This window comes from Mesorhizobium sp. M0060, from assembly GCF_040323155.1.
Lineage (GTDB): Bacteria > Pseudomonadota > Alphaproteobacteria > Rhizobiales > Rhizobiaceae > Mesorhizobium.
In genome coordinates this window covers 55,426-109,900 of record NZ_JAMYUP010000013.1, presented here as the reverse complement: position 1 = coordinate 109,900, position 54,475 = coordinate 55,426, and the positions used below count along the sequence as shown (strand labels likewise).

At 61.2% G+C, this 54,475-nt stretch carries 63 protein-coding genes and 2 tRNA genes (2 of these 65 running past the window's edge); 38 read left to right on the top strand and 27 right to left on the bottom strand.

Annotation, left to right across the window (positions count from 1 at the left end):
• From NKJ94_RS15425 to NKJ94_RS15410, 4 genes are all read left to right on the top strand, one after another.
• Positions 1-115, top strand: the 3' end of a protein-coding gene (locus NKJ94_RS15425) for a PfkB family carbohydrate kinase (protein ID WP_352526133.1). Its footprint begins 752 nt before the window's first position; 115 of the gene's 867 nt are visible here — the last part of the coding sequence; its start codon lies off the left edge, out of view; it ends in the stop codon at positions 113-115.
• 157 nt (positions 116-272) lie between these two features.
• Positions 273-1,109 (top strand): ABC transporter substrate-binding protein, encoded by an 837-nt coding sequence (locus NKJ94_RS15420; RefSeq protein WP_352526131.1) that lies wholly within the window; start codon positions 273-275, stop codon positions 1,107-1,109.
• A gap of 79 nt (positions 1,110-1,188) precedes the next feature.
• Positions 1,189-2,718 (top strand): amino acid ABC transporter permease/ATP-binding protein, encoded by a 1,530-nt coding sequence (locus NKJ94_RS15415; protein ID WP_352526130.1) that lies wholly within the window; start codon positions 1,189-1,191, stop codon positions 2,716-2,718.
• 110 nt (positions 2,719-2,828) lie between these two features.
• Complete coding sequence (locus tag NKJ94_RS15410; protein ID WP_352526129.1) at positions 2,829-3,938, top strand: LacI family DNA-binding transcriptional regulator; 1,110 nt, start codon at positions 2,829-2,831, stop codon at positions 3,936-3,938.
• Here NKJ94_RS15410 and NKJ94_RS15405 read toward each other — a convergent pair.
• From NKJ94_RS15405 to NKJ94_RS15380, 6 genes are all read right to left on the bottom strand, one after another.
• A complete protein-coding gene (locus NKJ94_RS15405; protein ID WP_352526128.1) occupies positions 3,919-4,209 on the bottom strand; it encodes a hypothetical protein in 291 nt (96 codons plus the stop codon). The two genes, NKJ94_RS15410 and NKJ94_RS15405, sit on opposite strands and share 20 nt — an antisense overlap.
• Before the next feature lie 211 nt (positions 4,210-4,420).
• Positions 4,421-4,666: a MoaD/ThiS family protein gene (locus NKJ94_RS15400; RefSeq protein WP_352526126.1), complete on the bottom strand. Its 246-nt coding sequence runs from the start codon at positions 4,664-4,666 to the stop codon at positions 4,421-4,423.
• Complete coding sequence (locus tag NKJ94_RS15395; RefSeq protein ID WP_352526124.1) at positions 4,666-6,930, bottom strand: xanthine dehydrogenase family protein molybdopterin-binding subunit; 2,265 nt, start codon at positions 6,928-6,930, stop codon at positions 4,666-4,668. Before NKJ94_RS15395 ends, NKJ94_RS15400 begins: the two co-directional genes overlap by 1 nt.
• Positions 6,927-7,409, bottom strand: a complete 483-nt coding sequence (locus NKJ94_RS15390) for a (2Fe-2S)-binding protein (protein ID WP_352526123.1) — start codon at positions 7,407-7,409, stop codon at positions 6,927-6,929. The genes NKJ94_RS15395 and NKJ94_RS15390 overlap by 4 nt, the downstream gene beginning before the upstream one ends.
• On the bottom strand, positions 7,409-8,269 hold the full coding sequence (locus NKJ94_RS15385) for an FAD binding domain-containing protein (protein ID WP_352526220.1): 861 nt from the start codon (positions 8,267-8,269) through the stop codon (positions 7,409-7,411). The genes NKJ94_RS15390 and NKJ94_RS15385 overlap by 1 nt, the downstream gene beginning before the upstream one ends.
• 420 nt (positions 8,270-8,689) lie before the next feature.
• Positions 8,690-9,748 carry a LacI family DNA-binding transcriptional regulator gene (locus tag NKJ94_RS15380; protein WP_352526121.1) on the bottom strand — a complete coding sequence of 353 codons (1,059 nt, stop codon included), beginning with the start codon at positions 9,746-9,748 and terminating at the stop codon, positions 8,690-8,692.
• 163 nt (positions 9,749-9,911) lie between these two features.
• Here NKJ94_RS15380 and NKJ94_RS15375 point away from each other — a divergent pair, with 163 nt between their 5' ends.
• From NKJ94_RS15375 to NKJ94_RS15340, 8 genes are all read left to right on the top strand, one after another.
• Positions 9,912-10,901 carry an autoinducer 2 ABC transporter substrate-binding protein gene (locus NKJ94_RS15375; RefSeq protein WP_352526119.1) on the top strand — a complete coding sequence of 330 codons (990 nt, stop codon included), beginning with the start codon at positions 9,912-9,914 and terminating at the stop codon, positions 10,899-10,901.
• Positions 10,902-10,989: 88 nt separating this feature from the next.
• Complete coding sequence (locus NKJ94_RS15370) at positions 10,990-12,504, top strand: sugar ABC transporter ATP-binding protein (protein ID WP_352526118.1); 1,515 nt, start codon at positions 10,990-10,992, stop codon at positions 12,502-12,504.
• The gene (locus NKJ94_RS15365) at positions 12,497-13,498 is read left to right on the top strand and encodes an ABC transporter permease (RefSeq protein ID WP_352526116.1); all 1,002 of its coding nucleotides are present in this window, start codon (positions 12,497-12,499) and stop codon (positions 13,496-13,498) included. Before NKJ94_RS15370 ends, NKJ94_RS15365 begins: the two co-directional genes overlap by 8 nt.
• On the top strand, positions 13,495-14,490 hold the full coding sequence (locus NKJ94_RS15360) for an ABC transporter permease (protein ID WP_352526115.1): 996 nt from the start codon (positions 13,495-13,497) through the stop codon (positions 14,488-14,490). Before NKJ94_RS15365 ends, NKJ94_RS15360 begins: the two co-directional genes overlap by 4 nt.
• A gap of 5 nt (positions 14,491-14,495) precedes the next feature.
• Positions 14,496-15,344 (top strand): sugar phosphate isomerase/epimerase family protein, encoded by an 849-nt coding sequence (locus NKJ94_RS15355; protein WP_352526114.1) that lies wholly within the window; start codon positions 14,496-14,498, stop codon positions 15,342-15,344.
• Positions 15,345-15,348: 4 nt separating this feature from the next.
• Complete coding sequence (locus NKJ94_RS15350) at positions 15,349-16,806, top strand: FGGY family carbohydrate kinase (RefSeq protein WP_352526113.1); 1,458 nt, start codon at positions 15,349-15,351, stop codon at positions 16,804-16,806.
• Positions 16,803-17,495, top strand: a complete 693-nt coding sequence (locus NKJ94_RS15345; protein ID WP_352526111.1) for a class II aldolase/adducin family protein — start codon at positions 16,803-16,805, stop codon at positions 17,493-17,495. Before NKJ94_RS15350 ends, NKJ94_RS15345 begins: the two co-directional genes overlap by 4 nt.
• A 412-nt stretch (positions 17,496-17,907) precedes the next feature.
• Positions 17,908-18,162 carry a hypothetical protein gene (locus NKJ94_RS15340; RefSeq protein WP_352526110.1) on the top strand — a complete coding sequence of 85 codons (255 nt, stop codon included), beginning with the start codon at positions 17,908-17,910 and terminating at the stop codon, positions 18,160-18,162.
• A gap of 882 nt (positions 18,163-19,044) precedes the next feature.
• Here NKJ94_RS15340 and NKJ94_RS15335 read toward each other — a convergent pair.
• From NKJ94_RS15335 to NKJ94_RS15300, 8 genes are all read right to left on the bottom strand, one after another.
• Positions 19,045-19,317, bottom strand: a complete 273-nt coding sequence (locus NKJ94_RS15335) for a hypothetical protein (protein WP_352526108.1) — start codon at positions 19,315-19,317, stop codon at positions 19,045-19,047.
• A 1-nt stretch (position 19,318) separates the two neighbouring features.
• Positions 19,319-20,386: an ABC transporter ATP-binding protein gene (locus NKJ94_RS15330; protein ID WP_352526107.1), complete on the bottom strand. Its 1,068-nt coding sequence runs from the start codon at positions 20,384-20,386 to the stop codon at positions 19,319-19,321.
• Entirely contained in the window at positions 20,386-21,174 is a 789-nt protein-coding gene (locus tag NKJ94_RS15325; protein WP_352526106.1) for an ABC transporter permease, read from the bottom strand. The genes NKJ94_RS15330 and NKJ94_RS15325 overlap by 1 nt, the downstream gene beginning before the upstream one ends.
• Positions 21,174-22,043 carry an ABC transporter permease gene (locus NKJ94_RS15320; protein WP_352526104.1) on the bottom strand — a complete coding sequence of 290 codons (870 nt, stop codon included), beginning with the start codon at positions 22,041-22,043 and terminating at the stop codon, positions 21,174-21,176. The genes NKJ94_RS15325 and NKJ94_RS15320 overlap by 1 nt, the downstream gene beginning before the upstream one ends.
• 68 nt (positions 22,044-22,111) lie before the next feature.
• On the bottom strand, positions 22,112-23,173 hold the full coding sequence (locus NKJ94_RS15315) for an ABC transporter substrate-binding protein (RefSeq protein ID WP_352526102.1): 1,062 nt from the start codon (positions 23,171-23,173) through the stop codon (positions 22,112-22,114).
• A gap of 39 nt (positions 23,174-23,212) precedes the next feature.
• The gene (locus tag NKJ94_RS15310) at positions 23,213-24,199 is read right to left on the bottom strand and encodes a PfkB family carbohydrate kinase (protein WP_352526100.1); all 987 of its coding nucleotides are present in this window, start codon (positions 24,197-24,199) and stop codon (positions 23,213-23,215) included.
• Positions 24,196-25,251, bottom strand: a complete 1,056-nt coding sequence (locus NKJ94_RS15305) for an ADP-ribosylglycohydrolase family protein (RefSeq protein WP_352526099.1) — start codon at positions 25,249-25,251, stop codon at positions 24,196-24,198. Before NKJ94_RS15305 ends, NKJ94_RS15310 begins: the two co-directional genes overlap by 4 nt.
• A gap of 3 nt (positions 25,252-25,254) precedes the next feature.
• Positions 25,255-25,980: a GntR family transcriptional regulator gene (locus tag NKJ94_RS15300; protein WP_352526098.1), complete on the bottom strand. Its 726-nt coding sequence runs from the start codon at positions 25,978-25,980 to the stop codon at positions 25,255-25,257.
• A gap of 130 nt (positions 25,981-26,110) precedes the next feature.
• Between NKJ94_RS15300 and NKJ94_RS15295 the strand changes: the two genes are divergently transcribed.
• A complete protein-coding gene (locus NKJ94_RS15295; protein ID WP_352526097.1) occupies positions 26,111-26,323 on the top strand; it encodes a hypothetical protein in 213 nt (70 codons plus the stop codon).
• Positions 26,324-26,458: 135 nt separating this feature from the next.
• Positions 26,459-26,713 (top strand): hypothetical protein, encoded by a 255-nt coding sequence (locus NKJ94_RS15290; RefSeq protein WP_352526096.1) that lies wholly within the window; start codon positions 26,459-26,461, stop codon positions 26,711-26,713.
• A 145-nt stretch (positions 26,714-26,858) separates the two neighbouring features.
• Here NKJ94_RS15290 and NKJ94_RS15285 read toward each other — a convergent pair whose 3' ends face one another.
• The 3 genes from NKJ94_RS15285 to NKJ94_RS15275 are packed head-to-tail and all read right to left on the bottom strand — an operon-like array spanning position 26,859 to position 27,704.
• Positions 26,859-27,197, bottom strand: coding sequence for a Rossmann-fold NAD(P)-binding domain-containing protein (locus NKJ94_RS15285; protein ID WP_352526095.1), 339 nt, complete (start codon positions 27,195-27,197; stop codon positions 26,859-26,861).
• A 24-nt stretch (positions 27,198-27,221) separates the two neighbouring features.
• Positions 27,222-27,518 (bottom strand): NmrA family NAD(P)-binding protein, encoded by a 297-nt coding sequence (locus tag NKJ94_RS15280; RefSeq protein ID WP_352526218.1) that lies wholly within the window; start codon positions 27,516-27,518, stop codon positions 27,222-27,224.
• A gap of 9 nt (positions 27,519-27,527) precedes the next feature.
• Positions 27,528-27,704 carry an NAD(P)H-binding protein gene (locus tag NKJ94_RS15275; protein WP_352526094.1) on the bottom strand — a complete coding sequence of 59 codons (177 nt, stop codon included), beginning with the start codon at positions 27,702-27,704 and terminating at the stop codon, positions 27,528-27,530.
• Positions 27,705-28,406: 702 nt separating this feature from the next.
• Here NKJ94_RS15275 and NKJ94_RS15270 point away from each other — a divergent pair.
• The 15 genes from NKJ94_RS15270 to NKJ94_RS15200 all read left to right on the top strand — a co-directional run bounded on the left by NKJ94_RS15270 (position 28,407) and on the right by NKJ94_RS15200 (position 37,569).
• Entirely contained in the window at positions 28,407-29,693 is a 1,287-nt protein-coding gene (locus tag NKJ94_RS15270) for a tyrosine-type recombinase/integrase (RefSeq protein ID WP_352526092.1), read from the top strand.
• 2 nt (positions 29,694-29,695) lie between these two features.
• Positions 29,696-30,304 carry a hypothetical protein gene (locus NKJ94_RS15265; RefSeq protein WP_352526091.1) on the top strand — a complete coding sequence of 203 codons (609 nt, stop codon included), beginning with the start codon at positions 29,696-29,698 and terminating at the stop codon, positions 30,302-30,304.
• A gap of 87 nt (positions 30,305-30,391) precedes the next feature.
• Positions 30,392-30,586 carry a helix-turn-helix transcriptional regulator gene (locus NKJ94_RS15260; RefSeq protein WP_352526090.1) on the top strand — a complete coding sequence of 65 codons (195 nt, stop codon included), beginning with the start codon at positions 30,392-30,394 and terminating at the stop codon, positions 30,584-30,586.
• Complete coding sequence (locus tag NKJ94_RS15255) at positions 30,583-30,777, top strand: hypothetical protein (protein ID WP_352526089.1); 195 nt, start codon at positions 30,583-30,585, stop codon at positions 30,775-30,777. The genes NKJ94_RS15260 and NKJ94_RS15255 overlap by 4 nt, the downstream gene beginning before the upstream one ends.
• 1 nt (position 30,778) lies before the next feature.
• Positions 30,779-30,967 carry a hypothetical protein gene (locus NKJ94_RS15250; RefSeq protein WP_352526088.1) on the top strand — a complete coding sequence of 63 codons (189 nt, stop codon included), beginning with the start codon at positions 30,779-30,781 and terminating at the stop codon, positions 30,965-30,967.
• Complete coding sequence (locus NKJ94_RS15245) at positions 30,964-31,209, top strand: hypothetical protein (RefSeq protein ID WP_352526087.1); 246 nt, start codon at positions 30,964-30,966, stop codon at positions 31,207-31,209. The genes NKJ94_RS15250 and NKJ94_RS15245 overlap by 4 nt, the downstream gene beginning before the upstream one ends.
• Positions 31,209-31,958: a helix-turn-helix domain-containing protein gene (locus tag NKJ94_RS15240; protein WP_352526085.1), complete on the top strand. Its 750-nt coding sequence runs from the start codon at positions 31,209-31,211 to the stop codon at positions 31,956-31,958. The genes NKJ94_RS15245 and NKJ94_RS15240 overlap by 1 nt, the downstream gene beginning before the upstream one ends.
• Complete coding sequence (locus tag NKJ94_RS15235) at positions 31,955-32,362, top strand: hypothetical protein (RefSeq protein WP_352526084.1); 408 nt, start codon at positions 31,955-31,957, stop codon at positions 32,360-32,362. The genes NKJ94_RS15240 and NKJ94_RS15235 overlap by 4 nt, the downstream gene beginning before the upstream one ends.
• Positions 32,363-32,423: 61 nt before the next feature.
• The gene (locus tag NKJ94_RS15230; protein WP_352526082.1) at positions 32,424-32,798 is read left to right on the top strand and encodes a hypothetical protein; all 375 of its coding nucleotides are present in this window, start codon (positions 32,424-32,426) and stop codon (positions 32,796-32,798) included.
• On the top strand, positions 32,795-34,291 hold the full coding sequence (locus NKJ94_RS15225) for a terminase large subunit domain-containing protein (RefSeq protein WP_352526080.1): 1,497 nt from the start codon (positions 32,795-32,797) through the stop codon (positions 34,289-34,291). The genes NKJ94_RS15230 and NKJ94_RS15225 overlap by 4 nt, the downstream gene beginning before the upstream one ends.
• Positions 34,284-34,856, top strand: coding sequence for a hypothetical protein (locus NKJ94_RS15220; RefSeq protein WP_352526079.1), 573 nt, complete (start codon positions 34,284-34,286; stop codon positions 34,854-34,856). The genes NKJ94_RS15225 and NKJ94_RS15220 overlap by 8 nt, the downstream gene beginning before the upstream one ends.
• Complete coding sequence (locus NKJ94_RS15215; protein ID WP_352526077.1) at positions 34,856-35,347, top strand: hypothetical protein; 492 nt, start codon at positions 34,856-34,858, stop codon at positions 35,345-35,347. Before NKJ94_RS15220 ends, NKJ94_RS15215 begins: the two co-directional genes overlap by 1 nt.
• Positions 35,348-35,484: 137 nt before the next feature.
• Complete coding sequence (locus NKJ94_RS15210) at positions 35,485-36,078, top strand: hypothetical protein (protein WP_352526075.1); 594 nt, start codon at positions 35,485-35,487, stop codon at positions 36,076-36,078.
• Between the two features lie 83 nt (positions 36,079-36,161).
• Entirely contained in the window at positions 36,162-36,695 is a 534-nt protein-coding gene (locus NKJ94_RS15205; RefSeq protein WP_352526073.1) for a hypothetical protein, read from the top strand.
• A 733-nt stretch (positions 36,696-37,428) separates the two neighbouring features.
• Positions 37,429-37,569, top strand: coding sequence for a hypothetical protein (locus NKJ94_RS15200; RefSeq protein ID WP_352526072.1), 141 nt, complete (start codon positions 37,429-37,431; stop codon positions 37,567-37,569).
• Positions 37,570-37,670: 101 nt separating this feature from the next.
• Here the strand turns inward: NKJ94_RS15200 and NKJ94_RS15195 are convergent, their stop codons facing one another.
• The 5 genes from NKJ94_RS15195 to NKJ94_RS15175 all read right to left on the bottom strand — a co-directional run bounded on the left by NKJ94_RS15195 (position 37,671) and on the right by NKJ94_RS15175 (position 40,799).
• The gene (locus NKJ94_RS15195; RefSeq protein ID WP_352526071.1) at positions 37,671-37,982 is read right to left on the bottom strand and encodes a hypothetical protein; all 312 of its coding nucleotides are present in this window, start codon (positions 37,980-37,982) and stop codon (positions 37,671-37,673) included.
• Positions 37,983-38,058: 76 nt separating this feature from the next.
• On the bottom strand, positions 38,059-38,286 hold the full coding sequence (locus NKJ94_RS15190) for a hypothetical protein (RefSeq protein ID WP_352526070.1): 228 nt from the start codon (positions 38,284-38,286) through the stop codon (positions 38,059-38,061).
• Between the two features lie 581 nt (positions 38,287-38,867).
• Positions 38,868-39,539 (bottom strand): AbiU2 domain-containing protein, encoded by a 672-nt coding sequence (locus NKJ94_RS15185; protein WP_352526068.1) that lies wholly within the window; start codon positions 39,537-39,539, stop codon positions 38,868-38,870.
• An 89-nt stretch (positions 39,540-39,628) separates the two neighbouring features.
• Positions 39,629-40,570, bottom strand: a complete 942-nt coding sequence (locus NKJ94_RS15180) for a hypothetical protein (protein ID WP_352526066.1) — start codon at positions 40,568-40,570, stop codon at positions 39,629-39,631.
• Between the two features lie 154 nt (positions 40,571-40,724).
• Positions 40,725-40,799: transfer RNA gene (locus tag NKJ94_RS15175), tRNA-Asn, on the bottom strand.
• A gap of 220 nt (positions 40,800-41,019) precedes the next feature.
• Here NKJ94_RS15175 and NKJ94_RS15170 point away from each other — a divergent pair.
• On the top strand, positions 41,020-41,280 hold the full coding sequence (locus NKJ94_RS15170) for a hypothetical protein (protein ID WP_023676401.1): 261 nt from the start codon (positions 41,020-41,022) through the stop codon (positions 41,278-41,280).
• 74 nt (positions 41,281-41,354) lie between these two features.
• Here NKJ94_RS15170 and NKJ94_RS15165 read toward each other — a convergent pair whose 3' ends face one another.
• Positions 41,355-41,561, bottom strand: coding sequence for a hypothetical protein (locus NKJ94_RS15165; RefSeq protein ID WP_352526065.1), 207 nt, complete (start codon positions 41,559-41,561; stop codon positions 41,355-41,357).
• A gap of 214 nt (positions 41,562-41,775) precedes the next feature.
• Here NKJ94_RS15165 and NKJ94_RS15160 point away from each other — a divergent pair.
• From NKJ94_RS15160 to NKJ94_RS15125, 8 genes are all read left to right on the top strand, one after another.
• Positions 41,776-41,849 (top strand) — tRNA-Cys (locus NKJ94_RS15160).
• 89 nt (positions 41,850-41,938) lie between these two features.
• Positions 41,939-42,607 carry a protein-L-isoaspartate O-methyltransferase family protein gene (locus NKJ94_RS15155; protein ID WP_352526064.1) on the top strand — a complete coding sequence of 223 codons (669 nt, stop codon included), beginning with the start codon at positions 41,939-41,941 and terminating at the stop codon, positions 42,605-42,607.
• Positions 42,608-42,793: 186 nt separating this feature from the next.
• On the top strand, positions 42,794-44,185 hold the full coding sequence (locus tag NKJ94_RS15150; protein WP_352526063.1) for a TolC family outer membrane protein: 1,392 nt from the start codon (positions 42,794-42,796) through the stop codon (positions 44,183-44,185).
• A gap of 199 nt (positions 44,186-44,384) precedes the next feature.
• On the top strand, positions 44,385-45,197 hold the full coding sequence (locus NKJ94_RS15145; RefSeq protein WP_352526061.1) for a PopZ family protein: 813 nt from the start codon (positions 44,385-44,387) through the stop codon (positions 45,195-45,197).
• Positions 45,198-45,522: 325 nt separating this feature from the next.
• Positions 45,523-48,306: a valine--tRNA ligase gene (locus NKJ94_RS15140; RefSeq protein ID WP_352526060.1), complete on the top strand. Its 2,784-nt coding sequence runs from the start codon at positions 45,523-45,525 to the stop codon at positions 48,304-48,306.
• Between the two features lie 380 nt (positions 48,307-48,686).
• A complete protein-coding gene (locus NKJ94_RS15135) occupies positions 48,687-49,907 on the top strand; it encodes an outer membrane protein transport protein (protein WP_352526059.1) in 1,221 nt (406 codons plus the stop codon).
• A gap of 280 nt (positions 49,908-50,187) precedes the next feature.
• Positions 50,188-51,912: a dihydroxy-acid dehydratase gene (ilvD, locus tag NKJ94_RS15130; RefSeq protein ID WP_352526057.1), complete on the top strand. Its 1,725-nt coding sequence runs from the start codon at positions 50,188-50,190 to the stop codon at positions 51,910-51,912.
• On the top strand, positions 51,899-52,732 hold the full coding sequence (locus NKJ94_RS15125) for a tetratricopeptide repeat protein (RefSeq protein WP_352526056.1): 834 nt from the start codon (positions 51,899-51,901) through the stop codon (positions 52,730-52,732). Before ilvD ends, NKJ94_RS15125 begins: the two co-directional genes overlap by 14 nt.
• A 26-nt stretch (positions 52,733-52,758) precedes the next feature.
• On the opposite strand, the gene NKJ94_RS15120 is transcribed toward NKJ94_RS15125, so the two are convergent.
• From NKJ94_RS15120 to NKJ94_RS15105, 4 genes are all read right to left on the bottom strand, one after another.
• Positions 52,759-53,076, bottom strand: a complete 318-nt coding sequence (locus NKJ94_RS15120) for a hypothetical protein (RefSeq protein ID WP_352526055.1) — start codon at positions 53,074-53,076, stop codon at positions 52,759-52,761.
• A gap of 63 nt (positions 53,077-53,139) precedes the next feature.
• Positions 53,140-53,934: an exodeoxyribonuclease III gene (gene xth, locus NKJ94_RS15115; RefSeq protein ID WP_352526053.1), complete on the bottom strand. Its 795-nt coding sequence runs from the start codon at positions 53,932-53,934 to the stop codon at positions 53,140-53,142.
• Positions 53,935-53,964: 30 nt separating this feature from the next.
• Positions 53,965-54,354 carry a VOC family protein gene (locus tag NKJ94_RS15110; protein WP_352526052.1) on the bottom strand — a complete coding sequence of 130 codons (390 nt, stop codon included), beginning with the start codon at positions 54,352-54,354 and terminating at the stop codon, positions 53,965-53,967.
• A protein-coding gene (locus NKJ94_RS15105) for a hypothetical protein (RefSeq protein WP_352526050.1) crosses the window boundary here: on the bottom strand, positions 54,355-54,475 show its final stretch. It continues 212 nt past the right edge of the window; the window shows 121 of its 333 coding nt (coding positions 213-333); its start codon lies off the right edge, out of view; the stop codon is at positions 54,355-54,357.

Sequence of the window (54,475 nt, the reverse complement as noted above, 5' to 3'; positions counted from 1 at the left end):
CGCTACCTGCCGGTACTACGGGGCGATTGGCCATGCGACAGCAATCGACATAGGGAAGATGACGCCGGAGATCCTCCGAGGAACTCGGCACGTGCAATACGGAAAAACCGTCTAGGCGCGAAATTCTCCGGAACAATTGACGCGAGAAATGGACAATGCTAAATGAAGTGATAACGTTCTCATTCATACTGAGCGCCGCCTAAGAGCGTTTTGATGGATGAGACGTCGAGTGGGATCGCAGGCCGGTTTGGCCAATCGTAAGAGGAGAAGACATGCAAACGAATTCGAGCAGGCGCCAACTGGTGAAATCCGGTCTGGCGCTGACTATCGCGCTGGTGACAGGACTTGGCACGTTGGCCTCGTCAACACAGGCAAAAGCGGCCGACAACCCCTACAACCTCATCGACCCGACGGTGATCAGCGTCGGAACCATGGGCGATGCGAAACCCTACGTCTTCACCGACGCCAACGGTAACTTCACGGGCTTCGACGCTGAACTCTTCCGCGACGTAGCGCGCCGGCTCGGGTTCAAGGAAGAGCAGGTCGTTTTCACCGGCCAGGAATTCTCGGCGCTGCTGCCATCCGTCGCCAACGGCCGCTTCGACGTCGCTGTCGCCGCCATTGGCACGACCGCGGAGCGCAAGAAGACCGTGGATTTTGGCGACAGCTATCTCGCCGGCTACCTGTCGATCATTTCGGCTGATCCGGCTCTGACGAGCAATGAGAGCACCGCCGGAAAGCGCATCGGCGTGATCCAGGGAACGCTGCAGGAAATCTATGCCGAGAAGAATCTGAAGGGCGACATCGTCAAATTCCCCGACAACAACACCGCGGTGGCGGCGCTGAACAACGGCACGATCGATGGCCATTTCACCGACTATGAGTCGGCCAAGCAGTATGTAGAACGCTATAAGAACCTGAAGATAACAATGAACGTGCCGTCCTTCGATGCGCCCGCCGGGTTTGTTGTCAAGAAAGGCAACGACGCCTTCCGCGAGGCGCTGAACAAGGCGCTGCGCGAGGCCATGGACGACGGCACCTGGAAGCGGCTGCACGAAAAATGGTTCCCTGGCACCCCGATGCCGAATCAATATCTGCCGAAGAAGTAAATTCGCGCGACTTCGTTATAATTTTTTCCGGCCGGGCCCGTGAGCAACGGTGCCCGGCCGAGTTATAGATGGACTTGATATGAGCTGGTTCGATACCTTCTCGCGCAGCTTCCTTGATTTCCAGGCGATGGCAGAAGTTCTGCCAAACATGGTCATGGTCGGCCTCAAGAACACCCTGATCCTGGCCCTTGCCTCGACGTTTTTCGGGACGCTGATCGGTATCGTCCTCGCCGTCATGGGGATTTCCGAAAACCGGCCGCTGAAACTCCTTGCCCGGGTCTACACCGATATCTTTCGCGGGCTTCCCGCCATTGTCACGATCCTGATTATTGGCCAAGGCTTCGCGCGGTTGGGCCGAGATCTGTTCGGTCCATCGCCTTATCCGCTGGGCATTCTGGCACTCAGCCTGATTGCCGGCGCCTACATCGGAGAGATTTTTCGCGCCGGCATTCAGAGCGTCGAGCGTGGTCAGATCGACGCCACCCGCACTCTCGGAATGACGTATGGCCAAGGCATGCGCCTGGTGGTGATCCCGCAAGGCATCCGCCGCGTCCTGCCTGCACTGGTCAACCAGTTCATCGGCAACGTCAAGGATTCCAGCCTGGTCTATTTCCTTGGCCTTCTCGCCTCCGAACGCGAACTGTTCCGCGTCGGCCAAGACCAGGCCGTGCTGACCGGCAACTTGTCACCGCTCTTGCTGGCCGGCGTGTTCTATCTCGTGATCACGGTGCCGCTGACCCACCTCGTCAATTACATCGACGCTCGCATGCGCGTCGGCAAACGTATCACCGCTGTGCAGAGCGGCCTCAAGGAAGTCGCCGAGCTTGCCGAAGCCGTCGTGCCGGGCGCAGCGAAGTTGCCCGCAGCGGCGCCCACGCGCTTCAAGGGCGGTGGCATTGAGGTCAAGAATATCGATATGGCCTACGGCGCCGTCCAAGTTCTTCATGACGTTAGTCTGAAAGTGGAGCCCGGGACCGTCACCTGCCTCATCGGGCCGTCCGGCTCGGGCAAGTCGACCTTGCTGCGTTGCCTCAACCGCCTCGTAGAGTGTCGAGCCGGTGACATTCTACTTGATGGCGAAAGCATCTACAAACAGACCCCTGACCAACTCCGGCGGCGCGTCGGCATGGTTTTCCAGCAGTTCAATCTGTTCCCCGACCGCAGCGCGCTCGCCAACATCACCCTGGCGCTGCGCAAAGTAAAACGCATGTCGCGCGAGGAGGCTGAGGGCGCGGCCTTAGCGAGGCTGCATGAAGTCGGACTGCTGGAGCGCAAAGACCATCGGCCGGCCAATCTCTCGGGTGGGCAACAGCAGCGGGTAGCCATCGCGCGCGCCCTGGCCCTCGAACCCGAGGTTATGCTGTTCGACGAAGTCACCAGTGCGCTAGACCCTGAATTGGTCAAAGGTGTCCTGAACTTGATGGCCGATCTCGGTCGGGGCGGGATGACGATGGTGGTCGTTACGCACGAGATGAACTTCGCTCGCAAAGTCGCGAACCAAGTCGTATTCATGGACGAGGGCCGAATCGTCGAGGCAGGACGACCAGAGGACCTTTTCGACAATCCGCAGAGTCCACGTCTTCGGCGCTTTCTGTCAGAGGTGCTGTGATTGCAATGGTGTGCGCAACGGCGGGTGCTGCGGTGTTCGGCCTTGCGGGGCGGGCTTAACTGCCGCTAGGTCGCCGTCACAACGCGCGCATGGGCGGCGGGGCTTGCTGAGTGACCCAAAGATCGTCGAAAAACGCAACTATCATAGAGGTCGCTCGCCGGGCCGGGGTGAGTTCCGCCACCGCGGGGCGTGTGCTTGGTGACTACGGCTATAGCAGCCCCGAGGTTCAGGAGAAGGTGCGCGCCGCAGCAGTTGCGCTGGGCTACCGCCCCAATCGCCTGGCCAAAGGTCTGATCACTGGTAAGACGCAGACTATCGGAGTTGTAGTCGGCGACATCGAAAGCCCATTCTACGCGAGCGTGCTGCGCGGAATAGGGGATGTCGCGCGCCGTGGCGGCTTCGGGGTTATCGTTACGAATAGTGACGAAAATGCCGAACTCGAGCGAGAGGCCGTGCAGCTGCTGTTGGAAAAGCAGGTCGACGGGTTGATCGTCTCATCGACCTTCGTGGACAAGCCGGATCATCTTCGTGAGGCAGTCGCGGCCCGCTGTCCCGTCGTGCAGTTCGATCGCATCGTGGCGGGCCTGGAAACCGATTCGGTCGTGGTCGACAACGTTTCTGTAACGCGTAGCAGCATCGCGGCCATGATCGCCGCCGGACACAGCCGCATCGGAATATTGGCGGAACTCGGGCCGGGCCAACGCTATGATGTTGGCTCCTTTGTGGCGAACGTTGATCTCTCCAGCTCGGATGTTCGCTACCATCATCCAAGCTGGCAACGGTTGCTGGGTTATCTCGAAGCCCATCGTGCCGCAGGCATCGAACCGGATCTGCGGTTAATCCGCCGCGTGGCGGTCTATTCTAGCGAGGCAGCGCGCAAGGAGGCGCTCGATCTGCTGACAATGCGCGATGCACCGTCCGCTCTGTTTACTGCCGATGGTGTGATGTCGACAGGCGTCCTGGAGGCGACTTCCGCACTGAAGCTTGCGATTCCAGGCGACGTTTCGCTGCTTTGCTTCGACGATCTCGACTGGATGCAGTTCGTGGCCCAAGGTATCACAGCCATCGCGCAGCCAGCGCATTTGATCGGGGCGGCGGCGGCGGAGCTTCTCTTGAAGAGGCTAGCGGAGGCCACGATACCTTTCGAGCACAGTGTCCTCGCGGCCCGCCTGGTGGAGCGTAATTCGATAGCGGCCCATCTCAACCGCGAGGCCGTCTGATCCGGCAGCGACGATGCTCCGGGCTGCGGTTGAAGCTGAAGCCGAAATTGCCTCTGAAAGCGACGTTGCCGCTTCCGCGGCCGAACACGACCCGGGCCTTTGTGGGGCGCTGATAATACAGAACCTGGCTCTGCGAGTCGCAGATCGACGCGCCGTCGCGCCACCCGATGCGGTCGAGCAGCTCCGGTATTTCAGCGGTGGCGATCACCTGGCTGGCAACGACGTCGGACGGGGCTGCCACTGTCGGCTGTCGCAAACGAAGCGTCGCCACGTTCAAGCTCCCTGGGCGTCGATAATCGAGCTGGCATGGAACGAGTTAGAGCGGACGTCAGCCGATGTCCGCTCTTCAGCAAAACAGCCATAGAAAGCTGCCTGGCTCACGACTTGAACTGGCTAGGATTTGTCGATGACGGCGGAGCCGTTTCTCGAGCCCCCGGACAGGCCAGGTCCTGGTCGTTGATGCTCGTGAAACAGTTGTCCAATTATCCCCCGGCAAGACGCGGCAGCAGGAAGATTTCAGCGCCTTTGGGCAATTCCTTCGACCAGGTGTCGCGGTAGATCGTCCCGTCGATGGCGACGGCGATGCCACGGTCAATCAAGGGCTCGAGGCCGGGATACTGCTCAGCGAGCTTCCTGAACAGCTCCCTTATGTCCTTGGCCTCTATCTCGACCTTGTTCTTGCCTCCGGCGGCCGCGCCAAGCGATCCCCAGAGCGTCACTTCGACCATCAGCCTCCCCGTTCCGCCTCGATCGCCGCCAGGATGCGCGGCGGCGACATCGGAATATGCGTCATCCGCACGCCCGCGGCGTTCGACACCGCATTGGCAATCGCCGCCAGCGGCGGCACGATCGAGGTCTCGCCGACGCCGCGCACCCCGTAAGGGTGGTTGGGGTTGGGGATCTCGAGGATCTGCGTGTCGATCATCGGCAGGTCCGAGCAGACCGGGATGCGGTAGTCGAGGAAGCCGGGGTTCTGAAGCCTCCCGTCCTTGCCGTAAATATACTCCTCGTTGAGCGCCCAGCCGATGCCTTGCGCGGCACCGCCCTGGTACTGTCCCTCCACATAGGTCGGGTGCACCGCCTTGCCGGCGTCCTGGACGACGGTGTAGCGCAGCACCCTCGTGGCGCCGGTCTCGGGATCGACCTCGATATCGCAGATATGGGTGGCGAATGAGACGCCCGCGCCGTCGGCGACGAGCTCGCTGTGGCCGGCGATCGGTCCGCCGGTCTTTCCCGACGCGCCCGCGATCTCCTTCAGCGACAGCTGCCCAAGATTGCCATGCTTCTCGCCTTTGGCAGTGGCGTGGCCCTTTTCCCAGACCACGTCGTCGACGGAAATGTCCCACATCTGCGCGGCGCGTTCCCGCAGGATCTTGATCGCGTTGCGGGCGGCCGAGATCGTCGCCATGGAGGACGAGAAGGTGCCCCGGCTTCCGTCCGTCATGTCGTTGTAACCGAGGCTGGAAGTATCGGCGACCACCGCCTTGACCTGCTCATAGGGGATGCCGAGTTCCTCCGCCGCCACCAGCGACAGCGAGGCGCGCGAGCCGCCGACGTCCACGGTTCCGACGGCAAGTGAGACCGAGCCGTCCATGCCGATGTTGAGGTCCGTGCAGGTCTGGCCGCCGAAGTTGAACCAGAAGCCGCAAGCCATGCCGCGGCCCTGGTTCTTGCCGAGTGGCGCCTTCATGTGCGGATGGCTCTTCACCGCCTCGAGCGTCGGGCCGATGCCGATCGGCCCGTACACCGGGCCGTAGGAGGATCTGGTGCCTTCCTGGGCGGCGTTCCTGATCCGGAACTCGACCGCGTCCATGCCGATCTCCTTGGCCAGCTCGTCGATCGCGCTTTCCACCGCGAAGGCCGCCATCGGCGCCGACGGCGCACGATAGGCCGCAGTCTTCGGCCGGTTGACCAGCACTTCGAAGCCGACCGTCTTGACGTTCTCGAGATTGTAGCAGGCAAACGCGGTCATGGCGCCGATCTCGGCCCACATGCCGGCATAGGGGCCGCAGGAATAGCGCAAGGTCGCCTCGGCGGCGGTGATCGTGCCGTCCTTGCGGGCGCCGATCCTGACGTCGATCGAGGTGGCACTTGTCGGCCCCGAGGCGCGGAACACCTCATCGCGCGTCATGACCAGCTTGACCGGCCGGCCGGCCTTGCGCGACAGCGCCAGCGCGACCGGCTCGGCCCAGACATGGGTCTTGCCGCCGAAGCCGCCGCCGATCTCCGACGAGGTGACGCGCAGCTTCGAGGCTTCCATGCCAAGCAGTTGCGCGCAGTGCTGGCGGTAGACGAAATGCCCCTGCGTGCAGACCCAGAGGTCGGCGGTGCCGTCGGAGCTGACATTGGCCACGCAGGCATGCGGCTCGATATAGCCCTGGTGCGTCTGCTCGGTCTTGAACGAGCGTTCGACGATGAAATCGGCATGGCCGAAGCCCTCATGGACATCGCCATGGCCGTACTGCGTGCGCTTGGTGACGTTGGACGGCTTGACGGGCTTTTCCTCTAGGCCCTCGGTGAAGATGGTGTCGTTGAGCACGGGGGCCGTGTGCTTCATCGCCTCGTCGACATCAGTCACATGCGGCAGTACCTCGTAGTCGACCTCGATCAGCTTCAGCGCCTGCCTGGCGGTGCGGGCGTCGACCGCGGCCACCGCGGCCACCGCATGGCCGTCATAGAGCGCCTTGTTGCGCGCCATGCAATTGTCGAGGATGTCGTACATGGCGGCATCGCCATCGGTGAGGTCGGGCAGGTCGGCCGCGGTGATCACCGCCTTCACGCCGGGAAGCTTCTCGGCCTTCGAGGTATCGATCTTCCTGATCGTCGCGTGCGCGTGCGGGCTTCTCAGAACACGCCCGACCAGCTGGCCGGCCATGTTGAAGTCCGCGCCGTAGCGGGCGCGGCCAGTCACCTTGTCGACGCCGTCCGGACGAATGGGTCGCGTGCCGACGGATGCGAAGTTGCGAGCCGAATAACGCGGGTCGAAATTCATCGTGATGCTCCCTTCATCACGCTGGCGGCGTCCTGAACGGCACGCACGATCTTGTCATAGCCGGTGCAGCGGCAGAGGTTTCCGGCGAGGCCGAAGCGGATTTCCTCCTCGGTCGGATCAGGGTTCTTGGCCAAAAGGTCCTTCGCCGCGATCAGGAAGCCCGGCGTGCAGATGCCGCATTGCAGCGCTGCGTGCTCGAGGAACTTCTGCTGAAGCGGATGCAGTTTGTCGCCATGCGCCATGCCCTCGATGGTCTCGACGCGCCGGCCTTCAGCCTCCGGGCCAAGCACCAGGCACGAGCACACCAGCCGGTCGTCGAGGATGATGCTGCACGCTCCGCAGTCGCCGGTGCCGCAGCCTTCCTTGGCGCCCGTCAGCCCGAGGCGGTCGCGCAGCACATCGAGCAGCGTCTCGTCCGGTTGGCAAAGGTACTCGACGTTGTCGCCGTTGATTGTCGTTGAGACTGCTACACCAGCCATCACTTGCCTCCTGCCCGTGCATAGGCGGTCGTGGCGGCCCGCTTGGCCAGCACACCCGCAACCTTCCTTCTGAATTCGACGGTCCCGCGCTTGTCGTCGATGGGACGGCAGGACCCCGAGCAGACCTTGGCGAGCCGCTCCAGGGTGGCTTGGTCCAGTTTCGTGCCGATGAGGACCTGGGCGGCCTCTTCGACCAGAAGCACCGTCGGCGCCACGGCGCCCAGCGCCACGCGGGCCGATTTGACGACACCTCTCTCATCGAGCGTCAAATTCACGCCGGCGCTGACCACCGCGATATCCATCTCCGTACGTGGAATAAAACGCAGATACGCATCGCCCGAGCCCGGTGGGCGCTTGTCGAGCAGGATCGCCTCGATGATTTCGCCTTTGGCCAAGGACGTCTTGCCTGGCCCGGTCGGCACGCTCTCCACGGGAATCGTTCGCCTACCCGCGGGCCCGACAACCGATGCCTTGGCACCGGCCGCCACCAACGCTGGCACGCTGTCGGCAGCCGGCGAGGCGTTGCAGAGATTGCCGACGATGGTGCAGCGTCCCTGCACCTGTTTCGAGCCGATCAGCTTGGCTGCTTCGACGACGCCGGGCCATGCCTTCTTCAGGGCAGCGCTCTCTCCCAAGACGGCGCAGGGGACTGCAGCACCTATGCTGAAACCCTCAGCTGTTTCCCTGATCTCGCTGAGCCCGCCGATCGCCTTGATGTCGACGATCAGGTCGGGTTCGATGAAGCCGCCCTTCATTCTCACCAGCAGGTCGCTGCCTCCGGCGAGAATCGCGGCCGTGCCGGCCGACCCGGCCAACAGGCCGACTGCATCTTCTATTGAATGCGGACGCTCGTAGCGCATCGTGTCTCCCTGGTCATCACGATTCAACGACCCGTTATAAAGCGTCCCCTCAGAATGGCCATCCGGTTCTGCATTGCGGCATCGAACCAGGCGCAGCAAAAATCCAGTACCAAATAATAGCACACCCGACGGCCTGACGGGGGCGGTTCCGGTGCTGGAGCCGACCGGTTCAGAGACACAGGTCTTTACCAGGCTCGGCGAGGACGCAATTGACGCCATATCCTAGGACCGGCTCGCAGTCCGACCGGGTCAAGAGGTGAGGTTGCGGATCGATCCGCGCCGTGGCCACATCTTTGACAGGCAAAGTGGCGCACGCATATGCGGAGTGAAACCGCGGCTGACTTCCATAATGCCGCGGCACGTGTCGCTCCCGTGACACGTGGATGAGGGGAGCAATGTAACGACCGGCTCTCAGGCGCTTCAAGCTATATCCTTCAAAGTGTCCAGCGGCCCTTTCAGGGCAGACCTGGGTTGGATCAACTCTGGCGCAATCAGAAAAGTTTGCGGCGCCGTCGGCGGTTCATCGATCAGCTGGAACGCCTTGGCAATCATCGCCTCAACATTCTGCCGCACCATGAGTACAGGGAAGGGCAGGAAGGAGCCGAATGGGTCATAGTCGTAGCAACCGACGACAAGCTCACTAAACATCTCCGCCGGCCGGCCCGCCATGAAACGCAGCAGACCTTCCATATTGATCGACGAATTGATGAACAGAGCGCGCGGCAGCTTGCCATGGCGTTGGCAAAACGCCTCGAAGGCCCGCAATGTTATGTCGGGCGAATAGCCGGAGGACTGTACACCGTCATCAGGGTCGTCGCCCAACAGGGCCTTTTTTGTCGCGTGGAAGGCGGCGATGCGTTCGCGGCTGGCGTGGTCGTTGCGGCCGCCAAAAAGAAACAGCTCGTCCGGCCGCAGAGGGTCATCATTGCCGAAGTGGCGGATGATTGCCTCCGTCAACATCCGCGCGCCCTCATAGTTGTCGCTGATCACCGAATGCGCCTTTGCTCCCGGTAGGTCGATATTGATATGCCTTAGTCCCGCCGACTCGCAGACCTCGTGCACGCCGTCCGGATCGGTGGCGCCGACTATGAAGAGCTGGTCGATTGAATAGGAGATCAGCGTCTCCGCGGTCCGCCGTTCCTCTTCCGGATCGCGGCTGGCACTGACCACGACCGGGCATTGACCGCGGCTGCGCACATGTCCCTCAAATGTCTGCGCCATGGAGGAGAAGTAGCGATTGTCGTGGACGGGCAGCATCAGGCCGACCAGGCCCGATCGTGAGCGTCGCAAACCCCGCGCCTGGAGGTTGGTGGTGTATTGATGGCGTTCGGCGAGGCCGAGAATTGCTTGCGCTGTGCTTTCCTTGATGCGGCGCTTGCGCCAAGTGCCGTTCAGCACGGCACTCACGGTCGACGGCGAACTGCCCGACAGCACCGACAGGTCATAGATCGTCGCCTTCTTCTTGACCTGCTGATCCATTTGAGCTCCTCCGGAGCGTCTCTTTAGAGCAATATCGCGTTAGAGCAATATCCCGCTTGACGAGTGCGTCTTCCTGCATAATAGTTGGTGCACCATCGATTGTGCAACCACAAATCGGCGGATCGACTGTGTTCCCGTCGGGAACGTTATGGGAGGAGTACAAATGAAAAAGCTCATGATCGCGGCACTCGCCGCGACCTTTATGCTTGGCGGCTCATTCGCTGCGATGGCACAGCAGGCCGGTAAGGTCGGCGTCGTCGTTAAGATCGGCGGCATTCCCTGGTTCAACGCAATGGAGGCGGGCATCAAGGAGCGCGGCCAAAAGCTAGGGGTCGACGCATTCATGGTTGGCCCGACCAGTGCCGATCCGGCACTGCAAGTTCGCGCCATCGAGGATCTGATCGCACAGGGCGTCAAGGTCATAGGCGTCGTGCCGAATGATGCGAAAGTGCTTGAACCTGTCCTGCAGAAGGCGAAGGACGCCGGCATCATCGTCATCACGCATGAATCGCCTGGCCAGAAGGGCGCCGACTGGGATTTCGAACTCGCGTCCGCGACCGGCTTCGGCGAGGCTCACGCCAAGCTCTTGGCGGACAAGATGGGCGGCAAGGGTGAGTATGCAGTCTTCGTCGGCTCGCTGACGGTGCCGCTGCACAATGCCTGGGCCGATGCAGCGATCGCGTATCTGAAGAAGAACCATCCGGACATGAAGCTTGTCGGCGATCGTTATGGGGTCGCCGAGGACGTGGACAAGAGCCGCAGCACTGCGCTTGACCTGATCTCCGCCAATCCCGGCTTGAAAGGCTTCCTTGCCTTCGGCAGCCAAGGCCCGATCGGCGCTGGCCGCGCAATCGAAGAGCGCCGGAAGGTGGGCGAGATATTCGTGCTCGGTCCATTCTCGCCAGGCCAGGGCCAGAAGCTCATCAAGAGCGACGCGATCTCCGGCGGCTTCATGTGGAATCCGAAGCAGGCGGGTGAGGTTTTCGTCACGTTGGCTGACCATCTCATGAAGGGCAACAAGATCAAGGATGGCGATACGATCGAAGGGCTAGGGACAGTCAAGCCGGACTTCGAAAACCATAACATCATCGTCGATCAGCTGGTCCCAATCAACAAGGATACTGTTGACGGTCTCGCGGCGATGGGCCTGTAAAGCCTGCCAAGGCTACGGCAGCCGGGCTGGCCTCGAGCCGGCCCGGCTGAAGATGTGTCAACGCGATTGGATCCAGGGTTTCAACTCGATGGCTGATCAGGCACTCGATGGCGCCGCGTCACGGCCGCTGCTGTCGCTCCGCAATGTCAACATGACGTTTGGCGGCGTGAAGGCCCTGAAGAATGTCAGCTTTGAGGTTCTGCCGGGCGAGGTGCATTGCCTCGCCGGCGAGAACGGCTCCGGCAAGAGCACGCTGATCAAGGTCGTTACAGGCGTGTACAAGCCCGAGGCTGGCGCCGAGATCGACTATAACGGCCAGAGCTACACCCATATGTCGCCGGTAACGGCGCAGGCCGGCGGAATTCAGGTCATCTGGCAGGACCTCGCCCTGTTTCCCGAGATGACCGTCGCCGAGAACATAGCCTTCCAGACTGTCATCGGCCGCTGGCCGCGGCTGGTGAACTATGCCGAAATGCGCCGTGTCGCGACCAACGCCTTGAAACGTCTTGGTGTTACCCTCGATGTCGATCTCGCGCTCCACCATTTTCCCATCGCACAGCGGCAGATCGTAGCTATCGCGCGCGCGCTCGTCGGCGAGGCGAAGCTCGTCTTCATGGACGAGCCGACGGCCTCGCTCACCCAATCTGAAACCGACTATCTGCTGGACATTGTGCGCAATCTGTCGGCGTCGGGCGTTGCCGTTGTGTTCGTCAGTCACCGCCTGGCGGAGGTTCTCGAAATCTCCAGCCGTGTGACCGTGCTGCGCGATGGCGCCCTGGTTGGCGTCTATCCGACCAAGGGTCTGACCCAATCGCGCATCACCGAGCTGATGACCGGCAAGACCTTCGACTATTCCGTCCTGCATCGCGATTTGAGCAGGAGCCCGGTTATGCTTGAGGTTAAGGGGCTGTCGCGGCCCGGCGAATTCGAGGATGTGTCATTGACGGTACGGCGCGGCGAGACGCTCGGCATCACCGGGTTGCTCGGGGCAGGGCGCACCGAGCTGGCGTTGACGTTGTTTGGCATGCGCAAGCCCAGATCGGGCTCTGTTGTCCTGGATGGCAAACCGGTTCGCTTCGGTTCCAACCGTGACGCGATCGCCGCCGGCGTCGCCTATCTTTCGGAAGACCGGCTGTCGCTCGGCCTCATTCAGCCCCAGGCAATCGCCGACAACATGGTCATCGCCTCGCTAGACAAGATCCTTTCGGCCGGTTTCATTTCGAGCGATCGCAAACGATCTCTGGTCAACGATTGGATAAGGGATCTCGGCGTCAAGATCGGAAAGCAGGAGGACGCGATCTCGACCCTGTCGGGGGGAAATCAGCAACGCATCGCCATTGCAAAATGGCTGGCGACCGATCCGAAACTGCTAATCCTCGACGGACCGACCGTCGGTGTTGATGTCGGCGCGCGCGCCGGCATTTTCGATATCGTTTCCAAGCTGGCGGACAGCGGCCTGGCCATTATCCTGATCTCGGACGAGGTGCCCGAAGTCTATTTCAACGCGGACCGTGTGCTGCACATGGCTCAGGGGCGCATTGTCGGCGAATATGTGCCGGGCGCTACGACCCTCAGGGCGATCGAAGAGGCGGTCTATGCGTAGGTTTGTCCGCTCCCACGCAACGGAACTGGCTTTGCTCGCCGTTATCGCGGTGATCTGCGTCTTCCTCTCGTTTGCGACGGACCGGTTCTTCACCCTCGGCAATGCATTTGACCTTCTGAACACCAGTTCGGTCAACATCATCTTCGCCGTCGGCCTGCTCGTCGTGCTGATTGCCGGCGGCATTGACATCTCGTTCGCGGTTGCTGCCTCCGTCGTGCAATATCTGACGGCGACCGTCCTTGGCTGGATCGGCGGCGGGAACTGGATTTTCGGCCTCATCATCGCTGGCGCATTGGGCGTCGCGTTGGGCTGCACTAACGCTTTCCTGATCCACAGGTTCAGGATCATCTCGATCGTCGCCACGATTTCGACCTTCAACATTTTCTTCGGCCTGCTGATGTTCTTCACAGGCGGCGTGTCGATCTACAATCTGCCGGACTGGCTCACCACCCGCGTGGTGCTGTTCGAGCGAGAGATGGCTGACGGCACCTGGGCGGAGATCACGCTACCTGTGCTTATTATGGCCGTATGCGTGTTCGCTACCTGGGCGTTGATCACGCGCACCACCACCGGTCGCCAACTCTACGCTTTTGGCGACAATCCGGAAGGCGCGCGCCGCTTCGGCATCAATATCGGTGCCATGCAATTTATCGCCTTCGGCTGGCTTGGCCTGATGGCGGGCATCGCCGGTCTCGTCCAAGCGCATTACGCGCAGGAAGTGGTGCCGAACGCCCTTTATGGGCGCGAACTCGACGTCCTGGCGGCCGTAGTCCTTGGCGGTGCGCGGCTTGGCGGCGGCAAAGGCAGCGTGCTCGGCTGCATCCTGGGCGTTCTGTTGGTCTCGATCACCCAGAACGGACTTAATTTGATGGGCGTGTCGCCTTTCGCATTCAAGATGATCGTCGGCATCATCATCCTTGCCGCCATCACCCTGTCGAACACCAGCATCGAACGCCTGCTGCCGCTCCTGAAAAGCCGGCGGGTGCCTTCATGACGGTTGTGATTGAACGCGCCCGCAAGTCGCTCGGCCCCGAACTGGCAGGTCCACTTGCCGCGTTCATGGTGGTCATGGTCGTGTTCGGCATCGCCGCGCCGAACTTCCTTTCCCGTGCTACCTTTGGATCCGTCGCCTTCCAGCTGCCGGAGCTCGGCCTCCTCACGCTCGCCATGCTGCTGCCGATCCTGACCGGCGGCCTGAACCTGGCCATCACCTTCACGGCCAACATGGCCGGGCTGACGTTAGCTTGGGTGCTGCAAAGCCAGGGAGGCGTCGACGCGAGCATCGGCGCTTTTGTCCTTGGCTCGGTCCTTGCCATCGCGGTCGGAGCACTAAGTGGGCTGATCATGGGGCTGGTTATCGCCTACACCAAGGCTCACCCGATCCTGGTCTCGCTGTCGATGATGATCTTCCTGCGCGGTCTCGGGGAATTCCTGACGCGCGGCGGCGACGTGTCCGGCTTTCCCGGCTTCCTGGCGCCGATCGGGTACGGTTCGATGTTTGGCATCCCGGTGCCGTTGCTCATTTTCATCGCTTGCGTGCTGATCTGGCACGTCCTGCTGACCCGCATGAAGCTGGGCTTCAACACCTACATGATCGGCTCCAACATCGAGGCCACGCGCTACTCCGGCATCAATACGCGCAGGGTGCAGGTTCTGGTCTACACATTGTCCGGCGCAATGTGCGCGGTCGCCGGCATCATCATGCTGGCGCGCTTCAATTCGGTGCGTGTCGGCCACGGCGAGTCTTACCTGCTGATCACCGTGCTGGCCTGCTTTCTTGGCGGGGTCAATCCGTTCGGCGGCTTCGGTCGGGTGATCCCTGTCTTCGTCGCGCTGGTGGTGCTCCAGCTTCTGTCCTCGGGACTCAATTTGATGGGCGCAAACCAGCACCTTGCGACGGCGGTCTGGGGCATTTTGCTGATCACGGTGATGATCCTGCGCTGGCTTGCCGGGCGCCTCAAATTCCTAAACACAAACAAAGGGTGAGTTAGATGCATGGTTTTGGGGTCCACACCTCGATGTGGACGATGAACTGGGACCGGGCCGGCGCGGAGAAGGCGATCGCGGCTTCCGTCAAATACGGCATGGATTTTGTCGAGATTGCGCTTCTGAACGCGCCGGCGGTCGATGCCGCGCATACACGCGCCTTGCTCGAACAGCACAATCTTCCTGCCGTTTGCTCCCTTGGCCTGCCGGAGCGGGCCTGGGCCTCGGTGCGGCCGGATGCCGCCATCGAACATCTCGAAGTGGCCATCGACAAGACTGCGGAGATGGGCGCGCTGGCGCTTTCCGGCGTGATTTTCGGCGGTATCGGCGAACGGACCGGCGTGCCACCCACCGAGAAGGAATACGACAACATCGCGCATGTGCTGACCGTCGCCGCCAAGCACGCCAAGAAGCGCGGCATAGAGCTCGGAATCGAGGCGGTGAACCGCTACGAGAACCATTTGATAAATACCGGCGCGCAGGCCGTCTGGATGCTCGAGAAAGTCGGCGCCGACAACATCTTTGTTCATCTCGACACCTACCACATGAACATCGAGGAGAAGGGGGCCGCCAATGGCATTCTGGCCGCCCGCGATCACCTGAAGTATATCCACTTGTCTGAGAGCGATCGCGGCACGCCAGGCACCGGCAACTGTCCCTGGGACGAGATCTACGCAACGCTCGCGGCGATAGGCTTCAAGGGCGGACTTGCCATGGAAAGCTTCATCAACATGCCGCCGGAAGTCTCCTACGGTCTCTCAGTCTGGCGGCCAGTCGCGAAGGACGAGGCCGAAGTGATGGGCAATGGCTTGCCGTTCCTGCGCAACAAGGCTCGCCAATACGGTCTGATCTGACACAATGGATGACGGGCAGAAGGCGGACGCCGCGAGGATCGCTGTCTTCGACATCGGCAAGACCAACATAAAGCTCTCCGCGATGACGTTCGACGGCATGCTCGCGGAGAGCCTCTCTGTCCGCAACGAGGTGCGGCCCGGTCCACCTTGGCGGCAGCACGATCTCAAGGGCATTAGCGACTGGCTGTTCGGCTCGCTCGCCACTTTGTGCCGACACCATCCGCTGGAAAAGGTGGTCGCCACCGGACACGGCTCCGCGGGGGTTCTGGTGAACGCAGATCCCGACGACACTTCCGCTCTGCCGATGATTGACTATGAGCAGGACCTGCCGCCTGCAATTCGCGATGGCTACGCGCCGCTTTCGGGCGATTTCTTCGATCGCGGCAGCACAATCATGCTGAAGGCGGCCCATCAGGCGCGCCAGCTGTACTGGATGCAGCAGGTTTGTCCGGAGTGTGTCGCTCAGGCTCGTTGGTATCTGGGCTTGCCCCAATATTGGGCTTGGCGGCTGTCGGGCGTCCCATCGGCCGAAACGACGATCCTCTCGGCGCAATCACATCTATGGAACAATGTGCGCAAGGAGTGGACGCCCATTGTGGCGGGGCAGGGCTGGAGGCACCTCATGCCACCATTCCATCAGGCTTGGGAGACGTTGGGGCCAATCCGGCCGGATCTAGCGCGCCGGTACGGCATACCGGAAAAGCTGTCTGTCCTGACCGGCGGCCACGACAGCAGCCTGAATCTCTACCGCTATCAGGCGGCAGGCATGCGCGATGCCTGCGTGATCTCTACCGGAACCTGGATTGTCGGAATGTGCGCGGCGACACCTCTCGACCAGCTCGATGAAAATCGTGCAATGGTGCTGAACAGCGACGTGACAGGACGCCCGGTCGGCGGCGTTTTGACCATGGGCGGACGAGAGTTCAGTCATGTGGCAGGGCAGGGACAAGAAGGAAATGCGGCCGACGCCGCGCTGGTCGGTTTGTTGATTGAGCGGGGCACCTTTGCATTGCCGTCTTTCGGCGACGATGACGGCCTCTTTCCTGGCAGCGCTGGGCGCGGCCGGTTTGAAGGGCCACCTGCAGAAACCCCTGCGGAGCGCAAGGCGCTCGCGGTGCTGTATGCCGCGCTGCTGACGGCGGAATGTATCAAAGCGCTGAACGAAAACGGGCTGGTTGCCTTGGATGGTACCTTCCTGCGGGACCCGCTCTACGCCACGCTGGTTGCCGCGCTGCGGCCAAACGCCGAAACGGTCTACAACCTCGACTCCTATGGCACGGCCTCGGGTGCGGCGTTACTTGGCGAACACGAAGCTCGTCACACGCCGGCTCCGATCGCGCTCAGCCTGCCGGCCGCCTTTGCCGGCGATCGTGAGGCGCTCGCGGTCTATGCGCAGCGGTGGCGCGAATTGGCGAAGCGAAACAACTTCTACAGGGCAACCAGCAAAAGGAACGATCTATGACTGATGACAGCGCTGTGCGCCGCGAGATGGTGGATGTTTGCCGTCGGATGAATTCCAGCGGTATCAACCAGGGCAATGCCGGCAACCTGTCGGTGCGCTCCCGCGACGGTTTCCTGATCACGCCCTCATCGCTACCCTACGAAACGATGACGCCCGAAGACATCGTCGAGATGGGCTTTGACGGCACCTATGCCGGCCGACGGCCCTCCTCGGAGTGGCGCTTCCACCGTGACATTTTGAGGGAGCGACAGGAGATCAATGTGGTGCTGCATTGTCACTCACTCTATGCCACGACGCTGGCCTGCCATCATAAGACGATCCCGAGCTTCCACTATATGACAGGAGTGGCGGGCGGTACGACCATCCGCTGCGCGGGTTACGCAACCTTCGGCACGCAGGCCTTGTCCGACAATGCCTTGGTTGCACTCAAAGATCGCCTCGCCTGCCTGCTCGGCCAGCACGGGCAGATTTCGCTCGGCAAGACACTAGAAGCGGCGTTGTGGCTGGCGAACGAGGTCGAAACCCTGTCTCGCATGTATGTCCAGGCACTTACGCTTGGCGAGCCGCCGGTCCTTTCCAACGAGGAGATGGCGCGGGTGATCGAGCAAATGCGGAAGATGAGCTATGGCCAAGCGCCGGATGCAGAGGGGACGAACGATTTGGCGAGGCCGCGCGGCGCTGCGACCTAGCACTAGTTTGGCAGGCGGCGTGGCACCAAAGGCTCCTTTTCGACGAGCCGCTGTCGTACGACATACCTTGCCTAGACACAGGTTGTGAAAACGCGTGATAAGGTCGGCCTGCGCTAGACTCAAAGATGGCCCGGGGCACCAGAAGATGGCACACCGAATGTGCAACGCAATGCTTGGCTTCGCGGCGCTTGCTTTAGCCGCGTGCCAATCGGCTCCTGAAACGCCGCAACCCGCCACTCTCGAACCTGCGTTAGAACCTGATAGAATTCCTTCACAACCTGCCTTGGATCCTGCCGCTGTTCCTTCCGGCTCAGCAATCTTGGATCAATCCGTGACAGTCACTCCCCCTGGCAAGGGCGTTCCCACAAAGTATGCTGCTTTTTCGGGTCTATGGGCCGGACGATTGGACGGGATGTATGACGCCAAACTTGCTGTTCAGACGATTTCTTCCAATGGGAAGGTGACGGTCACCTATGCGTGGGGAAATCTGGGCGACAACTATCCGGGAGAGGCCGCCGGCGCTGGAAGAATTGTAGGGAGCACGTTGATGCTCGAGCGCCTACCGAATGGCGCGGACGTCAGTTTTGTCATGCGGCCCGACGGAGCCCTGGCCGGAACCGTTACGCTTGCCGGCCAGACCTACACGGGCGCGTTCCTCAAGCAATGATCAAAGACGCATCTGAAGGGCTATGCAGAGGGCCAGGCGACCGTTCCATATTGCGGTTGCCTGTTGTTACCGGAGTGGAGGGCCGTGCAAGGCCCAAACTGGTCGTCTACGACACTGGCGGACATCTTCTGGTTGGACAGCAGCAGGATGTTCGCATCGCAGTTCGCAGGTTCCTATAGCTGGCGCCGGCCTCATCTCGTCATCCGACAGACCAAGACAGTGATACAACATCCGCTTGGGGCAGTACCGCCTCACAGATCGTTCGTTGCTGTCGCCGATCGAAGGAACAATCGCAGGGGGAGGGGCAGCGCATCACGCCGGCGCTCGCCTTCGTAGCCGCTTGTGAGCTAAAAGATTGATATGATCCCAGGACTAACCGTTTCGTAGCCTAGGCGCGGCTCCGATTTGTCTTTCGGGACTGCGCTGGAGACAGTTCCGGTTGAACGGCAATCCAACTCTGTTTCCCTCTTTTTCTTGACCGTGCCTGACAGGTCGGGGCAGGCTGACGTTACTTCTGTTCTGACCACCATCTTCTTCTCGTGCGCAACGGTGGCGGTGGATCCGGCAATCACAAGTGCCGCACAAATAATCGTCCATCTCATTGGATTTCCCCCTTAGAGCGCGCCGCAAAAAATGTGGTCGACTGTCTTCAGACAGCGGCGGAGTCAGTACTTGCGCTTGGCCGGTCGATGCGGCTTCCGGCTTGATACGATTGTAACTACATTAGCTACAGCGCAAGTAATCATTTCGGACTAAGGAACGGGCTCACGCGCCTACCACCTTGAAAGCCCTTCGATGGAAAGCGGCTGAGCTGCCGGCGAAAAGGGGGGCGTTTCAGCCTTTTGCGTCATGCTCCGCTAAGGGGGCCGACGGTGCCAAGACCTATAACGCCATAGAGGGCTCGGAAGGCCCATCGGCGCCGTCGATCTGCCGCGCTGAGGTCGAGCCGTGCATGAATGCGCCGAGGATGCTGCGCCGCATGCCGGCAATGCCGTGGCCGAGGAACCAGAGCCGGTAAAGAACGGAAGGCATGCCCATGGTCACCACGACAAGCGAGAGGAGCGGCCGCGAAGCAGCGTCTTGGTAAAATCCGCCACCCTTGTTCGGATAGGCCACCGCGGCCACGCCGACGACAAAATCGACGGTGATTGCCAATCTAACCCGCCGCGATCAGGACCGTGCTTTCTGGCGACCAGCTCAGCACGACGTCCTGACCTTCCGCCAGCCTGCCAGCGCCGGTGTTCTGCACAATCACCTTGAGCGTCTGGCCGGCACGCTCGACAAAGTAAGTGTTGCTATTTCCGGCGAAGATGCGTTTGGACACTTGCCCTCGCAGCACATTCGTATTGGCCGCATCCGGAGCCTCGGCATCAATGAAGATGCGGAGGCGTTCGGGCCGCACGGCGCAGCTTGCCTTGGCGCCAGCGGCAAGCTTGGCACCCGCGCCGGCGGCAATCGCTGTGCCGTCCGGCAGGCGGATGCCGTTGCCCGTGCTGTCGCCGCGAAGGATGTTGGCGTCGCCCAGGAAGGTGGCGGCAAACTCGCTCTTCGGCCGATCGTAGATCTCCTCGGGCGGGCCTTCCTGCACCAGCTTGCCATCGCGCAGAATGCCGATGCGGTCGCTCATCGTCAGCGCTTCTTCCTGGTCGTGGGTGACGAAGATGGTGGTGATGCCGATCTCGCGCTGGATGCGCTTGAGCTCGATCTGCATGTCGACGCGCAGCGCCTTGTCCAGCGCGCCGAGTGGCTCGTCAAGCAACAGCACGCGCGGCCGGATGACGATCGCGCGAGCGAGCGCAACCCGTTGGCGCTGGCCGCCGGACAGCTGGTGCGGCCGGCGGCCGCCGAGCCTGCCGAGTTGCACGAGGTCGAGTGCGCGCTGTACCTCGCTGGCAATCACCGCCTTGGGCTCGCCGCGCACCGCCAGGCCGAAGGCGACATTGCCGGCAACGCTCATATTGGGAAACAGCGCGTAGTTCTGGAACACCATGCCGATGCGCCGTTTTTCGACCGGCACCCGCTCGACGCTCTCACCACCTATGGTGATGCGGCCGGAATCGGGAAAGTCGAAGCCGGCGATTTGTCGCAGCAGCGTGGTCTTGCCGCTGCCTGACGGCCCGAGCAGGGCGTAGAAGCCGCCATCGGCGAAATCGATGGAGACATCGTCCAGCGCCTTATGGGCACCGAAAGCGCGCGACACGTTCGCTACTTGGACGCCGGCCATTACATCTCTCCGCCGAATTTGAAGAAGCGCGCCGTCAGCAGCATCAGTGCCATCGACACGACAATGATGATCGTCGAGACCGCATTGATCTCGGGTGTGAATCCCTTGCGGATCGCGGCGTAGATTTCGACCGGCAGCGTCGTCTGGCCGGGCGTCGACAGGAAGTAGGATACGACGAACTGGTCGAAGGACACGGCGAAGGCGAACAGCCCGCCGGCAATGACGCCCGGCATGATCCAGGGCAGCGTGACGCGGTTCGTCACCTGCCATTGATTGGCGCCGAGCGAGCGCGCCGCCTCTTCCAACTCGGGCGCGAAGGTCTGCAGTCGGGCCGACACGACGACAATGACATAGGGCAGCGCAAGCGCGACGTGGCCGAGCAGGATGGCAAACAGGCCGCGCCCAATGCCGATGCCGAAGAAGAAGATCAACATCGCCGTGCCGGTTATCAGCCACGGAATGGCGATTGGCGGAAACAGCAGCGCCTGCAGGAATTTCTTGCCGCGAAACTCATAGCGGTAGAGCGCAAGTGACGCCGCCGAGCCAAGCACGACGCAGATGACGGTAGTGATAACTGCGATTTCGACGCTATTCCAAGTGGCTGAGATAAGCTGGTCGTTCTGCCACAGCGAGGCATACCATTCCGTCGTCCATTCGAATGGCAGCTGGTAGAAGGGCGAAACGTTGAAAGACATCAGCGCCATGATGATGATGGGCACATAGAGGAAGGCGAGCAATAGCCAGATGTAGAGGCGGCCGAGCCATTCGAGAACACGTGTCGTCGCCATCAGGTAGCCCTCCGCAGCACCGGCGAGGCAACCGCCAGGATGACCAGCACGACGGCCAACAGGATAAAGGAGAGCGCAGCACCCAGCGGCCAGTTGAACACGGCGACGAACTGGTCCTCGATGACAGTGCCGTAAAAGGTGCCGGTGCGGCCGCCGAGGACGCGCGGTTCCATGAACGAACCAACGACCGGGACGAAGATGAGCGCTGCGCCCGCCACCAGCCCCGGCATCGACAGCGGAATGATGACCCGATTCAGCACCTGCAGCCGCGAGGCGCCGAGCGAGCGCCCGGCCTCTATCAGCGAGTCATCGATGGCCTGCAGGGTTAGGTAGCAGGTCAGCACCATGTAAGGCACGTAGGAGTGCACCAGCCCGATGATGACGGCCGGATAGGAATACATCAGGTCGATGTTGATCTTGAACGGCAGCACGGCGTTGAGCGCGGTGTCGAGAATGCCTCCTTCACGCAGCACCATCGCCCAGGAGAAGATGCGCACCAGCCCGTTCGACCAGAACGGCAGGATGACGAGAAGGAAAATCGCCTCTCGGCTGCGGCCTTTCAGCACCTTGGCCAGCACATAAGCGGCGGGATAACCGATGACGATGCACCACAGCGTCACCTCGAGGCCGAGGCGCAGCGAGGCCACAAGCAATGTCAGATAAAGGCTTTGTGAAAAGAAGGCGGCATAGTTTTCGAGCGTGAACGCCCACGGCTTTCCCGACAGCGGCAGGTCGGTCATGAAGGAGAAGAAGACCATGGCTGAGAGCGGCAGGAAGATCGCAACCGTCAGCCAGAGATAGGCAGGCGCCAGCAGCGGCAAGGCCGATCTCAATCCGCTGCGCGACGCGGCTGCAACCTGTGCTGCCATGACATCCTCCTCCCAGGATAGGGAAGGATCAGCCGACATGGATGGTCGGCTGATCCCGGCTTCTGCTGTTACTTCACGTCGACCTTGAGCTGCTGCCAGAGCGACAGATAGGCTTCGCGCTGGGCGTCTGTGATCGGTGCCTGGAACTGAATGCGCTTGGCGACTGCCGGGTCACCCATCACCTTGCGGTTGAACGCATCCCCGGGAAGTGCTTCTACAGCCTTGGTGTTGGCGGATACCGGGGCTCCGACCTTGGTGACCCATTCGACATAGAACTTCGGGTCGATCATGTAGTTGATGAAGGCCTCGGCGCCGGCGACATTCTTGGAACCGACCGGAATGGAGAAGGCGTCGAGCCAGGCGACAGCGCCCTCCTGCGGGATCACGAGCGAGACCGGCAGCTTGAAATGGGTCTTGGCGCGGTCGGCCGAGCCGCTCCAATAGGTGCCGATGTCGATCTGGTTAGAGGCAGCCATCTGGTTCCAGTCGTTCTCCGAGCTCCAGAACGTCTTGATCTGCGGCATCAGCGAGGTGAGCTTCGCCTTGACCGCCTCCATATCCTTGATGTCGTTGATGTTCTGGCCGGTGGCAATGGCGCCGAACTGAACCGCCTCGACGGCATCATCACGGATGGTGACGCGGCCCTTGTGCGCGGGATCCCACATTTCGGCGATGCTCGTCGGCGGCTTGTCGAAGGATTTTTCGTTGATGGCGAGCGCCGTCAGCCCCCAGACCCACGGCACGCCATAGACCTTGCCGTCATGGACGAGCATCGGCGATCCGGCCTTGTCCTTGCTGATGTCGGCAAAGTTCGGCAGCTTGGACGTGTCGATCGGCTGGATCAGCTTTTCCGCCATCGCCTGGTCGTTGAAGGCGGCGTTGATCATGACAACGTCGTAAAGGCCGGGATTGGTCCTGAGCTTGGTCAGCATCTCCTGTTCGGAATTGAAGAAGTCGTTGACGACCTTGTTGCCGGTCGCCTTCTCGAAGGCTTCGATGGCCCACGGCTCGTCGGCGCCGTAGCCCTTCCAGTTGAGTACGTGCACCTCGTCGGCCTTGGCGGCAAATGCGAGTGCGGAGGTGAAGACGGCAGTCGCCGTCAGCAGGGCAGTCAAGTCGGGCATGCGCATGTTCGTTCCTCTCTGTGTTTGCCCGCTTCCCGGGCTTTGTCAGGCTGTCGGGCGTTTGGCCTCTTGCTTCCGGCCATGGAGGCCGATCGGCGGACCGCCGGCATGGCTCAGGAATGTCTGGATCTCGTGGTCGGTCGGCGCTGATGAACCACCGTGGCGGGTGACGGAAATGGCCGCCGCCGCATTGGCGTAGTGCGCTGCCTCAAAAGGCGGCGCGCCGCGCGCCAGCGCACTGACGAAAGCGCCGATATGGGTGTCGCCGGCGCCATTGGTGTCGATGGCGTCGACCTCGAAGCCGGCAATCGTTTGCGCCGAGCCATCGGCCAGCCGCATATGGCAGCCTTTCGCTCCGGCGCGAATGACGACGCCGATGGCCTTCGGGGAGTGGTCGCTAAGAAGCCGTGACGCGAGTGTCTCGACGCCGCCCGGACCGGCAAGCGCGGCCGCTTCCGTCGTGTTGCAGCTCAACCAGGTGGTGCGGGCGAGTATCCGCGACAGGATAGGGCGGGGAATGTCGACGACGACAGGTGTCGGGTCGAGGACAAGCGGTGTGTCGGCCGGAAGTGCCTCGATCCAGTCGACAAGCGCGTCTCGGCTTCCCGGATAGCTAAGCGTATAGCCGGAGGTGAACACCCAGTCGCCCGGTGCGACCGAGACGGGCGCCATCATGTCAAGGCCGAGCAAACTCTCCGCACCAGGCCATGAGACGAAGGTGCGCTCGGCATCGCTGCTGATCATGGCGACGCAATTGCCACTGTCCATGACGGGTGATGGCGGCGTCAGCGTCTCGATCCCCTCAGTGGCTAAGGCCATGCGCAGGAAGTCGCCATTGGGTCCGCTGCCGAGCTGGCCGCCGAACACCACCTTCATGCCGGTGCGGCTGGCCGCGACCATCATGTTGAAGCCGCCGCCGGCGACTTGCGTGTAGCTCGACGCCGTCTTCTCCGTGCCCGGCGCCGGCAAGGCGTCGATGCAATAGACATAGTCGACCACCGCGCTGCCGACATGGACGAGACGCCCGCTCATGCCGCCGCATCCTTGCCTGTACCGGTCTTGTCCGCACGGCGCCTGGATATACGGGCCGAAACAAGGTCGGCGGCGAGCGCGCCAACCGCCGCTATGTCGATGCCCTTGAGGTCTGCAATGCGGTTCTGAGGCAATCGGGAAAAGCCGGTGCAGGCGCCGGCCATGCCGGCCGCGATGGCGCCGATCGTGTCGGTGTCGCCACCGAGATTGGCGCTGATGACCGCCGCTTGCCAGGGATCACCGCCGGCGACTTCCAGCACCGCGAATGCAGCCGGAACGGACTCCTGACTGGCGACGCCGGTGCCGACCAGATCGGTGATCAGCCGGATCGCGTCCTTCGTCGCCTTGCCGCGCACGAGCTCCTGCGCCCACCCAATGCGCGCGGCAATGTCACCGCCGGTCACCCAATGGCCGAGCGTTGCTCCGCTCCTCGCCGCGGCGATGGCGCTGTCGGAAGCGGCGCGCCAGTCGCCGCCGGCGACGCCGCGGCTGACGGCCGCCGCAACGGCGGCTGCGGCCGCAATGGCAATCGAGGTGTTGTGGGTCGCCCGGCAGGTCTCGGCAACTTTGGCGACCAGCGCGTCCAGCGGCTCCGGTGACATCATGATGCCGACCGGCGCAATGCGCATGGCCGCACCATTTGTGTCGCCGCCGCGCCCCGCTTCCTCGGCCGGTACGCCATTGTTGATGGCGTCGATGGCGCGTTTGGTCGATGGTCCCAGCAGATCGTAGCTGCCGCGCGCCTTGACGTCGCGCTCCCAGTCGAGCAGCGCGTTGACCCACCGCGCATGATCGAAGCGGTTGCCGGATTCGACCAGGATACGGCCAAGCAGAAGCGCCTGTTCGGTGTCGTCGGTGATCGTTCCAGCGGGGAGCCCCTTCGACACGGGATGATCGGCGAAAGGAGCAATGAAGCCCTCTACATGGCCGTAGAGTTCGGCAATCCGGGCCGGCGACAAAAGCTGCGTCGGCATGCCCAGCGCATCTCCCAGTGCCCCGCCGACAAGCGCCCCCACCGCCTGATCGGTCATGTTCCCGGTGTCGTCCGGCATCACTCAGAACCTCATATGCAGCGCAAAATGCGCCGGGTTTAGCAGGCTGGTCACATATTCGATCGGCCGGTCATCGGCGGCGCGGGTCAACCGGCGACCCCGCAGGAACGGCGCGCCTTGCGGGCAGCCGAGGATTGCGGCGTCCTCGGCGTTGAGCATTTCGATGCCGACCCATTCCTCGCCGTGGTCGGGAATGAGGCCGGCGCCGCGCAGCGTCTGGTGCAGCGAGCCTTCGCGCAGGCCGCGCAACGGCACGTCCTCCAGTTCGGGCGACAATGGCAGGCGGCTGCGCTCGATGGAGATGGCGTGGCCGTCGCTGGCATTGGTGCGCACCCGGTCGACAGCGATGAACAACGGGTTTTCTATGCCAAGTAGTGCGGCAAGGTCGGGGTCCTCGATCACCTCGAGCCGCAGCGTCCGCGTCTCGGCATTGGCGCCGGCGTTGGCGAGCGCCCGCGACCAACCGATGGAGTCATCAACGGGCTTGCCATCGAAGGTGACGAAAGAGCCGATGCCGACCTTGGTGGTGATCAGCCCGCGGCTGGACAGTTCCTCGAGGCCTTTGCGGACGGTGTTGCGGCTGACGGAGAAACGCTGGACGAGCTCGTTCTCGCTTTGCAGCCGGTCGCCGAATCCGAGAACACCGGAGCGGATTTCATGTTCGAGAACGGTGGCGATCTGTTCGGGCTTGCCCGTGCCGGGAGACAGTTGAACCGAGCGCCGCTTCATATGGGTACCTGTTCAGTGAACTTGTATAATCCTGTTCATATCACGGCAGGCTTGTCAACGAGTGCCGCATCGGCGCGCCGTTTGCTGGTTTTTGCGCTACGCCGTGGCGCGACCCAGTCCGCCAAAATTGTTGAATACCGCCGAGAATGTCCGTCATTACGTTTCGACCGAGTTCATGCCGAGCTTCGGCTGCGAGGATTTCGACTTGATGACCCGCGAGGCGGGCGGCTGGATTGGCGCCGGCGAGATCGGCCCCGGCGAAGGCCTGCTGCGTAGCGTGCCAACGCCGCAAAAAGTGCACTGTCACCGTAATTCGCGGTCGGCGTCGTCAAGTGTTAGCTAATATAGATGAGCCCTCATCATCCAATCGATGGATGAAGCCCATCATGGGCCGGTGCTACTTTGATGCATGGCGCGGCTTAACCATTGCGCCATCGAGCGCCGGTTGTTGAGGAGTCCCCCTCCTATGGGGCTAAATATGTGCAAGACGACTCTCATTGCTATCGCTATCCTCGCGATCAGCATCGGCTATGCCGAAGCCAAGGACCGTAAGGTCGAAACCGCGACACTCGGGACGTACGCCAATTCGAAGAACCTGCCGGTTTGCACCGCATCAAGCTCACTCTACGAAGTCCTCGGAGACAAGTGTTTTCTCGTCAAAGGTTCGATGATCTATGGCGACATCGCCGAGCTTTCCGAGCTAAGCATTTGGGCTGGTAGCGGAGGCTGGTAGCGGAGCTCCGGTGCTAGAATTACTAGAATTACGGTGACAGTGCACTTTTTGCTATGTTGGCACGCTACACAGCCGGCTCAATCCGCCGCCTCGCCAGTTTTGCCGACAGCCAACGCCTCGGCATTCACGCGAACATCGGCATACCTCAGCCAGCTTCTGTGCCGCCCGCTGCGGCGAGTTCCTCGAAATAGGCGCGAATGGACCGGGGCTCCCGACCAAGAATCGCGCGCAGTGCCACGGGGCTTCCCAGCAGCCCGTGGTGGTCGTAGTGCTCGAACATAGTCTGCATATCCCGGGGGAGGTCGCCGACCGCGCTTGGATCGATCGTTCCGACCTTGATTTCCGTCCCCAGAACGTCGCTCATCAATGCCGCCACGTCATGGCGGTTGAGGTTTCCTGACGCGCACAGCTCGAAGGTGCCATAGGCGAGCCGGTCCTCAGTAAGCGCTATCGCCGCGACCTCAGCGACATCCCGATAGTCCACCCGAGTGAAGCGGGTGTCGGGCGACTATGGTTCGGCGACAATCCCGGTCTGGACGATCTTAGCCCAAGAGGCGGCGTAGTTCTGAAACACGACGGTCGGGTGAAGGATTGTGTACTCGAGGTCCGAGTTGATTACGGCTTCTTCGACCGGAGCCTTCGCGGCATGATTGGGCAGTCCGCTCAGAACGGGATGGATGACCGCCGAGAACACGAATTTACGCACGCCGGCGCGGACCGCTGCCTGGACCATGTTCTTGCCAAGTTCGACCTCGTTTGGCGCGAACGCCGGTCCCACGTGGAAGACGGCGTCCACCCCTTGCAGCGCCGCGCTTCAGGCTTCCGGATCTGCGAGATCGTCCACAGCGACCTCCGCCGCGCCTCGAAGTTTCGCCTCATGGACCTGCTCCGGCGTTCGGACGAGGCCGCGGACCTTGGCACCACGACCAACAAGCGCCGGGACGACAAGTCCTGCGAGATTGCCGACTGCTCCCACTGCCAGCACCGTCATTTCCGATCTCCATCGCTTCTGCGCGGATGCGGCAGCAACTCCAGTTCGCTGCCATCGACCGCTTAACCTTGGGCCGCACGAATGGCTGCGGCGCGACCCTGCCGAACCAGACATAGTTGTCATGCGCGATGTTTCAGCCCCCGCTGATTGGCGAACGGCGGTTTTCCGGTGACGAGCTTGATGGGCTTGGGCGGCCTGCAGTTGGGAGCATTACCGCGCCGCTATCCGACCTATGGTGGAGGGCTTTCCAGGGTGGGAGGCCTTGCGACTGGAACGTCGTCCGGCAAAACGAAAAAGCGGAATGTCCGTTGCCGATTTCGGCTCGCGGCTCCCCGGGATCGATGAAACCGAGAACTTCGAGTTCGCGATTCCGCTACGCCTGAACACGCCTGAGGGAGGCAGAGGGGCGCAGGCGGTTGCCGAGCACGACTTAACGGCCGTCGCTCACGTTCCGCACGCTGGGTGTAACATCGCGCCACGGCGTAAAATAGGCATTGGCTCCCCGGGCCGGATTCGAACCAGCGACCAACCGGTTAACAGCCGCTCTAAGCAGTGCCACCTAGCGCGCACTACCGGTTGGTCCGTTGGCCTATATCCCTTGAAATGCAAGGATTGTGGCTTTCCCTATTGCACAATAGCGCACACTAGGGCAACATAGGCAGTACAGAGAACCTGTTGCCCCAATGTTGCCCCGAGGACGATATGCCCCGCGAGAACCTGACCGAGAACCGATTGAAGAACCTCAAGCCGGCTGCCGCTGGCCAGCGTTACGAGATCATGGACGGCATTGTTCCCGGCATGGGGATCAGGGTGACCGACAAAGGCCAGAAGACGTTCATATTCGTCTCGCGCTTTCCCGGCAGTTCGAACCCGACCCGGCGGGCTCTTGGAGAATATGGCGCCCTCACGCTTGAAGCGGCGCGCATCAAGGCGCGGGAGTGGCACGGGCTCATAGCCAAGGGCGTCGACCCCAAGGTGCAGGCCGACGAGGAGCGGGAGGCAGCGACCCGGGCAGCGGCAGACAAGCGCGACAAGTCTTTCGAGACGATCCTTGACCGGTTCATCAAGGCACGGCGCCGTGACGGCATCCGCAAGGCCGACGAGGATGAGCGGGACTTCAACCGCGAATGTCTGCCAGCGTGGCAGGGGAAGGCGGTAGGGGACATTCGCAGTGCCGACGTTATGGCGGTGCTGGAGAAGATCAACGAGCGCGGCAAGCAGCGGCAAGCGCTGAATATGGCCCAAAAGATCGGGACGTTCTTTTCGTGGTGCGTTGACGACGAGGTGATTGACGCATCGCCTTTCCGTGCGAAGAAAGTCCGCACGACGATCGGCGAGAAGGTTCCGCGCGATCGGGTGCTGACCGACGCCGAAATAAGGGCGCTGTGGACGGCCACCGGGGGCACGACGAAGGGCTTGGGCTCTGTTGAGGCCAGCGTGTACCGGCTGCTGCTGCTCACCGGCCAGCGGCTCAACGATATCGCCCAGGCGTCATGGTCAGAGATCGACCTTGAACGCAAGACGCTTACGGTGCCGGCGGCGCGCTTCAAGTCCGGCCGTGATCATATCGTTCCGCTCACTGACGAGGCGGTCGCGATCATCGGCAATCTGCCGCGCTTCAAAAAATGCAACTGGCTCTGCTCACTGGACGGGGAGGGGCCGGTGACCATCGGGCACAAGGTCAAGCTGCGGATTGATGCGGCGATGTTGGCCACCCTTCAGGAGGATGACTCCGAGGCCAAACTGCCGGCATGGGTCAACCACGACATCCGCCGAACGGTTAGGACCCGGTTGTCCGAGCTCGACGTGATGGACGAGGTGGCCGAGGCCGTTATCGGGCATGTGCCTACGGCGCTCGTCAGGACCTACAACCAGTCCGACCGGCTGAAGGTCAAGCGCGATGCCCTGACGCGCTGGGAGGGCGCCCTTGCCGCCCTGACAGGCCGCGAGAAGGCTTCGAACATTCTGGCGATGCCGGCGAGAGTCTGACGATGGCACTTATCGAAGCGACTGCCACTCTCGGCGCCAGATTGGAATTGCTCAAGCGCGACTATGATCTTGCGACGGTTGATGGCGCCGAGGACTGGCAGATTAGAATGGCTGCATTTCAATCGGTCTCGGCCGTTGTCGACTTCATGAGCGCGCTCCCCGGCATGGCCCATTTAGATTTTGGCCTGATAAGGGTTATGGAGGCAATTTCTAGCGTTGAGAAAGGCACGACGCCTTCGTGGTTGCTGAACGGCTCTGCCGGAAGACCTGGCGTGTCGGATCGGGTCGCGGTCGTTCGTGCGCGCTACGGGGCGGTAATGGCCTATCTGATGCAGGTTGCGGATGACTATCGCGACCGGAAGAAAGCAGCTCAATATGTCTGGAGGAAAATTCCTAGCCGGGTTCAGATCGAATTGGCAGGAGCGCGGGGGACTTGGCGTTCGGTCGCGGGGTGGCGAGACGAGTTTATTGGCTCGACCGACGCCCCGACAGAATTGAAGGCCGGTTACCTCGCCACGCTTGATATCCTTTCCGACAAGATGTCGGGGTCGCCCGAAGATCGCGCATCAAAGATGATCGGCATGCTGGCGAAGCAGATAGCTCCGACATAGCCCGTTCTTGAAAACCTAGCTGTTTTGGCGAATGCCTCAGTCGCACCTTCGAGTGGTCACTAGAAACCACAAGGAGGCGCTAGAGCCATGCCGCTCATCCCCCTACACGAACTGCCCACTAAGGGCATCAACTACAGCCGCAACTACATTGATAGGCTGATCAAGGAAGGACGCTTTCCCAAGCCGGTCTTTCTCTCGCCGCGCCGCCGCGCATTTGTTGAATCGGAAATCGACGCTTGGGTTAAAACCCGCGTTGATCAGCGGGACGAGGTGGCAGCATGACCGGCCTCGATCACGAGCACTCCGCCGCCATCGACCTGGCCGGCAACTGGCTAGCCCAAAATTCCCGTGACAGGCTATCGCAACCGGTAATTCCGATGTTGCGTCAAAGGTTCGGTCTGTCTGTCACCGAAGCGGTGGAAGCGTGCCGCGTCGCCTCCAAGGCAAGGGAGGCGGCCCGTGCGAAACCCTGAAATGGAAACCGCCGCCCCGAGTGGCATCGGGAACGGCGGGATTTCTAAAGCAGCAACATTGGCTTTCTACTCCACCTTCAGTTTCTCGGCAACGGATTTTGCGATTGCGACTGTCGCCCGCCGCTGGCATTTGCCTGCGCCGACAGCCCGCGTGGTCGTGGAGCTTGCCGGTCTGGGAGGCCAGCCATGACCTCTCCAGCGACGAAATGGAAGAACGCGCACCCGAAGGCTGTCTGGGCTCAACAAGCGCTCCGATCCGCGGTGAAACGTGGTCTCATCATTCAGGAGCCCTGCAAGGAATGCGGCGCCCTCGATGCCGAGGCGCACCATCCCGACTATGACAAGCCGCTTGCCGTCGATTGGCTTTGCCGCCTGCATCATCGCCGTGAGCATCAGAGACTCGCCACGGCCTTCAGGTGCGAGGCCAGTTGATGACTGCTCGCAAGCCCATCTATTCGCCGACGCCAGCAAGGGTGATCGGCGACAAGACGCTGACGGGCGAAGATCTGCGGGTGCTCATGGCGCTTGCTGCTCACGATCGGCTCGGGGCGAATGGGATCGGCTGCTATGCCAGCCATCCCCGCCTCGCTGCTCTGGTCGGGTGCCACATCAAGAGCCTGTCGCGCTCTCTCAGCACGTTGGCGACCAAGGGATACATCACAGCGGCACCGCACCCACTCAATGGCAGGCTGCGGGTGTATCGCGTGGTCTATACCGAGTTCGATGCCACTTATCTCAAGGCAGGAATAGGTAGCAAGCCCGTTACCTATTCCGAGTCGATAGGTAGCAAACCTGTTGCCGAAAACGGCCCGATAGGTAACAAGGATTTTGAGAAATCCGTTGATTATCAAGAGGATACTGGTGTAAATATATTAGGTGAAACCTATAATAGATCCCGTGAAACGGTTTTAATACATCCCATAGAAACGGCGTCACCTACGCAAGAGCCCTGGAAAAGGGGCAAGGAACGGGCGAGTTCCACAAGCGTCGGCGCCATGTTGGCGATGGTTGAACGTGGGTTCAAAGCCGGCGCCAAGACCAATCTCCGCCAGTGGCACGAATGGCTTGCCGGCCTTGTCGGTGAGAATGCCAGTCTCGACAACAACGACACGAACTATGGACGCGCCTATCGGCTTTATGAAGAAATCGGTGGCGTTCTCGATGTCGGTGGCGCTTCATGACCGCCGGCGACACCTTCATTGCTGGGGGGATCGATCTCCACCAAGCGGTATGCGGCCTCGACCAGACACCGTTGCGCGCGCATCCTGCTGCACAGCGCGATATTCTCGGCCAGCATTTCTTCTGTGCGTTCAAGCGCGAGCTCGGTCCGATTGATGCGCTCCCTGGCATTGGCCATCTCGCGTCCGTGGAGTTCCATGGTGTCCATCATGATTCACCAACTCATGGCGGATCGGATCGTTCCCTCATGCCTGACCAGACCCACCATTGGCGGCATGTTTTCTCCCGGGCACGTCAGGGCAATAAATCAGCGCACATTAGAGCAAACCGGCCTGAAACCGGTTGTTCTTTGAGCATCAAAGCCTTGCAAAGCGTGGGTTTGTCCTTAATACGTTGGCTGGGGTGATTTGTCGGGGCAACGCCAGGGCAACATGACAGGCGGAAAAGTGCAGCCAGAAGCATCAGAGATGGAAGCCGAGTCCGCGCCGAAAGCAGGCGGAAAGGTTCGCCTTAAGACGCTAGCCGATCTGGACCGGCGCACGACTGCCGCGCGTGTCGTGTTCGAGCTCAGGGACAGCCTGGCTGCCGATCTCGGGGGCAAGGCCAATCTCAGCGTCATGAAGCTGGAGTTGATCGACAACGTGGCCTGTCTCGGCGCCATGCTCAAGGATGCTGCCGCCAGCTACATCACAGGCGAGCCGATCGACATCAACGAGTTCATGGCCCTGACCAATGCACAGCGCCGCCTCCTTGCTGATCTGGGGCTTGAACGTCGGGCATTGAAGGACATCACCCCGAACTTGCGTGACTATGCGGCCAACGCCTACGGGGCCGCCAAGTGAGCCTCGCCAATATCACCATTGATAGCGCCTTGCGTGATCCGAACCTGCTTGGTGCAGCGCTCGGACCATCGACAACGTGGGACGTGTGGATTGCCATCCTCCGCGCTGCCTATGGCCTGGAGCTATCAGCTTCCGAGCGTCTGGCCTTCGATGCCGTTGCTGGTGGCAGGGAACCGCCCCACAAGCGCGTTCGCGAACTCTGGTGCATCATCGGCCGCCGCTCAGGCAAGTCGCGTGTTGCTGCTGCCCTGGCTGACTTCATCGCAGCCTTTCAGGACCATGGCACCAAGCTTGCACCGGGCGAGGTCGGGACCATCCTTGTCCTTGCCGCTTCCCGTATCCAAGCCCAGACGGTGTTCAACTACGTCCGGGCATTCTTCGAAGCGAGCCCCATCCTTTCCCAGCTTGTCGAGAGCGTGACCAACGACGAGATCAAGCTTGCCGGCAACATCGCCATCAGCGTCCACACCAACAATTACCGGACGGTACGCGGTCGCACCCTGATTGCCTGCATCTTTGACGAGGTGGGCTTCTGGCGTGACGAAAGCACGTCACTGCCGGATGTCGAGACCTACCGCGCCGTGCTGCCTGCCTTGGCAACCACTGGCGGGATGCTGATCGGCATTTCCTCGCCATATGCCCAGCGTGGCTTGCTCTACACCAAGCACCGGGAATGCTTCGGCAAGGACGATGCACAGGTTCTTGTCGTGCAGGCCGGGACCAAGGTGTTCAACCCGACAATCGACACCGACATCATCGACCAGGCGCACCGTGACGACCCGGAATCAGCGGCAGCCGAATGGGATGCGAAGTTCCGTGGCGACCTGTCCACATTCGTCGATAGGGCCGTGGTGGAGCGCTGCGTTGATATCGGGGTGCAGGAACGTCCTTACCTGCGCCAATATCGCTACGTCGCCTTCTGTGACCCGTCTGGCGGTGCTCACGACTCGATGACGCTTGGCATTGCGCACCGGGAGAATGATCGGGGCGTTCTGGACTGCCTTCGCGAGGTGAAGCCGCCCTTTGCCCCGGCCGATGTCGTGGGTGAGTTCTGCCGCGTGTTGAACACGTACAAGATCACTAGCGTGACCGGCGATCGGTATGCCGGTGCATGGGTTTCCGACGCCTTCCGCAAAGAGGGTGTCCGCTATGTCGCCTCCGAAAGAAGCCGCTCGGAAATCTACATCGATTCCCTGCCGCAGCTAATGGGCGGCACGATGTCGCTTCTCGATAACGTCCGGCTTGTCGGCCAGATTTCCCAGCTTGAGCGGCGCACCACGCGCACCGGCCGCGACAACATCGACCACATGTCCGGCGCTTCGGACGATCTGTGCAACGCCGCGCTCGGCGCCGTCATGCACGTTCCATCGCTGAACCGCGCCGATGCCGGCTCCCACACCAACCGCCAGCCGGTGGTGAACTTGGGGCATGCGAACATGAAGTCCCGAAGAATGATTGGAAAGGCAACGAAAGGTCCATACCGCAATGGCTGATATTTCGACCCGCCGCGTAGAGGCAGAGACGCGCCTTACAGAGCTTCGGCAGATGCAGGGCATTGCCTTGCTGGACGATCAGGAATTCGACACAGGGCCGCTGTCAGAGGTGGAAAGGGAGCTTTCCGCCCTTGATGCAGCCGAAGGCGAGGCAGTACGGCGCCAACGTGTCGAGGCAGCCGAGGCAGAGCAGCAGCGTCTCGCCAATCTGCGCAAGACGCTGACTGTCGTGGAGGAAAACCGCCTGGAAGCCGTGGACCGTGCCGAGAAGGCAGCCCGCGACCTGTGCGACGCCTTGAAGGAAGTTCGCGCCCGCAGCGCCGATGGCACGCGGCTGTTGCGCGCCCTTGGCGTCCGTCCTGCCGTGCTGCTTGACGTTTATGAATTGGAGTTCCGCATGAGCTTGCGCTTTGCGGCGGCAATCAAGCCCCTGGTCGGCCTTGGCCGGCGCTTTGGGCAGATCACGTTCCCCGAGGCTCGCAGCCCCTATGACAAGCCTTGGCGGGCCGAAGAACAGGCAATCGCCAACCCCGACATTTCCCGCGCCCTGAAAGGATCATTTTAATGGCAAAGACCGCTGCACTCGACATTCCCGAATCTTCCGACCGTGCTGTTCCGGAAATCGATCCGGCCCGCATGACCCTCCAACATGCCGGCCAGGTGTGGAGCGAATATCTTGTCCGCGTCCCTGCGGATTTTGTCGCCGACGACCTCAAGAGCCCTTCGGCATGGCGCAAGGCGCAGGCAGGCAGTCGGAACGCTCTTCGGAAGCTGGACCGCGTGACGGTCATCGCCTTCGATGAAAGCTGGATTGCGGAAGCGATTGTCGCCTCTGCCGATAGCAAGGGCGCGGTGCTGGCAAGGCCCCGCATCACGTCCATTCCGGTGCGCTTCGACAAGCTGTTTGAGGACGATCAGTACCGCGTTGCCTGGAATGGCCATGGCTACGTTGTCGAACGCAAGGCAGACGGCCACGCAATGACCCAGCCCACGGCGAATCCGGAACTCGCAACGCGGCTGCTGGTCAATATGTACCCGGCGAGGGTCGGCCGATGAGCAACGAACTTGTAGTTTCCGAGAATTCTGGCGCGGCCGCAGGGTCTGCGACGGAAGGCCTTGCGGGCGGTGGTGGGCAGGCGGGTTTTGCCTCCTTGACTGTCAACCCCGCTCGCAAGGCAGAAATAGAGCGGATCATGAAAAGTGACTTCGCCCGTTACGAAGACGAGGGCCTGAACAAGGAATATCTGGCCCTGCTCGAGGCCGAGCAATACGAGGTTGACCCGGATTCGATTCCGGCAACCCGGCCCCTGGCGGCGGACCAGTCGCGCACCGAACTTTGCAGCTCGGAAGCCGGCCGCAAGCTTGTCCATGATTGGGACCGGTCGGGCGGCTTCAAGGCGCATCTTGTCAACGTCCAGCGCGATGTCGGCGAAATGGTGCGCACGATCGGCAGGGTTCGCGATCAGCGCGTGTTCATGGAGCACTTTGACCGTGAGGTTCCGATCCCGGCGCGCCTTGCCGTCTATGACGAGATAGCGGCGGGAAGGGGGCTTTATGTCACCCCGGCCGCGCCCAGCGAGGTAAAGCATTTTGCAGCCACGCCGGCCGGCGGCCTGCTCGTTGCCGAATGGGGCTCCAGCGCTCCGGAAAAGGTGGCGATGCTACGGGCTCGCGCGAAGCGCATGACAGCCGCCATGACCGAGGGAGACGCCGATGGCTTCTGGACGTGGTTCGACAATCTCGACGCGGCGCCGGTGGCGGCGATCTTTCGCAAGTTGGCGGAGTGATCTCCCGCGGTGTTCGACTTCCTCAACCCGGCGACACGACAGGAGCGCTCTGATATGAGTCGTGCACTATCACGGGGGAATAAATGCTCGACCACATCACGAAGGAATGGGGCGTGCTGAAGGGCGCGCCATTGGCCTTTTTCATTTTGTTGGCGATCGGCTTGAGCGGCGGCTTCAAGGTCGGCTTAATGTGGCGCGATCAAGAGGTTGCAGACGGGAAAGCGTTAGTTCTTTTGAAAGATGGCCAAATTGACGGCTACCAAAAGGCATTGAGCGACCGACTCGAAAAGGTGGAAAAGCAGCTTTCAGAGAACCAGCTTTCCCTTATCAGATCCAAGATTCAAGCTGATCCTTCTTCGGTCGATATTATAGGCGGTCACCCGGATAAGCCCGACCCTCGCGTTGACCAACTTAAGGGCGCATTCAAGGATAGTGGCTGGAATGTAGGGGCATCTCAGATGCAAACCAGCACTTCGGACCTTGTTCTTCGCGCTCAGGACCCGAGGGCAGCGACGACAATCGAGAATGCTCTTAAAGATGCTGGGATTGTCTATGAGGCAGTCAAGCCGTTGACGAATGGCAGCACGGACTTCCTTCTAGGAACGGGCGGCAAATGATGTCCCCAGCGCCGGCCATTCCTACGGCTAGGAATGGTAGCCCCGCCCGGACTTGAACCGGGACCAACGGCCCGAGGTCCGTAGTGCGGGTTCCTACTCTTTATCGGGTGCTCGGAATCCGTCTGGGTCGAGAGCTCTCAGCGATTTCATCGGAAGCCGGACAACCAATCGTCTGTCGCGCTTCCAAATTTTCGGTTGCGCGAAACGCCAAAACAGCTCGCAATCCACATAGTTTTCCGGGTCGATGCTCTCCCAGTCGACAGGCCGGTGGAGTGGCAACTCCCGAATCTCCCCGCTGTCCAAGACGATGGTCGTACGGCCGGCAACCAAAGCGACAACAATATCCCTGACCTCATGGCCCCGCATAATGCCTAGGCGCCCGATTGGGGTCCCGTTCTCCCAAGACAACAGTATCGGCCTTTCGGAAGGATTGTGTACCTTGAGAAATGGCACTGAAGTTTTGCCGTGAGGACTGAGCGATCTTATGACCACGACAGCCGTCGGTGCGTTTCTAAAAAACCTGTCCCAAACGACGAATAGTCCGGTCGCAAGTCCTACTAGCGCGCCAACGCCTTTTACTATTTCCCAAACGTAACCCATATTGCCGCTCCAAAGCCGCCGACGTTCGCGCAGTAACGATCCGCGCCCAAGCCGTTCGCCCCCGCAGGGCGTGCTTGACGGGTGCTTCCACAAGGCGCAAGTGTGACATGCGTTTATTAAATGGGAGGGAACTATGAAGAAATTTCTTGTTTTTGCTATTATGCTCGCTGCTTTGGCTGCCTCAGCACCTTCATTTGCCGGCAACTGCGAACACAACGACGATACCGCAGCCGATGGTTCGCGTTGTGGTGATCGATCGGCGGACAGCCAGTAACCACGTCTTTCCCGACTGCAGAGGCCGGCTACTTCACGTTGTTGTCGCCGCGCTTCGCCGTCGCGTGGGTGCGTCGCGCGCAAGCTCCCACGGCCGTTACCCTAGTCCACCATGTCGCGAAGCGGTTTCTTGCGTTTCTGCGGCCGGTATTTTTCCACAAGCCTGACCTTGTCGATATCGACCGTAACCAGCGGTCCCATGTCGATTGTCACCTTGCCGCCTTTCTCGTCAATGCGCGTGACCTCGCCCATAAGCTCGATCTGCTGGCCTCGCTTGACCTTGGATTTGCTGTCCACGATCGAATGCGGGAAGTTGTAGGAGGGGATTGAGACGCTGATACGGTCCGCTGTGACCCGTCTCCGCACGGTAGCTGTTATGGCCACCACCTCCCCAATGCCTATTTCCCGCGCCATATCTGGATTCTGGCGTCGGGGAGGGGATCGTCAAGGAGGTACTAATATTAGGTCCGTCGCGGCGCTTCCCCACTCGCTAGTTCGCTGGCCCGGTCCCGTGCCATCGGATGAATGCTGCATCCTTGCCGGTGATGTCCTTCACCGATTTCAACAGGGCTTCATGGACCGCTCGAAGCGCTCGATAGTGGTCGCAGGTAGGCGATATCAGCGGCCGAACAATGCTTGTGTGCAGATCTTCCGCCGCCGACATGAAGCGTTCGATTTCAGCCTGCGAGAGCTGTTTGGAGGGTTTGGTTCTGGCCATTGTGCGATCTCCGTTGAGTTGATCGCCGCACCGGCATCATGAGGACCATATTCCTAAGCGCAGGACAAGAGCATCCAGAATTGCTATCCACTACGGCAGGCTTTTCGACCAACTTATGTTTTGAAGTCGCCTGCAACCCCTTCGAGAGCTGAACGAAGGTTAACAAGAGCGCGCGCAAAATTTCTGTGTACTTCTGCCTCGTTGTCCCCCCATGACCAACACGTCAGTAGCACGCAGTTTCCCTCAGATGGTTTTGCCGCTTCAACTAAGGCGTGAAATCTGTGGGGCCACAGACACCAACCCCAACAAGCTTGCTTGAAAGCTCGGTCAGTCGCTTCCAGCGCGCGTTGAAGACGATCTCCGAACGCCAGTACCTGGCCCTGGCCAATGTTCCGTTCCAAATCCCGAAAGAGAACCGATATGCGAGTCATTAGCTCTAGCGCCGATTTTGATACGCCAGAATCATTCTGTTTGAGTGGTCTCATCCCAAAGTCATTTGTTTCGAAAATAGTCGCCGAAGAGTTTGCCCATCTCAAAAAGTCGACGGAAGCCTTTGCGGCGAGGGTTCCGGGGATACTATACTAGCCGAGTTGGTCAATAAGCGTGTTTGCCACGTCGCGGCCGTGGTGCATTGCAGCCATCTCAATGTCATGCCCAAACTGCGGCTGCCGCCCGTTTTGCTCCGCTTCAAAGAGGGCATTGGCCAAATTTGTCAGCACCTGTGAGACGGCGATGATGTCATCATATGTTATCGCTGTGAAAATCTTGGTGCGAGCATCGCGGGTCTGCGCTTGGTCGTGTGCAAAAACCCGGTCCCTCATTGGCTTGCATTTTTTCCACAGAGCTTCCGCCCGACCAATTTCATTTGATACCGCCTTGAGGTCGTTTGCGTCGAATTCATGGACGCCTTCGATATACTTACTGAGCCAGTCGTCGGCATTCGAGGTCAGTGCTCTTTTTCGAGCAGTAAGCGCACTTTTTCCAAAATGCTTCAGGTCTGATTTGATCTCATCTTGGAGACGCTGAACGCAATGCGCATTCTTTTGCGAATCGAAAATTCGACCCAGGCCTATAATTACTGTCGTGAGAGCCAGATGCTCATAGTCGGTCCAGAACGAGCCATTTTTCTGCAGCTTGTCCAGAACTGCATTTTCTGCGCTTGCGCGCTCTCGAACTCCGAGAATGCAACCTAAAGTTCGACATACGAGATCTGTATCTCGGCGAAATGCGCTAAGACTTTCCTCGATCGCCATTGATCATGCCCCTCCAAAATGGCTCTCCTCATGCAAATGTCGCCCGCAATAGGGTGCGTTTGGCCTAGCGCCTCACAGCAGCGTACCTCTCAAGGCCGCGGATTTGCCTCCCCTAAGTCCATCGCTCTTTTCAGGATCGTTTCCACAAGCGCCTCAGGGTCAAAGCCAGAGCCTTCATGGTCTCGATCTACGTAGCCACTGAAATCAGGTCGTATGAGGCCAAAATCATATTTGGATGCTGCAAGCCGTCGAACCGGCCGCATTGACGGTGCATTGTACATCCCGCTCAGCTTTGGCATTCCGTTGTGGAATTCAACGACCAGTTCAGACCCCTCAAGATCGTTCGCATAATGTAATCGCCATTGGATCGTTGCCACGACGCCAGGCAGCCGCAGGAGATGGAAATCGCGCTCTCCACGCAAATCGCCAAACGAGGCGTTGATTCCTGTTGCTTCAACTCCCTTTTTCATGGCGTCGACGAAAGCCGCGAAAGCAGCTGTTGCAGCCTTGACCCCAGTGTCCGACTTTCGAAACTGGTCCTTCATTGAGCGCAGCTCTGACGCGCGTTGAAACCTTTTGCCTCTGTCTTCGATTGTCTCTTGAGACGGTTCCCCGCCAGCTTCTTGGATCCGAGTCTCGATCACTGCTGCCGCACCGTCCAGGCCGAAGCGTTCCAACCCGAGATAAAGACGAGGCCTTGGAAGCCATTTCGGTGTTGATGCCGGCTTCTCTGTTGGTATGAAAACTGTGAAATCGAAGCCCTCTGCAAAAGCGCGATTTCGAATGGCCGTCTCCTCGATACGTGTGAATGGCGTCTTGCCCCAAGCATCACGGTAAAAAACGGCAACGATGCGCGCTTGCTCTCCGAAGACGGCGTTGAACGTCTGCTCGCCGTCGGTGCCGCCCAGCACTTTCTGCTGCTCCGAGTAGAGAAAGGTCTTAAATCGATCCTGGAGCAGATCGTTGAGCGCCACTACCAAATTCTCGTCCACCGAATGGAAGGAGAAGGCCACGTCATATTTGAATGTCAAACGAGCTGTCCCCTTGTCGGCCGCGCGCGAATATCGCCCAGTACGTCAGCCGAAATCAAGAAATGCGCGGCACACCATTTACAAAGTGTTGCCCCAAATGTTGCCCCGCGAGAGCTTCGGCAAAAACCGCAAAAAGCTAAGTATTTGGAATTGTTGGCTCCCCGGGCCGGATTCGAACCAGCGACCAACCGGTTAACAGCCGGTTGCTCTACCACTGAGCTACCGGGGAACAGAGGCTCTTGCGTGAGTGGGGCAGCCTATAGCAAACCCGTTTCGGCTTTGCAAAGAAGCATTTCGCATTTTTTCGGTGCTTTTTGGCGCAGGGCTTTCTGGCAATGGCTGGCAGGCGCCCTCATATGAGCTGTCTCTCGCCTGTTACGGAACAGAAAAGGCCGTTGCGGCTTTCTCCGGTTGATGGTGCTACTGATGCAAACGGATCGACATTTCACATGACGGCAATGAGCGACGAACAGCCACCGGCCCGGAAAATCTCGGTCTTCGGCCGCCAGTTCACCATGCCGCGCTCGCGCGGCCTCAGGATTGCGATCGGCGTTGTGCTGATCATCGGCGGCATTCTCGGCTTCCTGCCAATCCTGGGTTTCTGGATGGTGCCGATCGGATTGCTGGTGCTCTCCTATGAATTCGCATTGGTGCGTCGTCACCGGCGCCGCTTCGTCGTCTGGTGGGAGCGACGGCGGCGGCCGGACTGAGGTTCCCCCCTGAGAGGCCGGCAGACGGCAAAATGCCGGAGGACGGCGTGTTCCGCTATGCATTAGCCTCTACATTACCGAGGTTGGTCGAAGCAGCTTTCCAGGCGTTCGCAAAGCTCCTTGAGAACGGCGGTAGCCGACGCCAGCCGCGCACGGTCGCGCGGTGGCAGGCTGTTTGCGCTTTCGATGCCGAGACGGTCGATGGCGTAGCGCACAAGCTCTGCAGATCTGGACTGCGACAATCCGCGCGATATGCGGTTTTCCGTAGCTAATCGACGCATGGGGAGCCTCCTGCTTGCCCAACGTCGTCGCCGGTTTCGGGTTCCTGTCGCCGAGAATCATGCTTAACGATAAGCTAATATGTTATTGCTAGCGTGGTATTGCGTTGATAAGCAGAGCCTGGATGTCGGAGGAACCGTTGGGAATGCACCGTGGCCGCTTGACGGCATTTTCGCCGCAACCTATTGGAGCCGGGTGGAACGCCGGGAGCAATGAGGCCTCGTGGCGGAGTGGTTACGCAGAGGACTGCAAATCCTTGCACCCCGGTTCGATTCCGGGCGAGGCCTCCAATGCCCGAGCTCCCGCGCATCAGCGCCTGGGGGCTTCAGTTCCGGTCGAAACAGCCGCGGCCTTTGCGCGGCAAGCGGATGGTTGGAACATGAGCGCTGATTTTGCCGAACGCCGGGTGAAGATGGTCGACGGCCAGATCCGCACCACCGACGTGACCAGTGCGCCGCTGCTCGAGGCGATGCTTGTCGTGCCGCGCGAGGCCTTTGTCGGCGCCGGCCAGCGCGATCTCGCCTATATCGACGAGGACATCCGTATTGCCGACACGGCGGATGGTCCGCGCTATCTCATGGAACCGTCGCCACTGGCCAAGCTGATGCAGCTGGCCGATATCGGCCCAAGCGATTCGGCACTCGATGTCGGCTGCGGCACCGGCTATGCGGCGGCGATCCTGTCGCGGCTGGCGAGGTCCGTGGTCGCGCTGGAAAGCGATGCGGCGCTGGCCGAGACCGCCACGTCGACGCTCGCGGCGCTAGGCTGCGGCAATGTCACCGTGGTCCAGGGATCGCTGCCGCAAGGCCATGCTGCCAAGGCGCCTTACGACGCCATCTTGATCGGCGGCAGCGTCGGGGAGGTGCCGGCGGCGCTGTTCGACCAGCTTGCCGAAGGCGGCCGACTCGTCGCCGTCGAAGGGCAAGGCAATTCGGGCGTAGCCCGGCTTTTTTTTAAGACTGGAGGGGTTGTAACCGGAAGAGGCGCATTTAATGCGGCAATTAAGCCACTACCTGGATTTGAACGCATTCGCGTCTTCGAATTCTGAGTGATTTTGCCTTGCAGCGAAGGCGCTGTCATGATCGCTTGCGTTTGAACAATCGTTGCTGATCTGCATAACCGGGCGTTTCTGGGGGCTTTCAGCGGGGGAACGATAAAAAACGCGGCGCCGGCTGATCAGAAGGAGAAGCCAGCGTGGCGTAGTTCCCGTGCGAAACGAATGAGGGAATATAACGTGCCGTCTGTACGCAAGTTGCTTTTTACCGCTGTCCTCGTTTCGGCGACCGCGCTTTCTCCACTGGCCGCCTCGGCCGAAACCATTCTCGGGGCACTTTCAAAGGCCTATCAAAACAATTCCTCGCTTAATTCTTCGCGCGCCGGCGTCCGCGTCACCGACGAGGGCGTAGCGATCGCCAAGTCCGGCTGGCGCCCGACCATCACCGGTTCGGCGAGCATCGATTATTCCGCCAGCCATAGCAACCGGTTGCACCAAAACATCTCGTTGACCACCGGCAATTTCGGCGTCGAGATCGACCAGACGCTGTTCGACGGCTTTCAGACCAGGAACAACGTCGCGGCCGCCGAATCGCGGGTCCGCGCGTCTGTCGAAAGCCTGCGTAACGCCGAAGAGAACACTCTTTTCAACGCGGCAAGTGCGTATATGGACGTGATCCGCGACCGCCAGATCGCGGTTCTGACCGAACAGAACCTGCAATTCCTGACCGAGCAGGCGCGTGCGGCGCGCTCGCGCTTCGAGGTCGGCGAAGGTACGCGCACCGACGTCGCGCAAGCCGATGCCTCGCGCGCCTCCGCAGTGGCGCAGTTGAGCGCCGCCCGCGCGACAGCGCTGGCAAGTGCCGCGACGTATCGCCAGATCGTTGGCGACGAGCCGGGCAAGCTCAGGGCGGCTTCGCCGTTGTCGAAGCTGTTGCCGAGGAGCCTCGATGCAGCGATCGCCATTGCATCGGCCGAGCATCCGGCCATCCTTGCCACCGAGCACCTGGTCGACGCGGCGGGGTTTTCGGTGAAATCGGCCGAAGGCGCGCTGCTGCCTCAGCTCTCCGCGTCGGCCGGTGTTTCGAGCGCCTTACGCTACACCGCGCCCGGCTCGCTCGGCTCGACGCAGGATGGCACAACCAATTCGGCAAGCATCGGCGCGACGCTGACCGTGCCGATCTATTCCGGCGGCCGGACCTCGGCATTGGTTCGCCAGTCGAAGGAATCGCTCAGCCAGGCGCGGATCGAGGTCGATGTCAGTCGCGACCAGGTGCGCCAGGCCGTGACATCGGCATGGACGCAATATACCGCCGCGCAGCAAAGCGTCACGGCCAACCGGCAGGTGGTCGCTGCCGCGCAGCTTGCCTTGAACGGCGTCATCGAGGAGCGCAATGTCGGCCAGCGCACCACGCTCGACGTTCTCAACGCGCAGGCAACCGTCATCACCGCCAAGATCAATCTTGCCAGCGCCGAACGCGACGTCGTGGTGGCAAGCTATGCCATCCTTTCGGCGGTTGGGCATTTGTCGGCAGACCGCCTTGCGCTCAACGTGACGAAATACAGGCCCGAAGAGCATTACAATGCCGTCAAGGACAAGTGGATCGGCCTGCGCACGCCGGACGGCCGCTGATCGCCAAGCCGTGTTTTTAGCCCGCGCTCGAACAACGCGCGGGCTTCAACTCCCGACCCTAATCTGTTGAAATCCGAGATGTCGCCAGATTGGGGATTCTCGCAAGGCGTTCCGTCGGTTACGCTGTCGCCATGATTCGAATCCGGCATTTGCCGGACAGGAAATCTGGGAACGAGTCACAAGGGCGGCGGATGTGACGATGGCGACGGCAAGCAGCGTACAGCGCGAACCTTCCATGGAAGAGATACTGGCTTCCATCAGAAGGATCATCGAAGACAGCGATACCGGCCGCAAGCAGCCGGGCGACGCGGACGAGCTGCGCCAGGATCTGCAACCGGCGCCGGCAGCCGGGCGGGCACCGGAGGGGGATGCGTTTCGCTCCGAACTGCGTGGCGGACTGGAGATCGCCAAGCCGGCCACGCGGGCCGAGGTGCCGGCGCAGCCATCGGTCGCGCCCGTCACTGCGCGCACGGAAACGCCGGTGCGTCCCGGTCCGGCGAAAGCACCGGTCACGCGGGCTGAGGTGAACGCCACCGCCGAACCGCCCGCAAAGCCGGATCGGCCTGCGACGGCCAAGATTGCCGAGACGACCGACACCATCATTGCCGATTGGCGGCGCGAGATCGCCGCAGTCGGCGACGCGATGGCTAAGCCGGACCAGACCGCTGCACCCCGGACACCGGACGCCGAGCCGAAAGCCGAGATTTTCGAGGATGAGGCGACCCCCGAACCTGTGCCGGAGCCTTCGCAAAGCGGATTGGCGCGTTCGGCGGCAAGCGAGGCGCCGCCCGCACGTCCGGCGATCCTTTCGGAGCATACGGGCCGGCAGGTTGCCGCCGCTTTCGGTGAGCTTTCAGACGCGTTTGCCAGCCGCAGCAAGAAGACCTTCGACGAGATGGCCGAGGAGATGCTGAGGCCCATGCTGCAGGACTGGCTGGACAACAATTTGCCGACGCTCGTCGAGCGGCTGGTGCGCGAGGAAATCGAGCGCGTCGCGCGCGGCGCGCAGTAGCACTATCGACTCCGAGCCGCAGAAGTTATCAAGGACTATCCGGAGCTCTCGCGAGCGCTAAGGCGTTTCAGCGCGGCCTGGTTGACCATTTCAAGCTCATCCGTTTCAAGCTTATCGCCACCGCGTAGCCATGTCGCTGTTCGGACTGGGCCGACTGCCCGGCTTGGGGAAGCCGTGTCGAATCCGGACACGGTGTCTCCCGCGAAACGGACAAACTCGTGTGGTGCGTAGAGTGGAACAAACCCGCCGCCCTTGCGGTTGACTTGGCAACCACCTTCCGATTTACACCGGACCACAAATTCCGGACAGCGCGGACCGTTTTCCCATGCTCGAAAAGACCTACGACGCAAAAGCCGTCGAGCCGAAGATTGCCAGGATCTGGGAAGAGGCCGACGCGTTTCGGGCCGGTGCCGGCGCCGAAGAGGGGGCTGAAGCCTTCACCATCGTCATCCCGCCGCCGAACGTCACCGGCTCGCTGCATATGGGCCATGCGCTCAACAACACGCTGCAGGACATTCTGGTGCGCTTCGAGCGCATGCGCGGCAAGAACGTCTTGTGGCAGCCGGGCATGGACCATGCCGGCATCGCCACGCAGATGGTGGTCGAGCGCCAGCTGATGGAAAAGCAGATCCACCGCCGCGACCTGACGCGCGAGCAGTTCATCGACAAGGTGTGGGAGTGGAAGGCCGAGTCCGGCGGCGCGATCCTCAACCAGCTAAAGCGGCTCGGAGCCTCGGCCGACTGGAGCCGGGAGCGCTTCACCATGGACGAAGGCCTGTCCAAGGCCGTGCTCGAAGTGTTTGTCACGCTCTACAAGGAAGGGCTGATCTACAAGGACAAGCGCCTTGTGAACTGGGACCCGAAACTGTTGACCGCCATCTCGGATCTCGAGGTCGAGCAGCAGGAGGTAAACGGCAACCTCTGGCACTTCCGCTATCCGGTCGAAGGCAAGACGTTCGATCCGGAGAATCCGAAGACCTTCATCACCGTTGCGACGACCCGCCCGGAGACGATGCTGGGCGATACGGCGGTCGCCGTCCATCCCGACGACGAGCGTTTCCGGCATCTTGTCGGCAAGAACCTCATCCTGCCGATCGTCGGCCGCAGGATCCCGGTGGTGGCGGACGAGTATTCCGATCCCGAAAAAGGCAGCGGTGCGGTCAAGATCACGCCGGCGCATGACTTCAACGACTTCGAGGTCGGCAAGCGCCACAGGCTGCCGGCGGTCAACATCCTCACTGTCAATGCGGCGGTGAGCCTCAAGGACAATGAGGATTTTCTCGCCGGGCTGGAGGTGACGCCGGAGCGCCAGGCCGTCTGGGACAGCCTCGACGGCCTGGACCGTTTCGATGCGCGCAAGAAGATCGTCGAGCTGATGGAGGCGGGCGGCTTTCTCGAAAAGGTCGAGCCGCATCGCCACGCGGTGCCGCATGGCGACCGCGGCGGCGTGCCGATCGAGCCGTTTTTGACCGACCAATGGTATGTCAATGCGGCGGAACTGGCCAAGCCGGCGATCGCCTCGGTGCGCGAAAGCCGTACTAATTTCGTGCCGAAAAACTGGGAAAAGACCTATTTCGACTGGATGGAGAACATCCAGCCCTGGTGCATTTCGCGCCAGCTCTGGTGGGGCCACCAGATCCCGGCCTGGTACGGGCCGGACGGGCATGTCTTTGTCGAAAAGACCGAGGAAGAAGCACTCGGTGCCGCCGTCGAATATTATTTGGCGCTGGAAGGGCCATGGAAGGCCTGGGTCGAGGACAAGCTCGAGAATTTCAAGCCTGGCGAGATCCTGACCCGCGACGAGGACGTGCTCGACACATGGTTCTCGTCGGCGCTGTGGCCGTTCTCGACGCTTGGCTGGCCGGACCAGACGCCGGAGCTGAAGACCTATTACCCGACCGACGTGCTGGTGACCGGTTTCGACATCATCTTCTTCTGGGTCGCCCGAATGATGATGATGGGCCTGCATTTCATGGACCAGGAGCCGTTCCATACGGTCTATGTCCACGCGCTGGTTCGCGACAAGACCGGGCAGAAGATGTCGAAGTCGAAAGGCAACGTCATCGACCCGCTCGAGCTCATCGACGAATATGGCGCCGATGCGCTGCGCTTCACCTTGACGGTGATGGCAGCTCAAGGGCGCGACGTTAAGCTCGATCCGGCCCGCATTGCCGGTTATCGCAATTTCGGCACCAAGCTGTGGAACGCGACGCGCTTCGCCGAGATGAACGAAGTGGCGCGCAACGACGATTTCTGGCTGCAGGACGCCAAGCTGGCGGTCAACCGCTGGATCCTGACCGAGCTGACGCGGGCCGCGCGGGATATGACGGACGGCATCACCTCATACCGCTTCAATGAGGCGGCGGGTGCCGCCTACCGGTTCGTCTGGAACCAGTTCTGCGACTGGTACCTGGAACTGCTGAAGCCGGTGTTCATGGGCATCGACGAGGCCGCCAAGGCCGAGAGCAGGGCCTGCGTCGCCTTCGTGCTCGATGAGATCTACAAGCTGCTGCATCCGATGATGCCGTTCATGACCGAGGAACTTTGGGCCGAAACCGCCGGCGAGGGCGGGCAGCGGCCGTCGCTGCTTTGTCATGCGGCATGGCCGTCGCCCGACTTCGAGGACGAGGAGGCCGCCGCCGATATCAACTGGCTGGTCGATCTCGTCTCCGGCATCCGCTCGGTGCGTTCAGAAATGAACGTGCCGCCGGCGGCTATCGCGCCGCTTGTGGTGATTGGCGCCAACGAAACGACACGCGAAAGGTTCGAGCGTCAGAGCTCCGCTATCAAGCGTCTGGCGCGGGTCGGCGACATCTCGCTCGCCGAGGTGCCACCCAGGGGATCCGCCCAGATCGTCGTCAACGAGGCGACCATCTGCCTGCCGCTCGGCAGCCTGATCGACCTTACCGCCGAGGCAGCGCGCCTGCAGAAGGAACTTGCCAAGGTGACCGAGGAAATTGCGCGGCTTTACAAGAAGCTGTCCAACGAGAAATTCGTCGCCAACGCGCCGGAAGAGGTGGTGGAGGCCGAGCGCGAAAAACTCGCCGAATATCGCGAGGCGCAAGAGAAGCTTTCGGTGGCATTGACGCGGGTGCGCGATGCCAGTTGACCGAACAGATTTGGGCCGGCTGACCGAACAGATTTGCCGGTCACGAATCTGCTTTCCAGACAGGCTTCCTGCCACGAAAACAGGCATTCCGCAGCGTAAATCTTGAGGCAAACTGAATGTTTTTGCCCCATTGTTGCCATAATGTAACAATGGCTGACTGGGCCCGCAAACCGCTCTGTTTTGCGGTGTTTTAGGCGATTTTCCCGATTTTTCTCATTGATTTGTATTGAGCCGGCCATTTTCCCGCCTTGTCGGGAAGGCCGACACCTTGTCGGAAATGCGTTCGGCCAAGGTGTACATGTACGCACGGCGAATTCGTTGTTGCGCGGTTAACCTGAATTGGTTCTAGCTTGATGCAACGATATTCGGGGAGGAGATTCATGTGTTATTCGCGTCTGAAAGCGCTGCTGGGGGCAGGGGCCTTTTCGCTGGCTTTGGTTGGGACGGCGCAATCCGGAGGCTTTGACCGGGGCGGTGTCAATATCGACCAGCTGTTTGATGCGGCGCCATATTCGTTCGATGCTGGCGTCACCTATGTTTCGCCTCAACGCACCCTTAAAAATGTGCAGCGTCTGGACGGCTCGGGGCTGTCGACGTCCAAAATCGACGTCGGCGGTGATTACGCAGTGCCGCATATCGGCATCAAGGCCAATATCTTTGAGCCCGTGGACTGCCTTGCCACCTATACGAGACCGTATGGCGCGGATGCAAATTTCGGCGTGAACAACGCCTATTCGCCGACAGCGGTCAAATACTCCGTCGACACAGACGATTTCGGCCTCACCTGCTCGTACAAGCTAAACGTCGGCAAGGGTGCCGTGCGGTTCATCGGCGGTGTCTCCTATCAGCAGGTCGACGCGTTTCTGTCCCGCCAGACATTGCTGGCCTTCGGCAATACCGGCCTCGGAAAATTCAAACTTTCCGACGAAGCATGGGGTTGGCGTGCGGGTGCCGCCTATGAAATCCCCGAAATCGCCCTGCGCGCCAGCCTGATGTACTCTTCGAGCTACAAATATGACGGGCTGTCGGGAACCGTCGACACGACCGGCTTCAGGGGCGCCTTTCCGGCGGATCTGATTCCTGGCTCTACCGGGGTGTACCCTGTCTCCGCGGCGGCTGAGATACCTCAAGCTCTGGAATTCAAGCTGCAGAGCGGTATAGCTCCTGGCTGGCTGGCCTTTGGTTCCATCCGCTGGCAGGAGTGGAGCAAGCTTGGCGTCATTGCCATCAATGGCGTACGCAGTCCGGTGACCGGTGCTCCCTCGCCCGTTTCCTTCGACCTGCTTTATCGCGACGGCTGGACGGTCACGGGCGGTATCGGCCACAAGTTCACCGACCAATTGTCAGGCGTGGTTTCGCTGACCTGGGATCGCGGCACCTCGACGACCTCCGGCTATCAGTCGGATACCTGGGCCGTGGCCAGCGGCGTCTCCTATTCGCCGAACGACAAGGTCGAGGTCAGGCTCGGCGGCTCGATCGGTGTGCTGACGAGCGGGTCATCGAGTTTCAGTGGTGTCGGCGACGTGGCAAATGCCATCACCTATACCTACGGCAACGACCTGCTTCTCGCCGGTTCGGCTTCCGTCAAGATCAAGTTCTAACTACAAATTTTTAAACGACAAAACGGCCGGGCATTGCCCGGCCGTTTTGCTTGGCGCTCCGTCCGGCGCCCGGCCGGCGCAACAACTGCTCCGCATAATGCTCATTCCTGTAATTGTGACGTTTTGGCAACAAGTTTCTGAACAACCCTCGCGTCGCCGAGCCGCCCGGGAACATTGCCCATTTCCCGCCATAAACCCGGCGCACCTCGAACTTGTCTCGGGACACGCGCCAACAGGCTAGGCGAAGAGGCAGGCCGCACCGCCCGCGGCAAGGACGAGTATGGACGCCAGAGCGATCTCCAAGGCCAAGCTGCCAAGCCGCCACGTGACCGTTGGTCCTGAGCGGGCGCCACACCGCTCCTACCTCTATGCGATGGGGCTGTCGGCGGCCGAGATCGCGCAGCCGCTGGTCGGCGTCGCAAGTTGTTGGAATGAGGCCGCACCCTGCAACATCTCGCTGATGCGCCAGGCGCAAGTGGTCAAGAAGGGCGTGGCCGCCGCCAGTGGCACGCCGCGCGAATTCTGCACCATCACCGTCACCGACGGCATCGCCATGGGCCATCAGGGGATGAAGTCGTCGCTGGTATCGCGCGAGGTCATCGCCGATTCGGTCGAGCTTACGATGCGCGGCCATTGCTACGATGCGCTGGTCGGACTGGCCGGCTGCGACAAGTCGCTGCCCGGCATGATGATGGCCATGGTGCGCCTCAACGTGCCATCGATCTTCATCTACGGCGGCTCGATCCTGCCCGGCAGCTACCGTGGCCGGCAGATCACCGTGCAGGACGTGTTCGAGGCCGTCGGTCAGCATTCGGTCGGCACGATCAGCGACGCTGAGCTCCTTGAAATCGAACAAGTCGCCTGTCCGTCGGCCGGCTCCTGCGGTGCCCAGTTCACCGCCAACACCATGGCCACCGTGGCCGAGGCGATTGGCCTGGCGCTGCCCTATTCCTGCGGCGCGCCGGCACCTTACGAGATGCGCGACCGCTTCAATTTCGCTTCCGGCGAAAAGATCATGGAGCTGATCGCAAGGAACATCCGCCCGCGCGATATCGTTACTATGAAAGCGTTGGAAAATGCCGCGACCGTGGTCTCGGCCACTGGCGGCTCGACCAACGCGGCGCTGCATTTGCCGGCGATCGCGCACGAGGCCGGGATAAAGTTCGACCTTTTCGACGTGGCCAAGATATTTGAGAAGACGCCCTACATCGCCGACCTCAAGCCGGGCGGCAAATACGTCGCCAAGGACATGTTCGAGGCCGGCGGCATTCCGTTGCTGATGAAGACGCTGCTCGACCACGGCTATCTTCATGGCGATTGCCTGACGGTGACCGGCCGCACTTTGGCCGAAAATATGGAACATGTTTCCTGGAATGACAGCCAGGATGTGGTCCGTCCCGCCAATAGGCCGATCACCCAGACCGGCGGGGTCGTGGGCTTGAAGGGTAACCTTGCCCCCGAAGGCGCGATCGTGAAGGTCGCCGGTATGGCGGAGCTCAAATTCTCGGGTCCGGCACGCTGCTTCGATTCGGAAGAGGAATGTTTCGAGGCTGTTACGCACCGCAACTATAGGGAAGGCGAGGTTCTCGTCATCCGCTATGAGGGCCCGCGCGGCGGCCCAGGCATGCGCGAAATGCTGTCGACGACGGCGGCTCTTTATGGCCAAGGCATGGGCGGCAAGGTGGCGCTCATCACCGACGGGCGTTTTTCGGGCGCGACGCGCGGTTTCTGCATCGGCCATGTCGGGCCGGAAGCGGCCGTGGGCGGCCCGATCGGGCTGCTGAAGGACGGCGACTTGATTTCGATCGACGCGGTGAATGGCACGATCGAGGTTGCGTTGTCCAAGGCCGAACTGGCGGCGAGGGCAAAGGCATGGAAGGCGCGCACGACCGACTATCAGTCGGGCGCGATCTGGAAATACGCACAGACGGTCGGATCTGCCCGCGATGGCGCGGTCACCCATCCCGGCGGTGCCAAAGAAACACACTGCTATGCGGACATCTGAGTTGTTGAGGTCGTCTGTCCTTTCGGCACTGGTTGCGCTCGCCACTTTTGGCGCGACCTTGGGCGCCGTCGGCCAGGCCATGGCCTTCGACGACAAGGTATTCGACGACAAGACCGGCGTGAAGCCGCAGTCGAGCCCGTGGGCGGTATTCCAGTTCGGCTTTTCCGCCTACAAGAACGGCCATAAGGAGCAGGCCGCGGAAGCCTATAAATATGCCGCCGAGAACGGCCAGATCGGTGCCACCTGGAAGCTTGCGCGCATGTATGCCGAAGGCGATGGCGTGGCGCGAGACGACTACGCGGCATTCAAGTTCTTCAGCGAGATCGTCGACCAGGACGTCGAGCCCGGTTCGCCCGAGGAAAGCTATGTTTCGGACGCGCTGGTGGCGCTTGGCGACTATCTGAGGAAGGGCATTCCCGGCAGCCCCGTCGAGGAGAACGAGGTGGCGGCCCAGGAATATTACATGCGTGCCGCCGCCAACTACCGCAACCCGAACGCCCAATTCGAGATGGGCCAGATGTTCCTCAAGGGCGAGGGCGGCGTCAAGGCAAGCGTCAAGCAGGCCGGCCGCTGGTTCCAGCTGGCGGCCGAAAAGGGCCATGCGGGGGCACAGGCGACGCTCGGCAACCTGCTTTTCCAAAGCGGCAAGATCGTGCGGGGGCTGGCGATGATGACCGCGGCGCTCGAACGGGCCTCACCCGCCGACCAGCCATGGATCCGCGGCATGCAGGAAGAAGCGTTTGCCGCCGCCGGCGAAGCCGACCGCCGTACCGCGATCTCGCTGGCCGACGACATCCTCACCAAGGGTGGCGGCGACTAGTAGGCCGGCGGGATTGTCGATTTAAATCAATTCTCGGTCGGTTCCGCCGGCACGCCGCCGGGCGCTGGTGTTGAGATCGGCGTGCCCTGCAGATGCGGGGCCAGCGTGTTCTCCGGGCAGCCGTCCCGCTGCTTTGTCCAGGATGTGTTGTTGAGCACCATCTCGCAGCGGGCGAGATGGCTTTGTCCGGCAAGCGTCAGGCAGGCCATTTGGCCGATCTGGAACGATTTGCCGTTGGCAAGGCATTCCTCATCGGCAAAAGCCTGCACTGTTGCTGCCATGGCAAACGCCAGAGCAATCGGACAAAGAGCCGTTCGAATGGTCATGGGAACCCCTGCCGCCATGATGACGTCCCATCAGACGCGCGATTTGTGGCGATATGAGGGTTCGGTGCCGGCACCGACGGATCAGGCCGGCTGCAGGTCGAGATCCACCGCCACCGGCACGTGGTCGGAAGGTTTTTCCCAGGCGCGCACTTGCTTTTCGATCGAAGCCGAGGAAAACCAATTGGCGGCTTCGGGTGACAACAGCAGGTGGTCGATGCGGATGCCGTTGTTCTTCTGCCAGGCGCCGGCCTGATAGTCCCAGAACGTAAACGTGTCCGGCGCATCCGTAACCGCGCGCACGGCTTCGGTGAAGCCGAGATTCTTCAGCCGGCGGAACGCACGTCGCGTCTCGGGCTGGAACAGCGCGTCGCTTAGCCAGTTTTCCGGATATTTCGCGTCGACCGGCTCGGGGATGACATTGTAGTCGCCGGCCAGAACCAGCGGCTCTTCCAGCGCAAGCCGCTCCTCGGCCCAGCGCTCCAGCCGTGCCATCCAGGAAAGCTTGTAGGAGAACTTCTTCTCGTCGTCGATCGGGTTGCCGTTCGGCAGATAGAGCGAGGCAACGCGCAAGGCGCCCTTATCGGTCGAGAACACGCCCTCGATGAAACGCGCCTGCTCGTCGGCATCGTCGCCCGACAGGCCACGGTTGACCTCGTCGAAGCGCAGCTTCGACAGGATGGCGACGCCGTTGAAGCCTTTTTGGCCATAAGTCTCGACATTGTAGCCGAGCGCCTCGATCTCGGCGCGGGGAAACTGCTCGTCGACCGTCTTGATCTCCTGCAGGCAGGCGATGTCGGGCGCGCTTTCCGTCAGCCAATGGGTCAAATTGCCGATGCGGGCGCGAACGCCATTGATGTTCCAGGTGACGATTTTCATGACGGCCTCGATAGGCTGGTGGTCCGGAGACTAGCGATCCGGCGGGTGACGTTCGACAAGGCCGATCGTATTGCCTGCCGGGTCCTTTAGGAAGGCCATCCATTCGCTTTCCCCTGCCTGGCCGAACAGGCCTTCGGTGTCGCGATGGACGAGCGCCGGCGGCGCGGTGAAGGGGACACCGGCGGCTCTTGCCGAAGCGTGGAACTCTTCGAGGCCCGATATGTCGAGATAGACGGTGCCGGCCGGCAGGCCGTCAGTGAAAAGCAGGCGCACGTCACCTGCCATGATGAAGGCGATGCCCGGCGGATCGAAACGCACATGCAGGCTCATGCCGAGCACGTCGCGCCAGAACGCCAGCGTTGCATCGAGGTCGCGCCCGGCGGAAAGCGCGACCTGACGGACCGCGCCAACGCGGCGCATTCACTTACTCCCGAAAGGTTGGCACTCGGCATTTTCGGCGAGTATCTGCTCTATCGCCTCCCGCAAATGCGTTGACTGCTCGCGCGTCGTACTCTCGTGCATCCAATCACAGGCATCAAAG

Excerpts from the sequence above, each read along its gene's own strand:
- xth (WP_352526053.1), bottom strand. The coding sequence starts at position 53,934 with ATGAAAATCGTCACCTGGAACATCAATGGCGTTCGCGCCCGCATCGGC.
- NKJ94_RS15385 (WP_352526220.1), bottom strand. The coding sequence starts at position 8,269 with ATGCGCTACGAGCGTCCGCATTCAATAGAAGATGCAGTCGGCCTGTTG.
- NKJ94_RS15340 (WP_352526110.1), top strand. The coding sequence starts at position 17,908 with ATGTATGACGCCAAACTTGCTGTTCAGACGATTTCTTCCAATGGGAAG.
- NKJ94_RS15210 (WP_352526075.1), top strand. The coding sequence starts at position 35,485 with ATGAAAAGTGACTTCGCCCGTTACGAAGACGAGGGCCTGAACAAGGAA.
- NKJ94_RS15170 (WP_023676401.1), top strand. The coding sequence starts at position 41,020 with ATGACGGCAATGAGCGACGAACAGCCACCGGCCCGGAAAATCTCGGTC.
- NKJ94_RS15415 (WP_352526130.1), top strand. The coding sequence starts at position 1,189 with ATGAGCTGGTTCGATACCTTCTCGCGCAGCTTCCTTGATTTCCAGGCG.
- NKJ94_RS15200 (WP_352526072.1), top strand. The coding sequence starts at position 37,429 with ATGAAGAAATTTCTTGTTTTTGCTATTATGCTCGCTGCTTTGGCTGCC.
- NKJ94_RS15325 (WP_352526106.1), bottom strand. The coding sequence starts at position 21,174 with ATGGCGACGACACGTGTTCTCGAATGGCTCGGCCGCCTCTACATCTGG.
- NKJ94_RS15220 (WP_352526079.1), top strand. The coding sequence starts at position 34,284 with ATGGCTGATATTTCGACCCGCCGCGTAGAGGCAGAGACGCGCCTTACA.
- NKJ94_RS15370 (WP_352526118.1), top strand. The coding sequence starts at position 10,990 with ATGGCTGATCAGGCACTCGATGGCGCCGCGTCACGGCCGCTGCTGTCG.
- NKJ94_RS15215 (WP_352526077.1), top strand. The coding sequence starts at position 34,856 with ATGGCAAAGACCGCTGCACTCGACATTCCCGAATCTTCCGACCGTGCT.
- NKJ94_RS15355 (WP_352526114.1), top strand. The coding sequence starts at position 14,496 with ATGCATGGTTTTGGGGTCCACACCTCGATGTGGACGATGAACTGGGAC.
- NKJ94_RS15110 (WP_352526052.1), bottom strand. The coding sequence starts at position 54,354 with ATGCGCCGCGTTGGCGCGGTCCGTCAGGTCGCGCTTTCCGCCGGGCGC.
- NKJ94_RS15310 (WP_352526100.1), bottom strand. The coding sequence starts at position 24,199 with ATGAGCGGGCGTCTCGTCCATGTCGGCAGCGCGGTGGTCGACTATGTC.
- NKJ94_RS15375 (WP_352526119.1), top strand. The coding sequence starts at position 9,912 with ATGAAAAAGCTCATGATCGCGGCACTCGCCGCGACCTTTATGCTTGGC.
- NKJ94_RS15205 (WP_352526073.1), top strand. The coding sequence starts at position 36,162 with ATGCTCGACCACATCACGAAGGAATGGGGCGTGCTGAAGGGCGCGCCA.
- NKJ94_RS15270 (WP_352526092.1), top strand. The coding sequence starts at position 28,407 with ATGCCCCGCGAGAACCTGACCGAGAACCGATTGAAGAACCTCAAGCCG.
- NKJ94_RS15135 (WP_352526059.1), top strand. The coding sequence starts at position 48,687 with ATGTGTTATTCGCGTCTGAAAGCGCTGCTGGGGGCAGGGGCCTTTTCG.
- NKJ94_RS15235 (WP_352526084.1), top strand. The coding sequence starts at position 31,955 with ATGACCGCCGGCGACACCTTCATTGCTGGGGGGATCGATCTCCACCAA.
- NKJ94_RS15300 (WP_352526098.1), bottom strand. The coding sequence starts at position 25,980 with ATGAAGCGGCGCTCGGTTCAACTGTCTCCCGGCACGGGCAAGCCCGAA.
- NKJ94_RS15245 (WP_352526087.1), top strand. The coding sequence starts at position 30,964 with ATGACCTCTCCAGCGACGAAATGGAAGAACGCGCACCCGAAGGCTGTC.
- NKJ94_RS15155 (WP_352526064.1), top strand. The coding sequence starts at position 41,939 with ATGAGCGCTGATTTTGCCGAACGCCGGGTGAAGATGGTCGACGGCCAG.
- NKJ94_RS15145 (WP_352526061.1), top strand. The coding sequence starts at position 44,385 with ATGGCGACGGCAAGCAGCGTACAGCGCGAACCTTCCATGGAAGAGATA.
- NKJ94_RS15365 (WP_352526116.1), top strand. The coding sequence starts at position 12,497 with ATGCGTAGGTTTGTCCGCTCCCACGCAACGGAACTGGCTTTGCTCGCC.
- NKJ94_RS15395 (WP_352526124.1), bottom strand. The coding sequence starts at position 6,930 with ATGAATTTCGACCCGCGTTATTCGGCTCGCAACTTCGCATCCGTCGGC.
- NKJ94_RS15400 (WP_352526126.1), bottom strand. The coding sequence starts at position 4,666 with ATGGTCGAAGTGACGCTCTGGGGATCGCTTGGCGCGGCCGCCGGAGGC.
- NKJ94_RS15420 (WP_352526131.1), top strand. The coding sequence starts at position 273 with ATGCAAACGAATTCGAGCAGGCGCCAACTGGTGAAATCCGGTCTGGCG.
- NKJ94_RS15360 (WP_352526115.1), top strand. The coding sequence starts at position 13,495 with ATGACGGTTGTGATTGAACGCGCCCGCAAGTCGCTCGGCCCCGAACTG.
- NKJ94_RS15185 (WP_352526068.1), bottom strand. The coding sequence starts at position 39,539 with ATGGCGATCGAGGAAAGTCTTAGCGCATTTCGCCGAGATACAGATCTC.
- NKJ94_RS15390 (WP_352526123.1), bottom strand. The coding sequence starts at position 7,409 with ATGGCTGGTGTAGCAGTCTCAACGACAATCAACGGCGACAACGTCGAG.
- NKJ94_RS15125 (WP_352526056.1), top strand. The coding sequence starts at position 51,899 with ATGCGGACATCTGAGTTGTTGAGGTCGTCTGTCCTTTCGGCACTGGTT.
- NKJ94_RS15350 (WP_352526113.1), top strand. The coding sequence starts at position 15,349 with ATGGATGACGGGCAGAAGGCGGACGCCGCGAGGATCGCTGTCTTCGAC.
- NKJ94_RS15315 (WP_352526102.1), bottom strand. The coding sequence starts at position 23,173 with ATGCGCATGCCCGACTTGACTGCCCTGCTGACGGCGACTGCCGTCTTC.
- NKJ94_RS15320 (WP_352526104.1), bottom strand. The coding sequence starts at position 22,043 with ATGGCAGCACAGGTTGCAGCCGCGTCGCGCAGCGGATTGAGATCGGCC.
- ilvD (WP_352526057.1), top strand. The coding sequence starts at position 50,188 with ATGGACGCCAGAGCGATCTCCAAGGCCAAGCTGCCAAGCCGCCACGTG.
- NKJ94_RS15290 (WP_352526096.1), top strand. The coding sequence starts at position 26,459 with ATGTGCAAGACGACTCTCATTGCTATCGCTATCCTCGCGATCAGCATC.
- NKJ94_RS15275 (WP_352526094.1), bottom strand. The coding sequence starts at position 27,704 with ATGACGGTGCTGGCAGTGGGAGCAGTCGGCAATCTCGCAGGACTTGTC.
- NKJ94_RS15265 (WP_352526091.1), top strand. The coding sequence starts at position 29,696 with ATGGCACTTATCGAAGCGACTGCCACTCTCGGCGCCAGATTGGAATTG.
- NKJ94_RS15120 (WP_352526055.1), bottom strand. The coding sequence starts at position 53,076 with ATGGCGGCAGGGGTTCCCATGACCATTCGAACGGCTCTTTGTCCGATT.
- NKJ94_RS15240 (WP_352526085.1), top strand. The coding sequence starts at position 31,209 with ATGACTGCTCGCAAGCCCATCTATTCGCCGACGCCAGCAAGGGTGATC.
- NKJ94_RS15195 (WP_352526071.1), bottom strand. The coding sequence starts at position 37,982 with ATGGCGCGGGAAATAGGCATTGGGGAGGTGGTGGCCATAACAGCTACC.
- NKJ94_RS15255 (WP_352526089.1), top strand. The coding sequence starts at position 30,583 with ATGACCGGCCTCGATCACGAGCACTCCGCCGCCATCGACCTGGCCGGC.
- NKJ94_RS15305 (WP_352526099.1), bottom strand. The coding sequence starts at position 25,251 with ATGCCGGACGACACCGGGAACATGACCGATCAGGCGGTGGGGGCGCTT.
- NKJ94_RS15140 (WP_352526060.1), top strand. The coding sequence starts at position 45,523 with ATGCTCGAAAAGACCTACGACGCAAAAGCCGTCGAGCCGAAGATTGCC.
- NKJ94_RS15345 (WP_352526111.1), top strand. The coding sequence starts at position 16,803 with ATGACTGATGACAGCGCTGTGCGCCGCGAGATGGTGGATGTTTGCCGT.
- NKJ94_RS15165 (WP_352526065.1), bottom strand. The coding sequence starts at position 41,561 with ATGCGTCGATTAGCTACGGAAAACCGCATATCGCGCGGATTGTCGCAG.
- NKJ94_RS15250 (WP_352526088.1), top strand. The coding sequence starts at position 30,779 with ATGGAAACCGCCGCCCCGAGTGGCATCGGGAACGGCGGGATTTCTAAA.
- NKJ94_RS15190 (WP_352526070.1), bottom strand. The coding sequence starts at position 38,286 with ATGGCCAGAACCAAACCCTCCAAACAGCTCTCGCAGGCTGAAATCGAA.
- NKJ94_RS15330 (WP_352526107.1), bottom strand. The coding sequence starts at position 20,386 with ATGGCCGGCGTCCAAGTAGCGAACGTGTCGCGCGCTTTCGGTGCCCAT.
- NKJ94_RS15230 (WP_352526082.1), top strand. The coding sequence starts at position 32,424 with ATGGAAGCCGAGTCCGCGCCGAAAGCAGGCGGAAAGGTTCGCCTTAAG.
- NKJ94_RS15380 (WP_352526121.1), bottom strand. The coding sequence starts at position 9,748 with ATGGATCAGCAGGTCAAGAAGAAGGCGACGATCTATGACCTGTCGGTG.
- NKJ94_RS15260 (WP_352526090.1), top strand. The coding sequence starts at position 30,392 with ATGCCGCTCATCCCCCTACACGAACTGCCCACTAAGGGCATCAACTAC.